This window comes from Propionivibrio sp. (assembly GCF_016790145.1).
Taxonomy (GTDB): domain Bacteria; phylum Pseudomonadota; class Gammaproteobacteria; order Burkholderiales; family Rhodocyclaceae; genus Propionivibrio.
In genome coordinates this window covers 1-47,340 of record NZ_JAEUOI010000028.1, presented here as the reverse complement: position 1 = coordinate 47,340, position 47,340 = coordinate 1, and the positions used below count along the sequence as shown (strand labels likewise).

Annotated in this window: 38 protein-coding genes and 2 pseudogenes; 29 read left to right on the top strand and 11 right to left on the bottom strand. The window is 59.1% G+C overall.

What is annotated here, in order from left to right:
- The 11 genes from JNM42_RS03315 to JNM42_RS03265 form a co-directional block, all read left to right on the top strand.
- Positions 1-931 (top strand): sodium ion-translocating decarboxylase subunit beta (locus JNM42_RS03315; protein WP_294266121.1); only part of this gene is annotated, 931 nt, incomplete at its 5' end.
- 286 nt (positions 932-1,217) lie between these two features.
- Entirely contained in the window at positions 1,218-2,003 is a 786-nt protein-coding gene (locus JNM42_RS03310) for a hypothetical protein (RefSeq protein WP_294266118.1), read from the top strand.
- A gap of 394 nt (positions 2,004-2,397) precedes the next feature.
- On the top strand, positions 2,398-3,837 hold the full coding sequence (gene pyk, locus JNM42_RS03305) for a pyruvate kinase (protein WP_294266115.1): 1,440 nt from the start codon (positions 2,398-2,400) through the stop codon (positions 3,835-3,837).
- Positions 3,838-3,981: 144 nt separating this feature from the next.
- A complete protein-coding gene (locus JNM42_RS03300) occupies positions 3,982-5,301 on the top strand; it encodes a DUF3422 domain-containing protein (RefSeq protein ID WP_294266112.1) in 1,320 nt (439 codons plus the stop codon).
- A 56-nt stretch (positions 5,302-5,357) separates the two neighbouring features.
- Positions 5,358-6,296, top strand: coding sequence for a phosphoribosylaminoimidazolesuccinocarboxamide synthase (locus JNM42_RS03295; protein WP_294266109.1), 939 nt, complete (start codon positions 5,358-5,360; stop codon positions 6,294-6,296).
- A 59-nt stretch (positions 6,297-6,355) separates the two neighbouring features.
- A complete protein-coding gene (locus JNM42_RS03290; protein ID WP_294266105.1) occupies positions 6,356-7,138 on the top strand; it encodes a DUF2189 domain-containing protein in 783 nt (260 codons plus the stop codon).
- Positions 7,139-7,192: 54 nt separating this feature from the next.
- Positions 7,193-9,298 carry a M3 family metallopeptidase gene (locus JNM42_RS03285; protein ID WP_294266101.1) on the top strand — a complete coding sequence of 702 codons (2,106 nt, stop codon included), beginning with the start codon at positions 7,193-7,195 and terminating at the stop codon, positions 9,296-9,298.
- Positions 9,299-9,316: 18 nt separating this feature from the next.
- Positions 9,317-9,826: a glutaredoxin family protein gene (locus JNM42_RS03280; RefSeq protein WP_294266098.1), complete on the top strand. Its 510-nt coding sequence runs from the start codon at positions 9,317-9,319 to the stop codon at positions 9,824-9,826.
- Positions 9,823-10,590: an exodeoxyribonuclease III gene (gene xth, locus JNM42_RS03275; RefSeq protein ID WP_294266096.1), complete on the top strand. Its 768-nt coding sequence runs from the start codon at positions 9,823-9,825 to the stop codon at positions 10,588-10,590. The genes JNM42_RS03280 and xth overlap by 4 nt, the downstream gene beginning before the upstream one ends.
- Positions 10,590-11,267, top strand: a complete 678-nt coding sequence (locus tag JNM42_RS03270; RefSeq protein WP_294266093.1) for a Crp/Fnr family transcriptional regulator — start codon at positions 10,590-10,592, stop codon at positions 11,265-11,267. The genes xth and JNM42_RS03270 overlap by 1 nt, the downstream gene beginning before the upstream one ends.
- A 220-nt stretch (positions 11,268-11,487) precedes the next feature.
- Positions 11,488-11,685 carry a DUF2892 domain-containing protein gene (locus JNM42_RS03265; protein WP_294266090.1) on the top strand — a complete coding sequence of 66 codons (198 nt, stop codon included), beginning with the start codon at positions 11,488-11,490 and terminating at the stop codon, positions 11,683-11,685.
- 72 nt (positions 11,686-11,757) lie between these two features.
- Here the strand turns inward: JNM42_RS03265 and rsmA are convergent, their stop codons facing one another.
- Genes rsmA through pagP form a run of 4 tightly spaced genes read right to left on the bottom strand, consistent with a single transcriptional unit; the run spans position 11,758 to position 18,920 of the window.
- Positions 11,758-12,537: a 16S rRNA (adenine(1518)-N(6)/adenine(1519)-N(6))-dimethyltransferase RsmA gene (gene rsmA, locus JNM42_RS03260; RefSeq protein ID WP_294266087.1), complete on the bottom strand. Its 780-nt coding sequence runs from the start codon at positions 12,535-12,537 to the stop codon at positions 11,758-11,760.
- Positions 12,537-13,577: a 4-hydroxythreonine-4-phosphate dehydrogenase PdxA gene (gene pdxA / locus JNM42_RS03255; RefSeq protein WP_294266084.1), complete on the bottom strand. Its 1,041-nt coding sequence runs from the start codon at positions 13,575-13,577 to the stop codon at positions 12,537-12,539. The genes rsmA and pdxA overlap by 1 nt, the downstream gene beginning before the upstream one ends.
- A gap of 3 nt (positions 13,578-13,580) precedes the next feature.
- On the bottom strand, positions 13,581-14,891 hold the full coding sequence (locus JNM42_RS03250) for a peptidylprolyl isomerase (protein ID WP_294266080.1): 1,311 nt from the start codon (positions 14,889-14,891) through the stop codon (positions 13,581-13,583).
- 12 nt (positions 14,892-14,903) lie between these two features.
- A complete protein-coding gene (pagP, locus tag JNM42_RS03245; RefSeq protein WP_294266078.1) occupies positions 14,904-18,920 on the bottom strand; it encodes a lipid IV(A) palmitoyltransferase PagP in 4,017 nt (1,338 codons plus the stop codon).
- Between the two features lie 113 nt (positions 18,921-19,033).
- Between pagP and JNM42_RS03240 the strand changes: the two genes are divergently transcribed.
- From JNM42_RS03240 to JNM42_RS03225, 4 genes are all read left to right on the top strand, one after another.
- On the top strand, positions 19,034-20,053 hold the full coding sequence (locus JNM42_RS03240) for a phosphotransferase (RefSeq protein ID WP_294266074.1): 1,020 nt from the start codon (positions 19,034-19,036) through the stop codon (positions 20,051-20,053).
- Between the two features lie 65 nt (positions 20,054-20,118).
- Positions 20,119-20,799 carry an N-acetylmuramate alpha-1-phosphate uridylyltransferase MurU gene (gene murU / locus JNM42_RS03235; RefSeq protein WP_294266126.1) on the top strand — a complete coding sequence of 227 codons (681 nt, stop codon included), beginning with the start codon at positions 20,119-20,121 and terminating at the stop codon, positions 20,797-20,799.
- Positions 20,796-22,094, top strand: a complete 1,299-nt coding sequence (locus JNM42_RS03230; protein ID WP_294266071.1) for an aminopeptidase P N-terminal domain-containing protein — start codon at positions 20,796-20,798, stop codon at positions 22,092-22,094. Before murU ends, JNM42_RS03230 begins: the two co-directional genes overlap by 4 nt.
- 43 nt (positions 22,095-22,137) lie before the next feature.
- Complete coding sequence (locus JNM42_RS03225) at positions 22,138-23,271, top strand: FAD-dependent monooxygenase (protein ID WP_294266068.1); 1,134 nt, start codon at positions 22,138-22,140, stop codon at positions 23,269-23,271.
- A gap of 1,418 nt (positions 23,272-24,689) precedes the next feature.
- On the opposite strand, the gene istB is transcribed toward JNM42_RS03225, so the two are convergent.
- Both istB and istA read right to left on the bottom strand, forming a co-directional pair.
- Positions 24,690-25,460 carry an IS21-like element helper ATPase IstB gene (gene istB / locus JNM42_RS03220; RefSeq protein WP_294266066.1) on the bottom strand — a complete coding sequence of 257 codons (771 nt, stop codon included), beginning with the start codon at positions 25,458-25,460 and terminating at the stop codon, positions 24,690-24,692.
- Positions 25,457-27,039, bottom strand: a pseudogene (gene istA, locus JNM42_RS03215) (IS21 family transposase). Before istA ends, istB begins: the two are co-directional and overlap by 4 nt.
- Positions 27,040-27,169: 130 nt before the next feature.
- Between istA and JNM42_RS03210 the strand changes: the two are divergent.
- Positions 27,170-27,436 (top strand): hypothetical protein, encoded by a 267-nt coding sequence (locus JNM42_RS03210; protein WP_294266060.1) that lies wholly within the window; start codon positions 27,170-27,172, stop codon positions 27,434-27,436.
- A 257-nt stretch (positions 27,437-27,693) separates the two neighbouring features.
- Here JNM42_RS03210 and JNM42_RS03205 read toward each other — a convergent pair whose 3' ends face one another.
- The 4 genes from JNM42_RS03205 to JNM42_RS03190 all read right to left on the bottom strand — a co-directional run bounded on the left by JNM42_RS03205 (position 27,694) and on the right by JNM42_RS03190 (position 33,771).
- Positions 27,694-27,951, bottom strand: coding sequence for a hypothetical protein (locus JNM42_RS03205; protein WP_294266057.1), 258 nt, complete (start codon positions 27,949-27,951; stop codon positions 27,694-27,696).
- A 1,447-nt stretch (positions 27,952-29,398) separates the two neighbouring features.
- A complete protein-coding gene (locus JNM42_RS03200) occupies positions 29,399-29,617 on the bottom strand; it encodes a hypothetical protein (protein ID WP_294266054.1) in 219 nt (72 codons plus the stop codon).
- Between the two features lie 19 nt (positions 29,618-29,636).
- The gene (locus tag JNM42_RS03195) at positions 29,637-31,343 is read right to left on the bottom strand and encodes a sugar phosphate nucleotidyltransferase (RefSeq protein WP_294266051.1); all 1,707 of its coding nucleotides are present in this window, start codon (positions 31,341-31,343) and stop codon (positions 29,637-29,639) included.
- Positions 31,344-31,380: 37 nt separating this feature from the next.
- Positions 31,381-33,771, bottom strand: a complete 2,391-nt coding sequence (locus tag JNM42_RS03190) for a GAF domain-containing protein (protein ID WP_294266123.1) — start codon at positions 33,769-33,771, stop codon at positions 31,381-31,383.
- Between the two features lie 902 nt (positions 33,772-34,673).
- Between JNM42_RS03190 and JNM42_RS03185 the strand changes: the two genes are divergently transcribed.
- From JNM42_RS03185 to hemF, 11 genes are all read left to right on the top strand, one after another.
- A complete protein-coding gene (locus tag JNM42_RS03185; protein WP_294266049.1) occupies positions 34,674-35,660 on the top strand; it encodes a metal-dependent hydrolase in 987 nt (328 codons plus the stop codon).
- 187 nt (positions 35,661-35,847) lie between these two features.
- Complete coding sequence (locus tag JNM42_RS03180; protein WP_294266047.1) at positions 35,848-36,165, top strand: helix-turn-helix transcriptional regulator; 318 nt, start codon at positions 35,848-35,850, stop codon at positions 36,163-36,165.
- Between the two features lie 18 nt (positions 36,166-36,183).
- Positions 36,184-37,491 (top strand): type II toxin-antitoxin system HipA family toxin, encoded by a 1,308-nt coding sequence (locus JNM42_RS03175; protein WP_294266045.1) that lies wholly within the window; start codon positions 36,184-36,186, stop codon positions 37,489-37,491.
- Positions 37,492-37,934: 443 nt separating this feature from the next.
- Entirely contained in the window at positions 37,935-38,744 is an 810-nt protein-coding gene (gene minC, locus JNM42_RS03170; protein ID WP_294266042.1) for a septum site-determining protein MinC, read from the top strand.
- A 119-nt stretch (positions 38,745-38,863) separates the two neighbouring features.
- Positions 38,864-39,688 carry a septum site-determining protein MinD gene (minD, locus tag JNM42_RS03165; RefSeq protein ID WP_294266039.1) on the top strand — a complete coding sequence of 275 codons (825 nt, stop codon included), beginning with the start codon at positions 38,864-38,866 and terminating at the stop codon, positions 39,686-39,688.
- Between the two features lie 2 nt (positions 39,689-39,690).
- Positions 39,691-39,957 carry a cell division topological specificity factor MinE gene (gene minE / locus JNM42_RS03160; protein ID WP_294266036.1) on the top strand — a complete coding sequence of 89 codons (267 nt, stop codon included), beginning with the start codon at positions 39,691-39,693 and terminating at the stop codon, positions 39,955-39,957.
- 117 nt (positions 39,958-40,074) lie between these two features.
- Positions 40,075-41,109, top strand: coding sequence for a tRNA dihydrouridine synthase DusB (dusB, locus tag JNM42_RS03155; protein WP_294266033.1), 1,035 nt, complete (start codon positions 40,075-40,077; stop codon positions 41,107-41,109).
- On the top strand, positions 41,106-41,342 hold the full coding sequence (locus JNM42_RS03150; RefSeq protein ID WP_294266032.1) for a helix-turn-helix domain-containing protein: 237 nt from the start codon (positions 41,106-41,108) through the stop codon (positions 41,340-41,342). The genes dusB and JNM42_RS03150 overlap by 4 nt, the downstream gene beginning before the upstream one ends.
- Before the next feature lie 31 nt (positions 41,343-41,373).
- Entirely contained in the window at positions 41,374-42,939 is a 1,566-nt protein-coding gene (gene purH / locus JNM42_RS03145; RefSeq protein ID WP_294266030.1) for a bifunctional phosphoribosylaminoimidazolecarboxamide formyltransferase/IMP cyclohydrolase, read from the top strand.
- A gap of 106 nt (positions 42,940-43,045) precedes the next feature.
- Positions 43,046-44,326 carry a phosphoribosylamine--glycine ligase gene (gene purD, locus JNM42_RS03140; RefSeq protein WP_294266027.1) on the top strand — a complete coding sequence of 427 codons (1,281 nt, stop codon included), beginning with the start codon at positions 43,046-43,048 and terminating at the stop codon, positions 44,324-44,326.
- A gap of 4 nt (positions 44,327-44,330) precedes the next feature.
- On the top strand, positions 44,331-45,266 hold the full coding sequence (gene hemF, locus JNM42_RS03135) for an oxygen-dependent coproporphyrinogen oxidase (protein ID WP_294266022.1): 936 nt from the start codon (positions 44,331-44,333) through the stop codon (positions 45,264-45,266).
- Between the two features lie 124 nt (positions 45,267-45,390).
- Here the strand turns inward: hemF and JNM42_RS03130 are convergent, their stop codons facing one another.
- Positions 45,391-46,416, bottom strand: coding sequence for a pre-peptidase C-terminal domain-containing protein (locus tag JNM42_RS03130; protein WP_294266019.1), 1,026 nt, complete (start codon positions 46,414-46,416; stop codon positions 45,391-45,393).
- Between the two features lie 369 nt (positions 46,417-46,785).
- Here JNM42_RS03130 and JNM42_RS03125 point away from each other — a divergent pair, with 369 nt between their 5' ends.
- Together JNM42_RS03125 and JNM42_RS03120 are read left to right on the top strand one after the other, a co-directional pair.
- Entirely contained in the window at positions 46,786-47,082 is a 297-nt protein-coding gene (locus tag JNM42_RS03125; RefSeq protein ID WP_294266017.1) for a hypothetical protein, read from the top strand.
- Positions 47,083-47,125: 43 nt separating this feature from the next.
- Positions 47,126-47,340: pseudogene (locus tag JNM42_RS03120) on the top strand (hypothetical protein); the annotation flags it as partial.

Genomic DNA, 47,340 nt, shown 5'->3' with positions numbered 1-47,340 from the left:
GCAGATCAACTGGCTGCAACCGATCTACACGCTGACCTTCAGCAATGGTCTGATCGCCTGCTTCGTATTCATGGGCATCGGCGTGCTGCTTGATGTCGGCTACGTCATGGCACGGCCATTCCAGAGCATGATCATTGCCCTTTTTGCCGAACTCGGCACCATCGCCGTTTTCCCGATTGCTGTCGGCCTCGGTTTCACCGAACAGGAAGCCGCTGCCGTTGCGACAATCGGCGGCGCTGACGGTCCGATGGTATTGTTCACCTCGCTTATTCTGGCCAAGCACCTGTTTGTACCCATCACCGTCGTCGGCTACCTTTATCTCGGCCTGACCTATGGCGGTTACCCTTATCTGATCAAGTGGCTGATTCCAAAAAAACTGCAAGGCATCAATATGGCCGGCGACAGCGGCCCGGTCATTGGCCGCTCACAGAAGCTCATCTTTGCCGTAGTGACCTGTACTCTGCTCTGCCTGCTGTTTCCTGTAGCGGCGCCGCTGTTCTTTTCAGTGTTTGTCGGTGTGGCCGTTCGCGAAAGCGGCCTGGAAAACTTCTCAAATCTTATCGGCGAGACTTTCCTTTATGGCGCAACGTTCTTCCTCGGCCTGACGCTGGGCGTACTGTGCGAAGCCAACACCCTGCTGGAGCCGACGGTGCTCAAACTCCTGTTGCTCGGCATGCTGGCCCTGCTGATTTCCGCGCTGGGCGGCATTCTCGGTGGCTACATTCTATATTTCGCCACGGGTGGCAAGTTCAACCCGATGATCGGCATCGCCGGCGTCAGTTGCGTTCCCACTACGGCCAAGGTGGTACAAAAGATAGCTTCAAGTGTGAATCCTTCGGCGATCATCCTGCCGCAAGCCCTGGGCGCCAATATCAGTGGCGTTATTACGACCGCCATCATTTCCGGGATTTATGTCGCATTCCTGCGTTAGTCGGAGCTACTTGCAGCGTCCTTGTAGTTGTAGAAATTATTCGGAACAGCCACAAACAGGAGATCGGATTGCACAAGCAGCCAGGCTGTTCCGATCTTTTCCTGTTTCTGCCGTCTTATTCTGAAGATGCACAGCAATTTTTCGTTGCCCAATGACATCGGGGCAGCGTGGCATTATAATGAGCACCGTGGCTCACCTGCATAATCGGGATTGAGCCCTATTCGTCGGATTTCGATTTGTTAATTGTGTTGGATGTCAATAATTTTAGTGGGAAGGGTATGCTGCCATGACCGTTCATCTTTATTTTTCTCTCATTCCCGAAGCGCTGATCGCCTCCAATCTTCCGCCGGAGAAGTTCGGGCAATACTACTCGACAGGCAGTGGCTACAAGTCAAAGGGGCAGAGCCTGTTCTTCGAAATTGATCCGGCCTTCAGAAACGACTATTTCGAAATCGAGACAGCCATTGAGCGCTGCGTTCCCGCCGCTGACGGCACGCCCAAGCACTCGGTTTACATTTCCGTTTATCGCGTACTGGAACACCTCCCGGTCAGTGCGCTGGGCAAACTTTACCTGACCACTGCCTACGGCCACACGCTGGGGCTGGATCGTGGCGTCCTGACGCCGAAAAGAGACTCGATCCTGCATCTGTACCAGGATCTTTCGCCGACCAACAGTCTGGTGGTCAGCAATCTCGACCCGGTCACATTCTATGAAAGCGTCACCGTCAACCCGACCAAGTTCATCCGTTTCCCTGCACTCTGCTTTGTCGAACTCGAACTGGATGAACTGGCGACAGATCCGGAAAACGGCCAGGCCAACAATCTCCCTTACTCGTTCATGCATCACCTGCGCGAGGCCTTGATGGTTCTCAAACCAAGAACCGATGACAAGCCGAGTACCAAGGACAGCAAGATGGTGCATCGCGTGCACTCACTGGAATTCCCCTACCGCATGATCAAGAAGGGCTTCTATGTGGGAAATGGCGCTAGTGACCTGGCGTTTTATCCGATGCTTAGCCACAGCGTGTTGCGCGACAACCATAATCAATGGTGGCGTTCTGCCAACATCTGAACGACAGCATCTAATTTGCTTATAGCAGTCGAACGCCGGCCTTTGGTCGGCGTTCGTGTCTTGGGCAAGCTGTAGTTAACTTGCAAACCAGCACAGGGCGTTTGCAACCGGGTGTCAAATTCGTTGCCCATATGCAACTCACCCTGGCGACATGTAACCTTGGTGCAACATCCCATCTGTAGATTCTTGTCCTGTTGTGTTCGGGAAAGCCTGTTGAGGTCGCAGCGAAAAGGGCATTCAGTGCCCTAGGTTCGGACGAGTGTTCAGCCTGGTGGCTCCAGTCCGGCAGGCCGAATCCGGGTATAAGCGACACATATACGCTAATATCCCTCTTCAAACTCATGAAAAACAGCACCCGCCGCCGGATTTCACGGCCAGTTATAAAAGGAACTTCATGTCCCGCCATACCAAGATCGTTGCCACCCTCGGCCCTGCTTCACGCGACCCGCTCGTTCTTGAAACACTGATCCGTGCGGGCGTTGATGTCGTCCGCCTTAACTTCTCTCACGGCAAGGCCGAAGACCATATCGCCCTTGCTGCCAGCGTCAGGAGGGTTGCCGCTCTGGTTGGTCGACCGGTCGGCATTCTTGCCGATTTGCAGGGTCCGAAGATTCGTATTGGAAAATTTGCCGAGGGCAAAATAACGCTGGAAGCCGGCGACAAGTTCATTCTTGACGCTGAATGCGAACAAGGCAACCGGGAACGCGTCGGCCTGGATTACAAGGATCTGCCAAAGGATGTCAGTTCCGGCAATGTATTGTTGCTTGACGACGGTCGCATCGAGCTTGAGGTGGAACGCGTCGTCGGCCGGGAAATCCACACCCTTGTACGCCACGGTGGCGAGCTTACGAACAACAAGGGGATCAATCGCCAGGGCGGCGGATTGTCGGCGCCGGCGCTGACCGCCAAGGACATGGACGACATCAAGACGGCAGCGCAGATTGGTGCCGACTTCCTCGCCGTCTCCTTCCCCAAGGGTGCACCTGACATGTACATGGCACGTCAATTGATGCTCGCCTGCGGCGGTCGTGCACTGACCATTGCCAAGATCGAGCGCGTCGAGGCGGTTGCTGCGCTGGACGAAATACTCGACGCTTCGGACGGCCTCATGGTGGCGCGCGGCGACCTTGCAGTTGAGGTTGGAGATGCCGCCGTTCCTGCATTGCAGAAACGAATGATTCGAATGGCGCGGTCAAAGAACAAGCTGGCGATTACGGCAACGCAGATGATGGAGTCGATGATTCTGTCCCCGACACCGACCCGTGCCGAAGTCTCGGATGTCGCCAATGCCGTGCTTGACGGCACAGATGCCGTCATGCTCTCGGCTGAAACAGCGACAGGCCACTACCCGGTGCAAACGGTCGAATCGATGGCGCGCATCTGCCTGGAGTCCGAGAAGTCGATTCTGATTACGCTTGATCGCGACTTTCTCGACCGGGTTTTTACCCGCATTGACCAGTCGATCGCCATGGCCGCGCTATTTGCCGCCTATCACCTCAATGTCAAAGCCATCGCCGCGCTAACCTCTTCCGGCTCGACAGCCCTGTGGATGAGCCGCCTGAACTGTGGAATACCCATCTTCGCGCTGACGCAGGAACCCGCAGCGCAGTCGAAAATGACGCTCTTTCGCGAGGTATTCCCGCTGCTCATGAAAGAAATGCACAATGACCCCGACGTGTTGCGCTACGACGTTGAACAACGGCTTATCGAGGCCGGCGTCGTCATCAAGGGCGATCTGATCGTTCTTTCCTATGGCGACCAGATGGGGCTAACCGGCGGCACAAATACGCTGACCATCGTTCGCGTCGGCGAGCGCGCGCCGCCCCGAGGCTGATCCCGAGTACAAGGGACGGCATGCCCCGCCCCTCGCTCATTATTGCCTCAGTCTGTCGAGTCTTACCAATCGGCTTGATCACTTCCAGTGATCGACTAACCAGCCGAGACCGTGGTGAAGCGCTTTTTTTATTCTGGAGAGGCCATGCACGCCAGATTCAACTTTACCGATATTGAGAAACACCCACTACGTGATTACCTGAACAGCGAATTCCACGCTCGCTCACCGATCCCGATCAGCAGCCCGCTACTGGTAACACATCTCGCTTTTCAACATGATGCTTTGACCGCACAGGATGAACGCGAAAACGTTTTGCGTCTCTGTCAGACCAGTACGTGCAAATTCATTGAAAACTCGAGCAACCATCTGATGCTGGATGCCGGCAGTTTCCAGATGCGCTGGGAGTTGCATACCGAATATTCGAGCTACACCTTCTTTTGCCCGTTACGCGTCGGAGAACCGCTAGACCCTGATGCCACAGCGCTTGACGCGGTGTTTCCCGACTGGCTGTCGGCCATTCCGGGCCAGTTGATCGTAGCCACGCATGTCGAATTGCGCTCAACCACTGACGTTTCGCCTGAATCGGTATTTGCCGGTCTGTCGCCCACTTCAAACCGGCAAATGGTCGTTTCCCGAATCGCCAATGGCGCGGGCTGGGTGTTTACCGACTTCATGTTCGACAACGGATTCTCGCGTTTCCTTGTGCTCGACGACAGCCTGGCTGGTCGACAGCCCGGTCGTGCGGTGCAGCGCCTGTTCGAGATCGAAACCTATCGCATGATGGCACTGCTTGGTTTGCCGGTTGCCATCGAAGTCGGACACTGGCTGAACGGTGCGGAAAGTCGCCTGGCCGAATTGATGGATCACATCGTTCAGGTCGATTCGCCAGAAGACGAAGGCGCCGTTCTTGCCGATCTTTCGAAAATGGCGGCTGAAGTCGAACACTCGGTGGCACGCACCACGGTCCGCTTCGGCGCCTCCTGCGCTTTCAACAGCCTGGTCTGGCAGCGCATCAACGAATTGCGCGAGATTCGCGTCCCCGGTTACCAGACGCTGCACGAATTCATGCAACGTAGATTCCTGCCGGCGATGAACACCTGTGCCGCCATGGCCAGACGACAGGACGATCTGTCCAACCGCGTTGCGCGCAACAGCCAACTGCTGCGCACGCGGGTCGATATCGAACTCAAGCGGCAAAACCAGGAGCAGTTGACGCAAATGAACAAGCGCGCCAAAGTTCAGTTGCGCCTGCAGGAAACTGTTGAAGGACTGTCGATCGTGGCCATTACCTACTATGGCTCGCAACTCGTTCATTACCTCGTCAAGGGAGGCAAGTATCTTTTCCCGGCCCTCTCACCCGAAATCGCTACCGCCCTATCGATTCCCCTGATCACCATCCTTGCGCTGTTCGGGATCAAGCGCATGCGCAAGTCGCTGGCGCTGGATACTGAAGGAAGCGATTAAACTCTTCGACCGGCGCAATCATTCTCTTTCATTTACTTTCTTTCGGATCAAGAACCATGACTCAAGCCCTCTATGAATCGAGCATCAAGAGCCTGCCACTGCTGGGCCGCGGTAAAGTACGGGACATCTACGCCATCGACTCGGAGCGCTTGCTGATCGTTACCAGCGACCGCATCTCCGCCTTCGACGTAATCCTTCCAGATCCGATTCCCGGTAAAGGCAAGGTACTTACGCAGATGGCCAGCTTCTGGTTCGACAAGCTCGGCTACCTGTTGCCCAACCAGTTGACCGGCGTCGACCCGGAAAGCGTGGTCACAGCGCAAGAGCGCGATCAGGTGCGCGGACGTGCGCTCGTCGTCAAGCGCCTCAAGCCGCTGCCGATCGAAGCCGTCGTTCGCGGCTATCTGATCGGTTCCGGCTGGAAGGATTATCAGAGTACCGGCGCTGTTTGCGGCGTCAAGCTGGAGGCCGGCCTCAAGCTGGCCGGCAAACTTCCGGAACCCATCTTCACGCCGGCGACCAAGGCAGAACAAGGCGAACACGACGAGAACATCTCGTTCGAGCAGGCACAGATCAACTGCGGCGCGCTACTTGCTGACGCGCTCTACGGCACGGGCAAGAGCGGCGCCGGGATTGCCGCTCAGGCACGTGACGCCGCCCTTGCGCTGTACACCGCAGCAGCCAACTACGCAACGACGCGCGGCATCATCATCGCCGACACCAAGTTCGAATTCGGAATCGATACCAGCGGCACGCTGCACCTGATCGACGAGGTGCTCACCCCCGATTCCTCGCGCTTCTGGCCGGCCGATTCTTTCCGTGAGGGCAGCAATCCGGCGTCCTTCGACAAACAGTTTGTGCGCGATCACCTGGAGACGCTGGACTGGAACAAGGCAGCGCCCGGGCCGGCGTTGCCGGCGGCGGTTGTCGTTCGCACCCATGCCAAGTATGTGGAAGCCTACGAACGTCTGAGCGGCCGGAAATTCATCGAATGAGAACCTTTACCCCTCTTCGGAGTCATAAGGCATAAATCAAAAAATACAGAGGAGGGACGATGAATGACTCACTGACCCCGCTCGACCACAACTTCGCCTTACCGGAAGTGCGCCGTATCGGGCTGCGCCGCCCCCTGGCCTGGCTGCGCTCCGGCTGGCAGGACATGCGCGCCAACCCGATCGCCAGCCTGGCCTACGGCCTGCTCTTCGCCATCGCCGGCGATGTCGCCCTGATCTTCTCCTGGCGCAACCCTTATCTCTTTACCGGCGCCCTTTCCGGCTTCATCCTGATCGGCCCGCTGCTCGCCAGCGGGTTCTACGAGATCAGCCGACGGCAGGCTCTCGGGCAACACAGCACCTTCATCGACTCACTCTCCGGCTGGCGCCGCAACGGCCAGTCAATGGCCTTGTTCGGCCTGCTGCTGGCGCTTGTTGCCATCATCTGGGAGACTACATCGGCCGTATTTTTCGCACTGCTGGTACCCGGTCTGACACCCAATATCCCGGCCTTCATCTTCGGTGTGCTGCTCAATGCCGAGTATCTCGGCATGACGATGGCCTGGTTCATCGCCGGCAGCGGCCTGTCTTTGCTTGTTTTTGCCGTCAGCGCTGTTTCGATACCGATGCTGATCGACCGTGACGTCGACTTCGTTACCGCCATGATTACCAGCCTGCGTGCCGTGGTGCTCAATCTCGACGTCATGCTGCTGTGGGCAGCGTGGGTCGTGGCCCTTACACTGATCGGCTTCGCCACGCTACTTTTCGGGCTGGTGATCACGATGCCGCTGCTTGGCCACGCCTCATGGCATGCTTACCGCGACCTTGTCGAACCTTGCCCGTAACCACCATGGGGGAAGCTACGACTACCCTCAGCTTGCCTGAATGACAGAGAATCCATGAATGCCAACGCCCTGCTCGATTTTACCGGTCTGCCCCGCTTCGATGCCATTACTTCAGCCGATGTTCAACCAGCCATCAATGAACTGCTTGCTGAGGCTCGCGCGCTTGTCGAGCAACTGACTACCGGAAATGTTGCTGCCACCTGGAACGACTTTGCGGCTCCGCTCGGCGACGGCATCGAGCGCCTCTCACGTGCCTGGGGCATTGTCGCTCATCTGCACTCGGTCAACGACATACCTGAATGGCGTGAGGCCTACAACAGCATGCTGCCCGCAGTCAGCCGCTTCTATGCCGAACTTGGCCAGAACCTCAAACTCTTCGCCGGCTACAAGGCGATTCGGGAAAGTGCCGAGTACCCGCAACTGTCGCTTGCCCGGCGCAGGATTATCGATAACGAGATACGCGATTTCCGCCTTTCCGGCGCCGAACTGCCCGAGGAAAAGAAGCCGCGCTTCCAGGCCATTCAGGAAGAGCTGGCCCGCCTGGCGGCCCGATTTTCGGAAAACCTGCTCGATGCGACCAATGCCTTTGCTGAAATCGTCAGCGACGAAGCCGAACTGGCCGGCCTGCCTGACGATGTCAAACAAGCCGCCCGCGAAGCCGCGCTGAAGGATGCTGAAGCGGGCACCCCGGCGAGCTGGAAATTCACCCTGCACATGCCGTCCTACCTGCCTGTCATGCAGTACGCCGATAGCCGCAGGCTGCGTGCCGCGATGTACCGCGCCTATGCCACGCGCGCGGCTGAATTCGGCCCGAGCGAACTCGACAACACTCCGCTCATCCTGCGCATTCTCGAGCTGCGCCGCGAAGCCGCACAACTCCTTGGCTACACTAATCATGCCGAGGTCTCGCTGGTGCCCAAGATGGCCGAATCGGTTGCTCAGGTGCTGGCCTTTCTGCGCGACCTGGCGATCAAGGCGAGGCCGTTTGCCGAGCAGGATATCGCTGAACTGCGCGATTTCGCACGCCAGGAACTTGGGCTGGAGACTCTCGAATCCTGGGATGTGGGTTATGCCTCGGAGAAGTTGCTGCAAGCGCGCTACGCCTTCTCCGAACAGGATGTGGAGCAATACTTCGGCGAAGAAAAAGTGCTGGCCGGGCTCTTCCACGTCGTCGAAACGCTGTTTGGCGTGCGTATCAAGCCGGATAGCGCCCCCGTCTGGCACGAGGATGTGCGTTTCTTCCGCATCGAAGCGCAAGTGGGTGGAAATTCGATGCCCAATGCGGAGAAGGACGCCGTGGCCGGCGAACTCATCGGCCAGTTCTACCTCGACCTCTACGCCCGCGAAACCAAGCGTGGCGGAGCCTGGATGGACGAGGCAATCGCCCGCCGCCGCATCGCGGGTCATACGAGCGTGGGTATACAGAAGCCGGTCGCCTACCTCAACTGCAATTTTTCGCGCCCGGTCGGCAGCAAGCCGGCCACGTTTACGCACAACGAGGTAAGCACTCTCTTCCACGAAACCGGTCATGGACTGCATCACCTGCTGACGCGGTGCGAGGAACTCGGTGTCTCGGGTATCCACGGCGTCGAGTGGGATGCCGTCGAACTGCCCTCGCAATTCATGGAAAATTATTGCTGGGACTGGGGCGTACTGCAGCAAATGACCGCGCACGTCGACACCGGCGCCCCCCTGCCGCGCGTTCTGTTCGACAAGATGCTGGCAGCGAAGAACTTCCAGAGCGGCCTGCAGAACGTCCGCCAGCTCGAGTTCTCGCTGTTCGACCTTCTCCTGCATTGCGACTTCGACCCGGCAGGAAACACCAGCATTCTCGACCTGCTCGCCGAAGTCCGGCGCGAGGTGGCGGTCATCGTCCCACCCGTATGGCATCGCCTCCCGAACAGCTTCTCGCACATCTTTGCCGGGGGGTATGGCGCCGGTTACTTCAGCTACAAGTGGGCCGAGGTGCTGTCTGCGGACTGCTTCGCAGCCTTCGAGGAGGCCGGCGACCCCTTCGACCCGGTGACCGGAAAACGCTTTCTCGACGAGATCCTTTCGGTCGGCGGCACCCGCCCTGCACTTGACAACTTCCGCGCCTTTCGCGGTCGCGAGCCACAGGTTGATGCATTGCTCCGGCACAGTGGTATGATTCCAGCGTAATTACCGGAGGATAAAACCATGCCTACGTTACGTCTCGTTATTCTAAGCGCTGCCCTGCTGACGGCTTCGCTCGCCGTCGCCCAGACCACTTATCGCTGGGTCGACAAGGACACGGGTCAAACGATCTTCTCCGACCAGCCGCCTCCGCCCGGTGCCAAACATGTCGTCACCATCACTGCCGGTGAGCGTATTGACGAACAGCAGTTACCCTACGCCACACGCCAGGCGGCTGAAAAATTCCCGGTCACACTGTACACAGTGGCCACTTGTGTCGAAGAGTGCAAACAGGCTCGCGACATGCTCAATCGACGCGGCATTCCGTTTTCGGAAAAGATGCTGAAGAGTGATGAGGAATCGGCCGAGCTCAGCAAGATACTGGGAAGCGAGGCTGCCGTACCCAGCCTTATCGTCGGCCAGCAAAGTATCAAAGGCCTTGAATCTGGCGCCTGGAACAACCTGCTCGACCTGGCCGGTTATCCGAAATTAGCCCCCTACGGTGCCAGGCCGTCAGGCGTCTTCGCCAGATGAAACTGGCGGCATGGAACGTCAACTCACTCAAGGTGCGCCTGCCACAACTGCTGGAATGGCTTGCCGCGCAACAGGCGGATGTCGTTTGTCTGCAGGAGACCAAACTCGAGGATCACAACTTCCCGCAGCAGGCGATTGAGGCAGCCGGTTATCAGGTTGTTTTCTCCGGGCAGAAGACCTACAACGGCGTTGCCCTGCTGGCGCGCGAGACGCCAAGCGACGTCGTTTGCGGCAACCCGCATTTCCCCGATCTGCAAAAACGGCTGCTCGCTGCCACGGTGAACGGCATTCGTGTCGTCTGCGCCTACATCCCGAATGGACAGGCCGTCGGCAGTGAAAAATACGCGTACAAACTGGCCTGGCTGGCAGCGCTGGAGACCTGGATTGGCGAGCAGTTGACCGCCAACCCGCAACTGGCGCTGGCCGGCGACTTCAACATCGCTCCGGACGACCGTGACGTTCACAATCCGGCAGCCTGGGCGGGCCAGATCCTGTGTTCGGAACCCGAACGCGCAGCTTTCCAGCGTCTGCTTAGTCTGGGATTGAAAGACAGTTTCCGCCTTTTCGAACAGCCTGAGAAAAGCTTCTCGTGGTGGGATTACCGGATGCTTGGCTTCCAGAAGAATCAGGGGCTGCGCATTGATCACATCCTGCTCTCGGCTCCGCTGGCAGATCGCTGCGTCGCAGCCGGTATCGATCGCGAAATGCGCAAGCGCGAGCGGCCTTCCGACCACGCACCGGTGACTGCGCTCATCGCCGAGTGATGGACGCTGCACTCCCGCCAGACAAGCTGCTGGCGCTCTACCCTGCCCTTGGCTCGCTTGCGCAAGCTGAGATGGCTGCTCTATGCAAAGCGGACGCCGTGGTCAACCTCGCCGAGGGCACCGAACTGTATGCCGAACGGCAAGCGTGTCGCGGGTTTCCCCTGCTGATCTCCGGAACCATCAAGGTGGTGAAGACGACGCCTGCCGGTCGCGAGATGCTGCTTTACCGCGTTGAGCCGGGCGGCTCCTGCGTCATCACGACCAGTTGTCTGCTCGGTCACACGCCCTATACCGCGCGCGGAATCGCAGAGACACCGCTGCAGTTGCTCATCCTTCCGACCGCCCTTTTTGAAACGCTTATCGCCGGCAATGCCGGCTTTCGCGACTTCGTCTTTCACCTGCTCGCCGACCGCATTGCCGAACTGATGCAACTCGTCGAGGAAGTCGCTTTCCACCGCCTTGACCAGCGGCTGGCCAAACTGCTACTCGGCAAGCCCGAGCCTATCCAGGCCACACATCAGGCGCTGGCCGACGAACTGGGCAGTGTCAGGGAAATCGTCAGCCGCCTGCTCAAGGGCTTTGCCGCGCAGGGTCTCGTAGCGCTCGGACGTGAGCGGATCAGCCTGCTTGACCGAGCAGGCCTGAGGCAACTGGCAGGCATCAGCCGCCATTCGTAACAAGCGCCGCAAAAGATAGGCCCGCAAGGCAGGTGCAACGCACATAGTCAACTCGAAAACCGTGAGTGACTCCCTCCATTCACGCGGACCACAGGGCAATTGGCATACAACAACTGATCGAACACGGTCGCCTCTGCCGCTCTGTGACCTGGGTTACATACAGGGCCGGAGCACGGGCCTAGAATGCCCTGGTCGTTAACAAACCTTGAGGAAAAAAATCATGAAAGCAAACGTTGGTGGTATCGATAAAATACTGCGTATCGCTGTCGGCATCGTTCTGATCGCCATGGCCTACATGAATGTCGTCGGTGTCTGGGGCTATATCGGTGTCGTCCCGCTGTTGACCGGCCTGATCGGCTGGTGCCCGATCTATCCGATGCTCGGCATCAGTAGCTGCCCGATGAAAAAAAGTACTTGAGAGGATTCGATCTGCAAGCAGGAACGGCGTGCCATCATGGTACGCCGTTTTTTTCAGGTGATTCTCCTCTGCTCAGTGCAAGGCGTTGGCGATGCGAATGTAGTCGTCAACCGATAACTCCTCGGCGCGCGCGGTCGGGGCAATCCCGAGTTGCTCGAAGCTGGTCTCAGCAAGAATTCCCTTGAGGTTGTTGCGCAGCATCTTGCGTCGCTGAGCGAATGCCGCAGACACCAGTGTCGCGAATCTTGTTTCGTCCCTGGCCGAAAGATCCTCTGGCGGCCTGGGAATCAGGCGCACCAAAGCCGAGTCGACCTTCGGTGCCGGGTCGAAGGATTCCGGTGGCACATCAAGCAGCCAGTCCATGACAAAACGATACTGAAGCATCACCGACAGGCGACCGAAATCGGACGTTCCCGGCCGGGCGACCATGCGCTCGACAACTTCTTTCTGAAGCATGAAATGCATCTCGATCACGTGACCGGCAAAGCCGGCCAGATGAAAAAGCAGCGGCGTCGAGATGTTGTAGGGCAAATTGCCAACAACTTTCAGTCCCGCGGTGGAACCCTGGTTGAGCGCAGCAAAATCGTAAGTCAGCGCGTCGCCTTGGTGGATGGTGAGCTTGTCCGGAGAATAACGCTGCTGCAAGCGAACGATGATGTCACGGTCAATCTCGATTACATGCAGATGATCCAGCCGCTTGAGCAGCGGGTCGGTCAGCGCGCCCAGCCCCGGGCCGATTTCCACGACACAATCAGTGCGCCTGGGGGCAACGGCATTGACGATATCGGCGATCACCTGCCGATCAATCAGGAAATTCTGCCCAAACCGCTTGCGTGCTACATGCTTGCTCATCAATTCATCGTGCCCATCGCTCCACAGCTCGGCAACTCAGTCCGGCCTGCCATCTCGATAGCCTGTTCGACAGCGACGAAAAGACTGCCAGGATCGGCTCGACCGCTACCGGCCAGTTCGAGTGCCGTACCGTGGTCAACCGAGGTGCGTATGATCGGCAGGCCCAGGGTCACATTGATGCCCTGGCCAAAGCTGGCGTACTTGAGTACCGGCAGTCCCTGATCATGGTACATGGCCAGCACACAATCACCCTGGGACAGAATCGGCGGGGTGAACAATGTATCGGCAGGCAAGGGACCGATAAGCGTCATGCCTTCGGCACGCAAACGCTCCAGCACCGGGGTGATGACCTCGATTTCCTCGCGCCCGAGATAGCCTCCCTCACCAGCGTGCGGGTTCAGTCCGGTAACCAGAATGCGCGGTTCGCCGATTCCGTATTTCCTGCCCAGATCCGCATGCAGGATGCGTAGTGTCTGCTCAAGTGATTCCTGCGTCAGGGCCGAAGATACCGCTTTCAAGGGCAGATGGGTGGTCGCCAGCGCGACTCTCAATCCACCCCCGGCAAGCATCATCACCACACGCGGGGTATGCGTTTGCTCTGCCAGATACTCGGTGTGACCGGTAAAGGGAATGCCTGCATCGTTGATCACCCCCTTATGCACCGGCGCCGTAACCATGGCTGCGAATTCACCTGACCGACACCCGGCCAGCGCCCGATCAAGCAATTTAAGGACATAGGGAGAATTGGCCGGATCGAGCTGACCGGGGCGCGACGCTACAGACAGGGGCACGTGCAGAATATCGAGACATCCGGGGGAAGCGCGCACAGCGCTCGTCCACTCGCGCAAACCAAGCAATTGGCATAAATCGCCGGACAGACTGATCGCCTGTGCGCGCTCGGCCATGAGATGTTTGTCAGCCAGAATAACCAGGCGTGCGGGTTGATCTTGGGCACAGCGTTCAATCAAGCGCAAGCAGATCTCCGGCCCGATTCCGGCAGGCTCACCCGAGGTGACGGCTATGACAGGCAAGTTATGCAAGGCTCAGCGTTCTTCAAGGCGAATCTCGACGTAGGCGCGGTCACGTGCCTGCCGCAACCAGTCCTGATAAGCCTCGTCCATCTTGCGCCCACGCAGCACCTGACGAGCCGCCGCGCGCTGACGATCGGCCGACACGTCCTGCACGCGCCGCTCCAGTACCTCGATCAAGTGGAAACCGAATGGCGTCTGAACCGGCTGGCTGACTTCGCCCGGCGACAACTGGTTCATCGCCCGTTCAAATTCCGGCACGGTATCTCCGGGATATATCCAGCCGAGATCACCTCCCTTGGACGCTGTACCGTCCTGCGAGAACAGCCTGGCCAGTTCAGCAAAACTGGTGCCATTCTTGATTCGCTCGTACAAGACAGTCAGCTTGTGCCTGGCATCGTTCTCGGAAACGACCTCATTGACCTTGATCAGAATATGCCTGGCATGCGTTTGCTGCACTGCCGGAATGGCCGCTCCACCGCCTTTGGAAACCAGCTTGACAATATGGAAGCCATTGGGGCTGCGCAGCATCGGCGCTACCTCGCCGACCTTGAGCTTGACCACAACTTCAGAAAAAATGGCGGGCAGGCGATCGAGCGGACGCAGACCCAGATTGCCTCCCTTCAATGCATCCGGCGCATCGGAATACGCCGCTGCAAGCTGGGCAAAATCTTCACCTTTCCTCAATCGTTCGAGCACCTGATCCGCCTTGGCCTTGAGTTTCTGAATCTGTTCCGGACTGGCCGATTCGGGTGAGCGCAGAAGGATGTGTGCAACTTCGTATTCTTCTCTGCCACTGCCTTTTGTCAAATCGTCGCTCAGATAGTTGTCAATCTCGCCTTCCGAGATTGCGATCTTGTTTTCCACTTCACGCTCGCGAACACGCGCAATGGTCATCTCTTCACGAATATCCTCGCGAAACTTCACAAACGGAATACCATCCTTTTGCAGCGCCGCACGAAACTGGGAGAGCGACATTTTGTTGTTGGCGGCAATACGCTGCAGCGCCTGCTCAAGCTGCGCATCGTCAACCCGCAAACCGGTATCCCGGGCGTGTTGCAACTGAACCTTGTCGATCACCAGACGCTCAAGCATCTGTCGCTCAAGAACATCACGCGGCGGCAACGGGGTACCCTGTTTTTGGAGTTGGGTGAGCGCGAGGTCAAGGCGTGTCCGCAATTCGTAAAGTGTTATCACTTCGTCATTGACGACGGCAACGATGCGATCAGCCGGTAACGGCTCACCCGCCTGGCGGCGAGGAGACTGCGCCGAGGCCAGCCCGACGAGACAGAAAAACAGAACAACAATACGAAGCCATAGCGTCATGAGTCACACCTTCTATTCATCAAAGACAGCGGCAGGCTGATTGATCAGGCTGTAGCCCTGAATATTGCGCTTGAGAAGATTCAGCGGATTGGAGCCAATTTTTGAGAAATCATTCAGTTCAAGCTGGATGAAGAATGCCGTTGAGCTATTGTCCTGTGTGAGGGCAATTTTCTGGACGACACTACGTACGACCCAGCACCCCCCGTTGTATTCCAGACCGGTAATGGCCTGGATCAGACGCCCGCCCTGTTTATTGCTGGTCGCAGGGCTGGTTCCCTGATCAGAGAGCGAATAATCGATCCGGCCAACCACATGCCAACGCCCCGTGATCGGCCACTGTCCTGAAAATTCAACCTGGTCGATCGGCGCATTGGCGTCACGATTATAGCGATACCCGACATTCAGGGCCTTGCCCGGCTCGGGCTGATAGTGCGCTCCGATTACATAGCGCTGGATCTGGTTATTGCTAAAAGTGTATTGCACAGCAGTATCGGCGAACACCTTGGGCAGTATTTGCCCACTGATGCCAGCGAGGAAATCGGAGGTGTTAAATTCGGTATCACCGACCGTCGTTCGGTTGGGGAGCGACACCTTGTTTCTCGTAAAATAGAAACGCTGACCGATCATCGCACGCATGATTTCGTTGCCGCTGGAGGGCTCGAGCAATCGGGTTGACACGGCCGTAGTCAGTGAATTGGCATTGTTGATGCGGTCCCATCCGGAGAACTGGTTCTCGGAAAAAATCTGCGCCATGTTGAAATCCGCCAGACCGGTGTCAAAGATCGGAATCTGGCTCTGGTTCTTGTACGGGATATTCAGGTAATAAAGGCGTGGCTCCAGGGTCTGCGTGTAATCCCGCCCGAACCAGTTGCTCGACCGCTCAAAGGTCATACCCGAATCGACACTGAAAATCGGCAGCGTACGATTGATCGAATCCGGAGTACCCGGCGCTTGTCCCGACAGTGAGTAGTGCGTCGAATTGACTCCGAACTTTGGCGTCACGTACCAGCCCGGAGTCACGTAAGGCAGCGCCACCTGTGGATAAAGCACGCTTCGCTGCGCATCAGGGAATATTGTCGGAACGCCATTGACGAGTTGTATCCGCTGGTCGATCGTAAAATTGGTGTACTGTCCAAGGAAAGTGCTGTCGGTCATGTAAAGATCAGGCTGGCGGGCATTGACCGTAAACTGCGGCATCAGCTTGTAGGGCACCTGCACCGGGTTATTCGGATCGGGCTGCAGCGTCTGGTACTGAAGGAAATTGGCCGACGCACTCCACCAACCGCCACCACCGTAGGTCAGTATGCCTTGCTGCGGCAACTGCGTTTGTGAGGTTTTTGAGATGTTGCTTGAAAGATCGATGAAATATTTACTATCGGATACCTTGTTGTAGTTGATCAGGCCGGAAAAGCCGTTGGCCGTTGTCTGAGTATGCTGCAATGCGTAGCCGTAACGGTCTTCATTGTTAAACAATTTGTCGTTCGGCAAATATTCCACCCGCGCCAGCCCTCGATAGAAACCGCCGAAAGCCGTATCGAGATAACGGAACTCGTTACCTATTTCAATACCTCGCTTGGTCAACACGCGTGGCGTAATTGTCGCGTCCATGTTCGGCGCGATATTCCAGTAGTAGGGCAGGGATAATTCAAAACCACTATCACTGTTCGTGCCAAAGGTCGGCGACAGGAAGCCTGATTTTCGTTCGTTGTTGAGTGAGAACGACAACCACGGCGAATAGATAATCGGCATGCCAAGGAAATACACCGTGCCGTCAGTTCCATCAGCCACTTCGCGGTCGTAGTCAAGCTTGAGTGTGTCCGCCCTGGCATACCAGTCGTCATTACCCGGTGCACAAGTGGTATAGGTTCCATTCGTCAGCCTGAACTGATTTTCGCCCTCGAAGTCGATACGATCAGCTACGCCGCGCGCTTCCGTCATTATCGGACCCTTCTGCTTGGTTGCATCGAATTTGGTCTGACCAGGTTTGATTTTAAGTACGCGCGGGCTGGCAAAACCCGAAGAAAGCCAGGAATCATCGCCCTCCTGTTCAGCAAATTGCGCCGCATAAGCCTTATCGGCCGCCGCCTTGCTTCCCGGCAAGGGCTGACGTTTTATCGTATACGAAGGCTGCTCGAAAAACCCCACCTGATCTTCGACCTTGAGCCGCATCTTTGGCCCGGTGATCAGATCATCGCCTTGTTCAAGGCGAACATTGCCCTCGGCTTCGACCTCATCGTCGATCGGCCAGTAGGTCAGACGGTCGGCATTGACCACCGTGCCAATCTTGCGCAATTCGGCATCGCCCTCGGCGATAAACTCCCGATTCACATCCCCTCCCATGCGTTGTGCATTGAGGAAAACCGGTCGCGGCACGGAACTATCGCTGGATAGCGGCTCCATGGTTTTTGAGGAACGCAAGACGAGCGCCGGCAAGACGTCGGGTACGTCGGGAACCTGATCCTCGTCGCGCCAACCCGTTGCCGCGACGAGCGGGGGAACCGTTTCCTCGGGCGAGACCAGGCGAGCGCTTGAACCTGGCTCCAGAACCGGGCCATAGGGCACGCGCTGGCGTTCAAGCGGCGTAGCACTGCCGAAGGCCATTTGCGTCGGCTCTTCTTGCGCCGGACGCGCTGGCGTACCGATGGCCTCGCCGGTCTTGCCCAATTCCCACTTGGCCCAGATAAAGAGGACGTTGCCGCCATTACTGCCACCGGGGGGAACGTAAGTTCCTTCCAGACTGAAGTTCTTGTAGGCCACCGAAGCCACCGGCAGAACGATTGGAAAGGGGACATAGCTGAGGACGTCCGAGCGCGACATCAGGCCGGCAATATAGCCCAATCCCAGGCGTACATCATCGGCCGGACGCCAGATGGCTTTCCAACTGTAACCCCCGGTATAGGATGGTTTGTAGTGCGAATCCTGGAAACCCATGGCGAAGACGCCTTCCCAGTTCCCCCTCTCGTTGTACAAGCCACGGCCGATACCAAAGCCGAGCGGGTTTTCCTGATAGGAGTCGATCTGTTCTTGGGTATACGTGCTGCGCGAATGGTAGGTCTTAAACGGCAGATAAAATTCAAGTGCGCCATTGTTGTAGGCATTGGCCACCGGATCCCAGATGCGCCGCAGCCAGCTTTTGTCCGGGGGCTTCTGCGCCGTGGCCGGTTTTGCCGCGACGCTTGCAGCACTGCCGCCCGAGGCGGCTGGAACCGACGACACCACCGCGTCCGGCGCCGTACCGGCTTCACGGGGCACATAGGATGGCTGGGGTGAGGCTGTCGGTGCGGTCGGAGCCGCTGGGGCTGTCCGGGCCACTGGAGCCGCAACGGGCGGCGACCAGAGCAAGGCCGGGTCGACACGCAAGGGCTCCAGCGTGGAGGCCTCCCGGCGAGACGATGGTAATGACGAAGCGGCAGGAGCTTGCTGCTGGGCAACGGGGCCTGGAGCCTGCGGTTGCACTGCCCTGACGGGCTCTGGCGCCGAAGGCAAGGTTTCCGGTTGTATCGCCTTCTGCCGAGCGGGTACAACAGGCGCCGCCTGACGCTCCTCATCACGAGGGCTGCGCGCCGGAGACACACTTGCTGGCGATGCGGCTACTGCCGGTGCCGGTGCTGGTGCCGGTGCTGGTGCCGATGCCGGGACTGGTGTCGGAGCTGGTGTAGGTGAAGGTGTGACCACAGGCGCCGCTTGCGCTGCAACAGCAGGTTGCGGCATCTCCTGCGCCGCGGGCTTGCTGGCCCGGACCGGCTTGCTGACCTCCGGTTCAGTCTCAACCGGCCGTTTGTCGACGACTGCAGCCTCAACTGGCTGCACCTCGGCACTCGATTTTTTGGCTGGCGCCGGAGCAGGAGAGGCGGCAGGAGCGGGCGCTTCTGCAGGCTTTATTGGCGGCAAGCCGAGCAATGCCGGATCAACGCGCAGCGGCTCAGGAGCTTGCGCCCGCGTCTCAGCGGCATAGGCGCCGACAAGGAAGATCGCAAAACCGTAGCTCAGGAGCAACGCGAGTGGTTTGCGCCGGGCAGGAAAATTCATCCAGAAATATCAATAAAAGATGCAGCAGCTCGAGTTGTTTCGATGGCACAGCGGCCAGCGGGGCGAGTGGTAAAATCGACACATTTTAGCACCTTAGCTCAAGGAGAAGCGGCATGCCGCGTACCGTCCTGTTGCGCGACTGGCTTGATCGCCAATTACCGTGCCAGCATCCCGATCAGGAGTTTTCGTTCGAACCCGCATCGGCCGATGCCAGTTTCCGGCGATATTTCCGTGTCGGCTTGCCCGATGGAAGTACCCGCATCGTCATGGACGCGCCCCCCGAGCACGAGGATTGCCGCCCTTTTCTGAAAGTAGCCGCACTCTTTCGCGACGCCGGTGTGCATGTCCCCGAAGTCTATGCCGAAGATCTGGCACAAGGTTTTCTGCTTCTCTCTGATCTTGGTCATACCACTTACCTCAACGTGCTGGACGCCACCACGGCACCGAAGCTCTATCGCGACGCCAATACTGCACTGGTCGACATCCAGCGCGCCAGCCGGCCCGGCATGTTGCCCGAATACGATCATGCGCTGCTCAGCCGCGAACTTGAGCTTTTCCCGGACTGGTATGTTGCGCGCCACCTTGAAGTCACACTCGGTGCAGAACAGCAGGCCACGCTGCGCTCGGTGTTCGATAAAATTCTCGCCAACAACCTCGCGCAGCCACAGGTATTCGTGCATCGCGACTACCACTCGCGCAACCTGATGGTCAGTGGCGAAGACTATCCCGAAAATCCAGGCATCATCGATTTTCAGGATGCGGTTTACGGCCCGATCACCTACGACCTCGTCTCGCTCTACCGCGACGCCTATATCCACTGGGAAGAAGCACAGGAACTCGACTTCGTCATCCGCTACTGGGAAATGGCGCGCCAGGCCAAGTTGCCGGTACCTGACGACTTCCACGATTTCTACCGCGATTACGAATGGATGGGCGCGCAACGCCAGCTCAAGGTGCTCGGCATCTTCGCCCGCCTCTGCCACCGCGACGGCAAGGACGGCTACCTGAAGGACATGCCGCGTGTGCTCGCTTACCTGCGCCAGACCTGCGAGCGTTACCTCGAACTGCGGCCACTGGCGCGTCTTCTCGATCAGCTTGAAAACCGCCGCATCGATGTCGGCTTTACCTTCTGATGAGCACCGATGAATCGCACGCCAAGCAGTACAACAGCCCGCCCACTGGCGTAAATCCGCATACAATGAAAGTCATGATTCTCGCCGCCGGCCGCGGCGAAAGAATGCGGCCGCTGACCGACGCGACGCCCAAGCCGCTGCTCCTCGCCGGCGGTCGGCCGCTAATCGTCTGGCATCTTGAACGACTGGCCGCCAGCGGCTTCCATGATGTTGTAATCAACCATGCCCATCTCGGCGCGCAGATCGAAGCCGCGCTCGGTGACGGCAGCCGCTTCGGCCTGCACATCCGCTACTCGCCGGAACCACCCGGCGCGCTGGAAACGGCCGGCGGCATCGCCAGGGCGCTGCCGCTGCTCGGCAACGAACCGTTTCTCGTCGTCAATGGCGACATCTGGTGCGACTGGGACTTCAGGCGTGCGCACACCCTCGCTGCACGGCACGCGCATCTTGTTTTTGTCGACAACCCGCCGCAGCATGCCGGCGGCGATTTCTGCCTTGACGGAGACACCGTAAGATACGCCGGCACAGGCAGTGGACCGACACTGACCTATGCCGGCACCGGCGTTTTCTCGCCGGAATTTTTCACCGGCGTAGCGCCCGGCGCCGTCATGAAACTGCGCCCGCTGCTTGACGCCGGCATCGCCCGTGGCGTTGTCACCGGGGAACGTCACACGGGTTATTGGGTCGACGTAGGAAGCCCCGAACGACTTGCCGAACTCAACCAGGAGTTGACCCAGAAAAAATGAAGCATGAACCCTACTCGTCGCGACGCAGCGCATTGCTCAAACAGCTTGGTGACGGCGTCGCCGTCATTCCCACGGCGCCGGAGCGCTTGCGCAATCGCGACTCGCACCACCCCTACCGCTTCGACAGCTACTTCTGGTATCTCTCCGGCTTTCCTGAACCCGAAGCGGTGATCGTTCTGCTCGGCGGCAATGAGCCGCGTTCAATACTCTTCTGCCGTGAAAAAAACGAGGAGCGCGAAGTCTGGGACGGCTTTCGCTACGGACCGCAAACGGCGGGTGAAGCCTTCGGCTTTGACGAGGCTTACGCCTTCAGCGAATTCGAGGCGAGGCTACCCGAACTGATTGCCAACCGCAGCACCCTGTGGCACGCGTTGGGCCACGATGCAGAATGGGATTTGAAAATCGTCGCCGCGCTGAACACGGTGCGTGCGCAAAGCCGCGCCGGCAAACGCGCTCCCGGAGAAATACGCGACCTGCGCGAAGCGCTCGACCGCATGCGCCTGCTCAAGGATGCACACGAAGCCGGGCACATGCGCCGCGCCGCGGCGATCGCCTCGGCCGGCCACGCACGCGCCATGCGCGCCTGTCGCCCCGGCATGGCCGAATACGAACTCGAAGCCGAACTCGGCTATGAATTCCGCAAACGCGGCGCCGACGGCCACGCCTATTCGCCCATCGTCGCCGGCGGTCGCAATGCCTGCGTCCTGCACTACATCGAGAACAACAAACTGCTCGGCGAGCAGGCCATGGTGCTGATCGACGCCGGCTGCGAGGTCAACGGCTATGCCTCCGACATCACACGGACTTTCCCGGTCAATGGCCGCTTCAGCCCTGTGCAGCGCGACGTGTATGAAATCGTTCTCGCCGCCCAAAACGCTGCGCTTGCCGCGATCAAACCCGGCACCCCCTTCATCGCCTACCACGATGCTGCGCTGCGCGTTCTGGTACGAGGCATGATCGACCTCAAGCTGCTTGCCGGCAACCTTGACGATCTCATCGCCATCGAAGCCTACAAACCCTATTACATGCACCGCACCGGACACTGGCTCGGGCTCGACGTGCATGACGCCGGCGATTACAAAACCGGCGACGAGTGGGTAATACTTGAAGCCGGCATGGCGTTGACCGTTGAACCCGGCCTCTACATCCGTCCAGGCGCCGACGTTCCCGAACACCTGCATGGAATAGGCATCCGCATCGAGGACGATGTATTTGTCACTTGCGAAGGCTGCGAAGTCTACACCTCCGCACCAAAAACGCTAGCCGAAATTGAAGAAGTCATGCGCCGTGACTGATTGCTCTTCACTCCCCACTCCTCACCCTTCAGAGAGCACGGATGTGCTCATCGTCGGCGCCGGCCCGGTCGGCATGACGCTCGCACTGGCGCTGGCCGACAGCCCGCTGCGAGTCTTACTCATCGACCGCCGCCCGCACGGCGCGTGGGCCGACGACCCGCGCGCGCTGGCGCTCGCCCACGGCAGCCGGCAACTGCTCGAACGCCTCAATGCCTGGAACACTCCCGCCGCCACTGCGATTCGCGAAATCCACGTCTCACAACGCGGTGGCTTCGGACGCACGCTGATTACTGCCGAGGAGTATGGCATGCCGGCACTCGGCTACGTCATGCGCTACCGCGATCTCGCCGCGGCCCTCGCTGCCCGCATCACGGCGGAGCAACTGATGCCCCGGTGCAGCATCGACAAAATAGAAACCGGCAACGAAGATGCCACCCTGACGCTTATGCACGAAGGCGCACCACGGCGCATCACGGCAAAGCTCATCGTGCATGCCGAAGGCACACCCGGCAGCGACCCCGATGTCAAGGTGCGCGACTATGACCAGCACGCCATCGTTGCCGAAGTCCGCCCGACGCCGGCACACAACAGGCGTGCCTGGGAACGTTTCACGCCAGACGGACCGCTGGCCCTGCTGCCGCTCGGCGCGGACTACTCGGTGGTGTTCACCGTTCCGCCCGACAAGGCCGCAGCATTGCTCAAGCTCAACGACGGGGATTTCCTTGCGGCGCTAAGTGAGCAGTTCGGCAAGCGCCTTGACTTCATTGCTACCGGCCCGCGCGCCGGCTTTCCGCTCGCGCTGCGAGTTCGTCAGCAGATCACGCAGCAACGACAGGTGTGGATCGGCAACTGCGCGCAAACCCTGCACCCGGTTTCCGGCCAGGGCTTCAACCTCGGCCTGCGTGACGCCTGGGAGTTGGCTGAAACGCTGGCCGAATCACTGCACAGGCAACCCGATGCCGGGCACCCGGCGGTACTTGCCGCCTATGCCCGCAGTCGCAGCATCGACCGGCGCGGCAGCATGGCCTTCACCGACGGCATCGTCCGCCTGTTCTCCAACGACTTTCCCCCCCTGCGCTTCGCCCGCGGCCTCGGACTGCTCGCGCTCGACCTCTACCCGCCGCTGCGCCACTTCGTCGCCAGGCGCATGATCTGGGGTGCGCGGGCATGGCCCTGAAACCCGCAATGGCGGGGTGTTGTTCTGCGAGGACATACTGGTGTTGTCTCCCGGCGCTTTACCGCCTGATAACATCAGGAATCCGACTATCAGCCTGGGCCAACCAAGCGGCCCCTGATAGGGTTTGCATGGCTGCCCGGTAATCGGCCTTATGTAGCGCTCCACATAAGGCCGATTATGTAGACTCCGTGATTATGTGGATTCTAAGCCGTGGCTGCCATCAGACGCCTTGCTTGACAGGGAAAGTGCTGCATCTGCGGTCCACATAATCTGGTGTCTGTCGCATGGCCAGAAAATTGCAGGTGAGTACATTCACTACGCTTATCCGTAGCGCAATGGGCTTGTTGCTCGCCCGGATCAATATCTTTTGGCTGATGTTGCTGCGTCTGGTAACCGTTCGAACTCAAAAATTATGTTGAGTGTACCCTGGGATCAGAGGCCAGCAGACCCTTCGCAGTCAAGCCTCTGCAAAGGTATGATTTTGTAGCTCCACAAATCAAGCGGTCTACATAATCGGCCAATTCGGTCATTTGGCTCGGTGCCACCAACGGCAGCAATGCGCTGGTCAGCGGTCGTAGCTTTGGAAGTCGGCTCGAACGACCGGTTGGTACTTCAGGCTACTTCTGGAATCGACCCACAAGGGCCGTTCAGTTCTCGTCGTCGAGGAGGGCAGCTATCTGAAGCAAAGCCGCCGCTCGCAAGCTTTCCTTGTTCCTCGGCTTGTTGGCGACTGCCAACCTTCTGTTCTGAGAAGCTCTGACAGTGAATCTGTTCAGGACTTACGAAGCCGCCCGGACATCCTCAAGCCATCGCGGATATTCAGCCCCATCAATCTCAGATTTGTGGCCCCTGCCAAGAGTTCCAATCCCTGCACTAAATAATACGAAAACGGCTCGCGAGACCGCTAGGCGGCGCTGACCGACCCCTCTAGGGGCGTCAAATCTCTACGATGTCATATGACAGATGCGCGCGTGAGGGTAGATTTTTTCGCGTGCAAAATGAAAAACTTATTTTGGTGCAATTTAGTGCTGAAAGCTTTTTTTACGATGCTTTCAGACATTTCATGGACCTCCGAAATCATGGCCGGACGTAAGCCCCGATGGCCACTTCAAAATCCCCCACTGTTGGCCACCCAAACTCCCCCAGGCAGGATGGTTGAAATTGTAATGTAGTTTTGGCTGCGGATGCCCTGGTTGTTAAGTAAAGCGTAGAGCTGTCAAGTGGACCGTGGAATAAATGGGTGGCGCAGTTTGCCACCCGTTTATGCCGCGAAAGCCACTTGACAGATCGAAGCGCCCCAACGCTTTGGGCGGCTGCTGTGGATGGTTTTATCATCCACGGCGGCTGCCCCGTGGCGAACGCGGGGTTTGGGGCAGCGCCCCAAGGTTCTGGACGGCACGATGAGGCAAGGGCGTACATCAATCGGCGGCGGGTTGCAAAGCGAAGCGCGACGCCGCTTCTTTGAGTCGATAGCTTTTGCCTTCGAACTCAAGCAGATGCGAGCGGTGCATCAGACGATCGAGAATGGTGGTGGCCATCGTGTTGTCCCCCAGGTATTTGCCCCAGTCCTGGACCACGCGGTTGGACGTCACCACGATGCTGCGCCGCGTTTTGTAGCGCTGATGAACGAGCATTTGCAGTACCTCGCCGGCACGGTCGCTGATGCGCCTGGCGAGGAACAGGTCGTCAAGCACGAGCAGATCGGCCTCGATCCAGGGGGACAACTGTCGCTGCTGATCGGCGCTGCTCCCAAGCGCGTACGGGGCAAAGACGCTGTCGGCCTCCAGAACCCGCACATCATGGCCTTGCAGGGTGGCCTGATAGGCGACCGCTTTGGCGATCCGACTTTTGCCCGTCCCGGGCTTGCCGATGAGCAGGGCGTTTTGCCCCTCGGCGATGAATTTGAGGGTATGGAGTTCGAAGCAGGCCTGACGGGGCAGTTTCGGATTGAAGCGCCAATCGAAGTCGTTCAGCGTGGCGCGTTCGTCCAGGCCGGACTGGTGGTAACGGCGCTCCATCAGACGCGAACGGCGGCGGTCGAGTTCGTCCTGCAGAATCATGGAGAAGGTGTCGAGGAAGGGCTCCTGGTTCGCCTGGGCTTGCAGAATGCGTGTCTCGAGGGTGGCCCGGATTCCGGACAGGCGCAGTTCGCGCAGGGCGCGGTCGATTTCGTTCAGGGTCATGCTCATGATAATTTCTCCAGGAGGGGTGGCAAGGCGGCGCTGTTTTGAGCGCCCAGGGTGAACAGGTCGGCATAGTCTTCGCCGGATCGGATCAAGGGGTCGTCCTGGGTCAGCACCAGTTCGCCTTGAAGCGGAGCATCGATGTCCGCCAAAGCCTCGTTGAGCAGGCGCTCGGCCAAGGCTTTGATCTGCTTGTAGCTGCCGATGCCCTCGTGCAGGGCCATCGCGCAGGCACGGTCAATGAGCCGCCGAGGGTAGCGCTTGGCGAGGCCAACGATGCCCCATAGGCGACGCTGGCCGACGCGGCCCTCTTGATCGAACAGGCGCTGGCACAGTTGCTCGGTCGCTGGGCCGATGTCCTTGGCCTGAGTCAGGATGCGACGGGTTTCACGTGAGGGATTGAACAGACGTTCCTCGTCGGGCAAGATCACACTGCCCAGGCGTGCCGCCAAGGGGTGGGTGCGCAGCAAGGCCTGCGTCTGGCCATCGCGGATCTCGAGGTGATGCTCGAACACGCGCACCAGTACGCGGCTACCGATGCGCGCCGGACGGGCCGCATAGCTGCTGTGGTCGACCCGTACGCAAGTGTCGTCGTAGACGGTACGCTCGGATTCGACAAAATACTGGAAGCCCTGCAGTGGCAAAGGCTTCAGGAGCGGACGTTCTTCCTGGAACATGGCTTCGACCTGGCGTTTCGCACTGCCGTGAATGCGTTGCGCCGCCCAGTGGGTTTCCCAATGTTCGAGGAAGTCGTTCTGCTCCTCGATCGAGGCGAAGCGCCGGCCCTTGAGCGCCGTACTCTGGGTATGCTGTATAGCATTTTCCACGGTACCTTTGCGATTGGGATCCCTGACACGCGCAGGGTCAGCCACCACGCCGTAATGTGCGAGTACGGCGGCGTAGACCGGGTTCAGCTCCGGTTCGTACAAGTCAGGCTTGATGACCCCTTCCTTCAGGTTATCGAGAACCACATAGCTACAACTGTGCCACCGAAATATCGCCAGGCCTGCTCGTGCAAGCGGGCCCAGGTCTCCTGACTGGATTTCCACACCACGCGCCGAAAGCTGCGCCGTGAATAGCGCAGGGTGCATACGAACAGGCGCGGCTTACGGTAGCGATCCGTACCGGGATAGAGCGTGAGTGCGCCCTCGCCATAATCGACCTGCACCTCTTCACCGGGCGCAAATTCCAGTCGGTCGAACTGTGCCGGTTCCTTCCCGATCAGGGTGCCGGCAAAGCGCTTGACGCTGTTATAGCCGGCAGAAAATCCGAACTGATCCACCAGATCCTGGTAAATCGCGGTGAAGTTGCGGCGCAACTGTAACTGCGCCGTGATGAACCCCCGATGCGGTTCACAGGCCGACGTGGAGTGCCGGCTCGGACCCGGTGGCCAGGGTGGGGGAATTTGATTCACCGGGCCGGTGGCCACCCCGGGGGAAGTTGACTGTTCGGTCGCCAGTTGCTGCGCAAGACCGCGGATTGTGTTCCGATCAATTTGTGTGATGCGCGCAATTTCGTGCTGGCTCTTCCCGGCCGCCAGAAGCGTGAATACCGTGGTTTGCAGATGGGGCTTCAAGACGTTCACTCCTTACTCCCTTCGAAAATCGAAGAGCGAAGATTACGTCCTGCCGAAAACTCCCCTGACAGCGTCGAAAATGGCGCCCTAGTGCACCGTTACGCGCTCATCAGGGTGGGGGATTTTGAAGTGACCAAAGGTGGGGGATTTTGACCGGCCATCGGGGCGTAAGCACCTGCCGGTGACGGTCAAGAAGATCAAAGGCACCCTGCAGAACTGCCGAACCAAGCCGATCTACAATCCCGCCTTCTTCAAGGAGCGGTTCAGAACCATCGAGCTATCGTTCGCTTGGGAGGACAAGTTCAAGCGGCTCTTGCTGCGCTTCGAATGGATCAGCCGTCTGCACTATGCATTAAAGACCCTCGCCTATACGATGATCAACCTGCGGCACTTCTGCCAGCCGTAGTCTCGTAGCTCATCGCAACCGACGTTCGGCGCGTAGGCGTCAAGATTTTGCACGCCGACGCAACAAGACAAACACATACGTCTGCAGCGCAAATCGACAAATCCTGCTATGTGGCGAATCCCAAGCTTTTTCTTTGCATTGCGCAATGCTATATGCGTAAATGTATGAATGAAATCCCGCTACCAGTTGCTGATTATCCTTGAACGCCATGGACATTACTTATCTCTGGCCGACGAGCGCCGCCAGTGTTATGCGTCTCAGTAACCCATTGTGGAATGCACATGGTATCGGCTGGTCGCCGCCTGTGTCTGCCACCAGTGGCGATATTGGCTGGCATTGGCTTCGATCCAGGCCAGCGCACGGAAATCCCTCTCATCAGAGGGAAAGTGCTCGACATATGCTTCAATAACGGCAACCTGCGTGCGAAGAAATTCCGTCTCTGAGAAATTCTGATCCGAGAAGCTACCTACTGGGATAGGAAAAAGCCAAAGTGTGGTGTCATCTGAAATATCCATGGTTATTCACCGTATGATGAGAGTATCTTTGGCCGCTGCGGGCCAGCAAACTTCTTGGCAACTGCCACCTTGGTATAGCTCATCAAGCGACTATCGTACTGACTTGCCAGAGTTCTACACCAACAATATTCACAAGCAACTTTAACTATGTCGTCTAAGTTCATGTATGGTAGAGCCATTGTCTGCCATGTCATGGGGGTGTTGTCAACAGTGATTGGCAACCTACACCGCATTTCTTTGCCCCCGATGCAAAACTGAGACACTTCAAAGCGCTGACATTGCCGTGAGGATAACCAGCCATGGTTGTCACTGACCACCCCAGCTGGTAAATCGGGGCTACCCGCTAAACTCGCCAGTAAACTTCTGAAGCACGAATCGTGCTTCAGTGAAATACCTTTAAAAATCATTGGTATTAAGAAAACCACACCGCTAGAAGTGTAAATATTCTCGACGTGGGATGGTTTTGGCAACGTGCTAGGGTACAGGCCCATGCGGATAAGATCACCGCCCCGATGCCGGTTAAAATTCCCCACCCTGATGAGCGCGTAACGGTGCACTAGGGCGCCGTTTTCGACGCTGTCAGGGGAGTTTTCGGCAGGACGTAATCTTCGCTCTTCGATTTTCGAAGGGAGTAAGGAGTGAACGTCTTGAAGCCACATCTGCAAAGCACGCTATTCACGCTTCTGGCGGCCGGGAAGAGCCAGCACGAAATTGCGCGCATCACACAAATTGATCGGAAGACAATCCGCGGCCTTACGCAGCAACTGGCGACCGAACAGTCAACTTTCCCCGGGGTGGCCATCCGCCCGATACGCATTCATCTCATACCGCAACGCAATATACACCAAACGGCGCGGGTACCTGGAGGGGGAGGACAACGAGCTGGCGGCCTTCGGTTACAACCGGGACCGAAAGAGCGGCAAGCGTCAGGTGGTTGTCGGCTTGCTGTGCAATGGCCAGGTAGCGTGTATTGTGAAGGCGTAGCAGATGTTGTGAAACCGAGTGTTGCAAGATGCCTTTAAGAGGCTTGAGCCGTATGCGTCGTCAGGCGCCTGTACGGTTCTTAGGGGGCGGCGGTGCAGCAAGGCACTTCTGCTACCCGACTAACAGCCAACTCCGGCCATTGATACGTCAAAACATTCACGCCGGGAACGGCCGGAGCCAAGGTGGGGTAGGCATAGCCCGCGGTCGCAGGCGCGGCGATGGAATCTCCAAAGAAGCCGTCAAGGAACGGCGGCGCCAGTAAACATGAGGAGTTGCTTGAACGGCCGCAGGCTAGCGCATCGCATCGTCGCGATCGACCCTACCCCGACGTTGACGATACTCCGAACCGGTCATAGAAATCGATTGAAGCCGCCGTTCAGTTTCCGGCTACGAGGCGCCACAACCTCCTCAGATTGGCTACCTGCAACCGAGGGCAAGGATCGCAACCGCCCGCGGCCTGCCGCTATGGGATGCCACCGGTGCTGAGCACGATCCATGAACCGATCCACTCCGCCAGTCCGCTCCTGCCTTCAATGCCGACCAGCGCCTCAGCTGGTAGCAACGACCGCCGACGCCCCACACCGGGCTGGGTCGTATCGGCGACCGTCAGGCGCGCGCCACGGGAATGCCGGCGCACATGGATCACCCACACCCGGCGCACCGAATTTGATGTGGAGCTCACGCGGCCCCCTGTGAACGTCCTACGGAGACGGCCACAGGAGTGGTTCCTGCTCCAGATACACATCGGGGCTGATCGACATGCCGCGATCGATGGTGAGTCCGGCGGCGATTTGGACGTTCTTCCCAATGGTGGTGATGCCCGGCGAGCCGTCCGCGTCATCGCGTCTGCCCACGCACGCGTTTGGGCCGACGATCACATTCTTGTCGATGATGGCGCGTTCAACGTGCGCACCAGCCTCCACGTAACTATCGGTGAACACAATCGAGTCGCGTACGATGGCACCGGGGCCGATATAGACGCCCGGCGACAGGATCGAGCGCTCGACCACGGCGCCGGGTGCAATGACGACCCCATCGGTAATGAGGCAAGCCTGGGCTGATGCGCCAGCTTCGATTAGCATCGGCGGCCGCTCCTCCGAGTGCGTGCGGATCACCCAAGAGCGGTCGTTCAACTTGAACGCGGGTGGATGGCGAAGCAGATCCATATGCACGCGCCAGTACGTGTCTATGGTGCCAACATCCATCCAATACCCTTCGTGCCGATAGGCGAAGACGCGCTGACCGGAACCCACCAAACGCGGAATGATGTCTTTGCCGAAGTCGTGCGAAGAGTCCGGCGTAAGATGGTCTTCATGCAGGCAGTGTTCAAGCACTTTCCGGCTGAACACATAAATCCCCATCGAGGCGAGAGTGCTCGTCGGTCGTTGAGGCTTTTCCTGGAAAGCCAACACGCGCTGTTCGCCATCGGTGGCCAGAACGCCAAAACGCGGTGCGTCTTCGATGGATACATCAGTCGCGGCGATGGTGAGATCGGCCTGATGCTCGGCGTGGAAGGCGAGCAGCGGGCCGTAATTCATGTGATACACGTGATCGCCCGCCAGCACCAGCACCAGCGCGGGGTCGTTGTCTGTGATGAAACTCAGGTTCTGGAGCACGGCGTTAGCCGTGCCGGATTGCCAATCGGTGTGCTCGCGCTCTCTAAAGGGATGCAGCATGCGGATGCCGCCGGTAAATCCGCGATCCAAGTCCCACGGGCGGCCAACGCCGATATGGGCATTGAGGGAGTGCGGGAGATATTGGGTGAGGACCATGAGGTCGAACAGCCCAGAATTGACGCAGTTCGATAGCGCAAAGTCGATGATGCGATATTTGCCGGCAAACGGCACGGCGGGCTTGGCCCGGCGAGCGGTCAGCACCCCCAGTCGTGTGCCATCGCCGCCGGCCATGATCACGGTGCGTACCTGTTGTGAGGACAGCCAACCATTCTTGGTATAGGCGGTACGTTTGATGGGGGGCGCCTCGATGGGGCGAGTGTGCAGTCGTGTCGCCGGAAGATCGGGCTGCCGGTCGGGCTTGTTGAGGTCGGGGAGCAGCGTGAAGATCAACGGCAGGAGTTGCTCGCCAAAATCGGCCTTGGGCACAAAGCCATCAGCGCCGGCCTGATAGGCGGCCTGGCGATATTTGGGCGTGTCATAGAACGTGAGGATGATGACCAGCGGCGCGTTGGTGCGGGCCTTGATGCGTTGGGTCGATTCAAGGCCATCCATTCCGGGCATCGCCACGTCCATCAGCACCAGGTCGGGATTCAGGCGTGCCACTTGGTCCAACGCCTCCGCCCCCGACAGGGCGCTACCCACGACGGTCACACCCAGTTCATCGGCAAAGAACCGCTCGGCGGATGCGATGAAGCGCCGATTGTCATCAACGATCAAAATGCGTACGGGCATTCGTTACCTTTTCATGGATCAACGCCGGTCGCCTGAGTCAGCGCAACACGGGCGTGTTGAAGATGACTTGCACAGAGGTCCCTTGCCCAGGGGCGGACTCGATCTTCAGTTGTCCTCCCGCCAGTTCCACTCGTTCGGCCATTCCCAACAACCCCACACTGGCGGCTGTTTGAGTGGCGCGGAGACGCGCGGCAGCCGGCTCGAAGCCCTGTCCGTCATCCTGCACGCGCAGGCGCACGTCATCCGGGGAATATTGCAGGTCAATCCACACGTGCCGAGCGTTCGCATGGCGCATGATATTGGTTATGGCTTCCTGAGCGACGCGAAAACAGGTGATCTCGATTGTGGGGGCCCACCGCGGTGCATCGGTGGGTAGGGTGAGTTCCGGTTTGAGCCCGGCCGCCTGCGACAAGCGTTGAACGTACCACTCCAGCGCCGCGCTTAACCCGAGGTCGTCCAGCATTGACGGGCGCAAGTCCAGCGAGAGATTGCGCACCTGTTCCAGGGCGCGCTGGGTGATCTCGATGTTCTCATCAAGGCGCGCTGCATACGGCGTCATCGCCGATTGCCTTCGCAAGCTTTGCAAGTCAATCTTGACCGCCGTCAACACCTGTCCGACCTCGTCATGCAATTCCCGGGCGATGTGGCGGCGCTCCTCTTCCTGCACCTCCACCAAGCGGCGCGACAACGTTTGCAGCTGTACATGGTTCTGCCGGACTTCAGTGAACAGCCGCGCATTGACGATCGCCTGCGAGGCCTGATTGGCGAGACCGCGCAACAATATGGTGTCCGCGGCCTCCCAAAAACGCGCGGTGCCGACGCTGTACACGGCCAACACGCCCAAGCAACGATCGTCGTGGATCAAGCGGACGGCGGTCAAGTCGCCAACCTGGTCGCGCGGCGCGGCGGGCGGCAGAACGAAGACATCAAGGTCCCAGTTCGCAGCAGCCAGCAGGGTCAACAACTCAGTCTGACATTCGGCTGTTGTCGCGCCGGACTGATGAGACAGAGTCGTCGTTTGACAGCCCGCATGCGCCGGGTTGTCAGACAAGAACACGCTGGCGGCGGGGAAACCCAGCGCCTGCGCGGTTTCTTCGCATACCGTCTGCAGTACGGTGGCCAATTCCAGGTGCGCGTTGAGCCGTGACGCGACCCGCGCCAGCGTCGAAACCCGCTCCGCCTCACGCTGGACTTCGTCTTCGGCGCGCCTTTGGCGCACGATCCGCCACAGATGCTCGGCCGTCAGCAGCAACTGCCGCACGTCGGCCTCATCATAATCCGATCGCTTGTTGCCGACGCCCAGAATGAGTCTGACCGCATCCTCTTCCACCACGGGCACGCTCACATGGCGGATGAGGTGGGTATGACCGATCGGATAGCCCTTCTTGTCAGCGTAGTTCTGATAATCGTTGTGGACCACCGGACGCTTCTGGCGCGCGCAATCGGCCCACACCCCGGCCTGCGACAGCGGATAATGCTCATCGTGCGCCGCAGTACATTGACGCAGTGTCTGCTGTGACCAGGTATACAGCTCGATGGTGTTCTGATCGGCATTGACGAAATGCAAATAGCCGATTTCGCTCGAGGTCAGACTTTCGACTTCCTCCAAAGCCAATTGGATGATGTCGCGCTCTCGCAAGGTGAAGGCACGCTGGCTCAAGTCCAGTAGTGAGTTCAGGCTCTCCTCGCGCAAGAGCAGTTCTTCCTCGACACGCCAGCGCCTGATGTAACCGGACAAGCGCTGCGTGACCGCTTCAAGAAGGAGATGCTCCTCCGGTAAGAACGGATCGGCTTCATAGCCCGGTGCTTGCTCCACATAGACCACGCTGAGCTGTCCTTGCGTGGCTTCGCTCGCGGCCAGATCACAGACCATTTGCCACGGCGTCTCTTGATAATTGGCCGTTGCGTAGCGGGCGTCCGGAAGCGTCAACTGGGCGGCGGCGAGCGCTGGATAGCGCCAGGCCGGCGGCAATAAGTCTACCGCACGCTGCATGATATCGTCGAACCCCAGATCGCGCCGGGCAATCAGCGTGGACAAGTCCAACAGACAACGCAGCTCCTTGAGCCGCTCGGTCAGCTCGTCGGTACGCTGCCGCAAGACACGGTCTGCGGCCAGCTTGGCGGTAATGTCGCGCAAAAAGGAAACGATGCGGTCCCGTGTGGCGTCGAAATGCGCGCTCACTTCGACATCCACGAAGGACCCGTTACGCGTTCGATGGCGGGATTCAAACCGCGCGCTGCCGTTGGCTCTGATCGCCCGCAAATGTTGGGCGATCTCGGCGGGCGTTTGATTGACTTCTAAGTCCTCAATCCTCATGGTGAGGAGTTCGGCGCGGGTGTAGCCGCTCAATTCACAATAGGCGTCATTTACATCCACCAATTGTCCCTGATGATCCACCAGCCAAAATCCATCCAGCGAAGCGCTGATGAGTATCCGTTAATCGCCATCGTTTTCCACAATCTCCTCCTGACGATACTGACGGATAGTAAAGGATAGGAAATTCAACGCGACATGCGTAAGTATCTTCAGTATCTTCATCTTGGCCGCCGCAGTCAATCGCCGATTTCGCCCAGGAAAGTATCGGAATCCTCCGGAGAAGCTGCCGTATTGCATCGGTTGCGCCGCCTGTAGCCCAGAGAGGAACTGCTAGCGACGAGTTTCCGGGCTACAGGCTCGAGTCACCCCACGACGAGCGGCGGCTTGTCTTGATTTCGTGCCTGTCCGCACCTACCAGGCGATGCGTTGATCGAACTCGAACTCCGGTGCGGGCTGCCGGTGGAGGCCGGGATCTACCTCGGCGACGGCTATCTCTCGGAGTGGCTGGACGCGTGGGTGTGTAATCCTCGCATTCTCTTGCAGACCTGCAATCTGAAAAAATCAAATTGCATAGTTGTCGCGAATTGAGCGGCGGCTTTGATCGATTTCCATGACCGGATCGGAGCACTATGTACGACGGCGTCGGGTCGATTTTTGAAGTAGCCTGAAGTACCACCGGTCGTTCGAGCCGACTTCCAGACCTACGACCGCTGACCTGCCCATTGCTGCCGTTGGTGGCACAGAGTCCCAATGACCGGATTGGCCCATCAGCTGTGGGATGGTTGGGCCAGGTGAGCGGCAGGTTTTGGATCATCAACCTGCCTTAGCCCATGAGAATGAACCGTCGATCTGACCGATTTATACGATCATGCTTGTTGTTCCAGCCAGTTAAAGCCGAAAACTCCGAGTGGAGTTGGCGAGTGGCTTATGCAGGATCGGGTCTGCGCATTTCCGAGCCGCACGCGGCCGGAACAAACACTCAGGATCGCCCGACCAGACTGTAAAATGCCGCGATGGACCTGATAACCCACGGCGTGCTCGGCGCCACCCTGGCTGCCACCCTGGCGCCGTCTCACCAGCGCCGGCTCGCGGCGGCTGTCGGCATGGTTGGCGGCATGCTGCCGGATGCGGATACGCTGATCCAGAGCCCGGATGATGTGCTGCTGGTGCTGGACTATCATCGCCACTTCACCCACGCACTGGCGTTTGCGCCCGTCGGCGCCCTGATTGGCGCATTGCTGCTATGGCCATTGCTGCGGAAATACCTGAGCTTCCCTAAAATCTATCTCTACAGCCTGGCCGGTTACGCTGTTGCCGGCCTGCTCGATGCCTGCACCAGCTACGGCACGCATCTCTGGCTGCCATTCTCCGAACGCAAGGAAGCATGGAACCTGATTGCCGTCATCGATCCCCTATTCACCCTGCTGCTTTTGGTGCCGCTGGTTCTGGCACTGCGGCGGCCGCAGCGTCGATTGGCACCCATCGGTCTGACCCTGGCGGCGGCCTATCTGGGACTCGGCCTGTGGCAACACCAGCGCGCGGAAACCGCCCTGCGTGAGGTCGTCGCTGCGCGCGGCCACCCGGCTCCCCATGTGGTGATCAAGCCAACCATGGCCAAACAAGTGCTCTGGCGTACGCTTTACGTACATGAGGGGCGCTTGCAGACCGATGCCTTCCATCTGGGCTGGACGGTGCGCCACTACCCCGGCGAGTCGGCACCGCTGATGGATCAGGCGACCGTAACGCGCCTGGTTGGCGATCATCCCCGGCGACGCGAAGACCTGGAACGCTTCCGACGCTTTTCCGACGGATTTCTGATTGCCGATAGCACCCGGCCGGGCTTTGTGGGAGATGGTCGCTACGCGTTGCTGCCGACGCGGATCGCGCCGATCTGGGGACTCGAATGGACCACCGCTGACGGTGCGCCGGCCTTCGTCACCCGCCGCGAAGTAACACCCGAGATCCGTCAGGCCTTCATTGCCATGCTGCTGGGACGGTAAGCGGCACATATCGTAAAATATTACGACTAAGAACTGATAAAATCACTATCTCGCTATTTATTGCGACTTGACTATAGAGAATTATTACTCTATATATCGCAATAACTGACGATATATGGCAACTTAGCCGATATAGTCGTAATATATTACGACTATGAAAATAACCGGTTTACTCACTGATGATGCCGTGCTGGCCGAATTGGGCGCACGGATTGCCGGTCGTCGGATTGAATTGCAGCTCACCCAGGCGGCTGTGGCCGAACAGGCGGGTATCGCCAAGCGTACCCTGGAGCGCATGGAGGCCGGGCAGACGTCACAGTTGGGCACTCTGGTTCGTGTGCTGCGGGTGCTGGACGCCGCATCCGGGTTGGACAGCCTGATTCCGGAGTCCGGGCCCAGACCGATGGATTTGTTGAAGCGCAAGGGCAAGATTCTGCAACGGGCGTCGGGCCAGCGGGCCGCAAAGGCGAGCGGCAAATCGTGGAGCTGGGATGAGAAGCCCTGAGCACGCTTGCGAGAGACCATGAGCACGCTGGCCGAAGTCAGGCTGTGGGGCAAAACCATCGGCGCGGTCTCGCTGCAGGATGGGGAGGATGCCGCCAGCTTTGAATACGATGCGGGATTCGCGCAAAGCGGCATTCAGGTGGCGCCGATCGTGATGCCGCTATCCCGACGCGTGTACCGTTTCCCCGAGCTTGCTCGCCCGACTTTTCATGGGTTGCCCGGCCTGCTGGCCGACTCGTTGCCCGACAAATTCGGCAACGCGCTGATTGATGCCTGGCTGGCATCGCAGGGGCGGCAAGCGAATTCCTTCAACGCGGTTGAGCGGCTTTGCTATACCGGCGAACGCGGCATGGGTGCGCTGGCATTTGCCCCCGCCATCGGCCCCAGGGCAAGGCAGACAACACACATTGAGGTCGGCAAGCTGGTTGAGCTTGCATCGGAGGTGTTGGCCCACCGGAATAACCTGCAGGCGACATTTGCAGCCGAAGGAAGAGAGGATGCGCTGAGGGATATTCTGCGCGTGGGCACATCCGCCGGGGGCGCGCGGGCGAAGGCGATCATCGCATGGAACCCGAAAACCAATGAAGTGCGGTCCGGCCAGGTCAAGGCCGGCAAGGGATTTGAATACTGGCTGATGAAATTTGACGGCGTCAGCGGCAACAAGGACAAGGAACTGGAAGACCCGAAGGGCTACGGGGTGATCGAGTATGCGTATTACCTGATGGCGCTCGATTGTGGCATTGATATCAGTGAATGCCGGCTGTTCAAAGAGAATGGCCGCTCGCATTTCATGACGCGCCGCTTTGATCGTATTGCTACCGGCGAAAAACTTCACATGCAGTCGCTCTGCGCCCTGGCGCACTACGACTTCAATAGGGCAGGCGCGTACAGCTACGAGCAGGCCTTGCTGGTGATGCGACAACTGCAGTTGCCCATGCAGGCCATCGAGCAACTGTTTCGGCGCATGGTGTTCAACATCGTGGCCCGCAATCAGGATGACCACGTGAAGAATATTGCCTTCCTGATGAATAAATCCGGTGAGTGGTCGCTGTCGCCGGCCTTTGATATGACCTACAGCTTCAATCCTGCGGGGGCGTGGACGGCAAGCCATCAAATGACGATGAATGGAAAACGCGACAATTTCACGCAGGAGGACTTCAATGCCTGCGCCAGGACGTCGTCGATGAAGCGGGGGCGCGCTGCGAAAATCGTTGCCGAGGTGCAGGCGACGGTATCGAAATGGGGATCGTTTGCAGAAACGGCCGGCGTGCCTGATGTCGTGCGCGAAAAAATTCAGCGCACCTTGAATCTGAAACCCTATTCATGAAACCGGGCGAGCACAAGACCGTCCAGACGCGAATCCTCGGCTATGCCGAGGCCGTCGGCTGGACGCTTGTGTCCCGCGAAGAAAGCACTTTGTTCGACTGGCCCATACGCAACGCAAAGCCGAAGCTCACTTTTACAGCAGTACGAATCGCTGATCGTCCAGACCTGGCCGAAACCATTCATCAAAGACCATCTCCGAGAGCAACGGCGTTCTTGAGATCACATGCTACGAATGCCTTATGGATACTGCCTCTGAGAATTGTGCCTACGCAGATCTCCATTTGTAGCGTATTACAGGCCGCCGCGCAGTTCAGAACCCATCAAGTCTCTAGATTCAGCCCTGACCAGCGAACCATCACGTCCTATCGCCAAGTTTCATTTTTCCCCCGGTCTAAGCTAGACTTCGTCCCCTTAGAATTATCTAAGCGCTTCAGCGACAAACCCATGGCACGTGCAAACAAGAAACTCCAGTTGATCGAATTCAAGGGAACGACGCTCCCGGTGGTCAGCGTCACGCTGCACTCATTGCAGTCCGGGCCATTGGCCAGGGCGGCAACGGAGTTGTTCGGTGACGAGACGTTCTTTGATGGCGACGCCGCCGTGCTTGAGCTAGACAAGATCGCGGGCGCCGAGTCAACCAGGCCCGTCGATTGGGCCGCCTTGGGCACCCTATTCAACAAGCATGGGCTGAACGTGATCGGCGTTCGCGGGGGGAGCGACGAACTGCGCGCCAGTGCTGCCGCCGTCGGACTGCCCAGTTTTGCCGCCTTCAAGCGGGTGTCACGCGCCGCAGACGAAAGCACTGCTTCGGCAGCACCCGTTCAAGCCGGACCGGTGCAGGAGGTCGCGCCCGCTTCAGTACAGGAGACTCCACCGCCGCCCGCCCAGCCCGCATTCACCCCGACGCTGGTCATCGACCGACCGCTGCGTTCGGGGCAACAGGCGTACGCGCGTGGCGGCGATCTGGTGGTACTCGCCGCCGTCAATGCCGGTGCCGAAGTCATTGCCGACGGCAGCATCCACATCTACGCGCCCTTGCGTGGGCGGGCGCTGGCGGGTGCCAGCGGTTCGACCGGGGCGCGCATATTTACCACGCGCTTTGAAGCCGAACTGGTTTCAATCGCCGGGGTCTATCGTACCTTCGATGCCGGCATTCCCGATCAACTGGCCGGGCGACCGGTTCAGGTTCAGCTCTCGCCAACGGCGGACGAGGCGTCCAGCCATCTGATCATCGAATCACTGGCTACCAATTGAACGTTCCGCAGCCTTGCGCGGTGTGGAATGCGCGGAACCGGAGTTTTAGTCGCTCCGACCATTCGGAAAATTATTTGATCTACGGGTAAAATCCTGTCCTTTTTGACGGAGAAACTTCCTTGACACGTATCGTCGTTGTAACTTCCGGCAAGGGTGGCGTCGGCAAGACCACCACCAGTGCCAGTTTTTCTTCCGGCCTCGCGCTGCGCGGCTTCAAGACGGCCGTCATCGACTTCGACGTCGGCCTGCGCAATCTGGATCTGATCATGGGCTGCGAACGGCGGGTCGTCTATGACCTTGTCAATGTCCTGAACGGGGAAGCGACGCTAACCCAGGCGCTGATCAAGGACAAGCACTGCGCCAACGACAATCTCTTTGTGCTGCCGGCATCGCAAACGCGCGACAAGGATGCGCTGACCGAAGAAGGCGTCGAGAAGGTGCTCAAGGAACTCGAGCACATGGGCTTCGACTACATCATCTGCGATTCGCCGGCCGGCATCGAGCGCGGCGCGGTGATGGCGCTGACCTTTGCCGACGAAGCGCTGATCGTCACCAATCCGGAAGTCTCGTCGGTGCGCGACTCCGACCGCATCCTCGGCATTATCCAGGCCAAATCGCGGCGGGCCATCGCCGGCGGCGAGCCGGTCAAGGAGCACCTGCTGATTACCCGCTACTCGCCGAAACGCGTCGAGGAAGGCGAAATGCTTTCGTACAAGGATATCCACGAAATCCTGCGCGTGCCGATCATCGGCGTCGTTCCCGAGTCGGAATCCGTATTGCAATCCTCCAACCAGGGGTCGCCGGCGATTCACCTGGCCGGCAGCGATGTCTCCGAGGCCTATCTCGATGTGGTCGACCGTTTCCTTGGCGACAAAAACAAGCCCCTGCGCTTTGTCGATTACGAGAAACCCGGCCTGTTCAAGCGGCTATTCGGGGGGAAATAAGGATGTCCCTGTTCTCTCTCATCTTCGGCAACAAGCCGAAAACAGCCACCATTGCCAAAGAACGCCTGCAACTCATCATTGCACATGAGCGTAGCGGCCAGAACAGCAAACCCGACTTTCTGCCGGCACTGCAAAGGGAACTGGTCGCCGTGATTTCGAAGTACGTCTCGGTCAATCCGGACGACATCAAGGTGTCCTTGGAAAAACAGGGCAATTTCGAAGTTCTGGAAGTCAACATCGTATTGCCGGAGCCAGGCATTACGCGTTAAGGAAGCGCAGGTCGACTCGACATCGAAGGTCATGTCAAACCAGAATTGACTATTTCTTAGGCAACAATCAAGGTAGAATTCTCCCCTTCCCCTGCCTCACCTGAGCACTCCACCGCCATGGAATTCGTCGGCTTTACACTTAAAAACAATCTGTTTGTCGCACCGATGGCGGGTGTGACCGACCGGCCTTTTCGCCAGTTGTGCAAGAAGATGGGCGCCGGTCTGGCCGTCTCCGAGATGGTCACCTCCAACTCCCTGCTTTACGGCAGCGCCAAGACTCAGCGGCGCGCCAACCACGATGGCGAGGTCGAGCCGGTCTCGGTGCAGATTGCTGGCTCGATCCCGGCGATGATGGCCGACGCCGCACGCCACAACGTTGAGCGCGGTGCGCAGATCATCGACATCAACATGGGGTGTCCGGCCAAGAAAATCTGCAACGTGATGGCCGGTTCCGCGCTGCTCAGGGACGAGCCTCTGGTCGGCCGGATTCTCGAAGCCGTGGTCAATGCCGTGCCGGGAACGCCGGTCACACTGAAAATCCGCACCGGCTGGGACAAGACCAACCGCAACGCGCTCACTATCCTGAAAATCGCCGAGCAATCCGGCATCCGCGCCCTGGCGATGCATGGCCGCACGCGCGCCTGCGGTTACACCGGGCAGGCCGAGTACGAGACAATCGCTACGGTCAAGTCCGAAGCACGCATCCCGATCATCGCCAACGGCGACATCACCTCACCGGAAAAAGCCAGGCACGTGCTTGAACTTACGGGTGCCGATGCGCTGATGATCGGCCGTGCCGCCCAGGGTCGCCCCTGGCTCTTTCGCGAAATCGAGCATTTCCTGAAAACCGGTACGCACCTGATGCCGCCGCGCGTCAACGAAATCCACGACATCCTGCTCGCACACCTTGAAGATCTCTACGAGTTCTATGGTATTGAAACCGGCGTGCGCGTCGCACGCAAGCACATCTCCTGGTACACCAGGGGTCTGGCGGGATCGGCTGTCTTCCGGCACGGGATGAACCAGTTGCCGGACAGCAAACGGCAACAGCAGGCGGTCAATGACTTTTTCTTCGGTCTCGCCGAACAGAATGAACATCTGTACTACATTGAAACGCAAAACAATGATGACAGTGAGGGGCTCGCCGCATGAAACAAAACAATGATATTTCGGCCTGTATCTCTGGAGCACTGGAAACCTACTTCAAGGATCTGGATGGCGAAATGCCTGCGCCGATCTATGACATGGTACTGAAGAGTGTCGAGTGCCCGATGTTTGAAGTCGTTCTCAAGCAAGCGGGCGGCAACCAGACACTGGCCGCCGCAATGCTTGGCATCAACCGCAACACCCTGCGCAAGAAACTCGTCGACTACAAGCTGGTTTGAACAATCCTTGAACCTTATAAATGACCAAACCATGAAAATCCGTCAAGCCCTGATCAGCCTTTCAGACAAACGCGGTGCGCTCGAATTCGCCCGGGGCCTTGCTGCCCAGGGCATCGTTCTGTTATCCACCGGCGGCACCGCCAAACTGTTGCGTGATGCCGGCCTCGCCGTCACCGAGATCGGCGATTACACCGGTTTTCCGGAAATGCTCGACGGCCGCGTCAAGACGCTGCATCCGAAAGTGCATGGCGGCATTCTGGCCCGCCGTGACCTGCCCGAGCATCTGGCGACCATTGCGCAGCACGGCATCCCGGCCATCGATCTGGTGTGCGTGAATCTCTACCCCTTCCGCGAAACCATTGCCAAACCCGACGTCACGCTTGAAGAGGCGATCGAGAACATCGACATCGGTGGCCCGGCGATGGTGCGCTCGGCGGCCAAGAACTACACCGGCGTAGCCGTCGTTACCGACCCGGAAGACTACCCAGCGCTGCTCGCCGAAATGCTGGCCAACGCGGGTGCACTGACGCTGGCCACGCGCTTCGATCTGGCCAGGAAGGCATTTACGCACACGGCGCGTTACGACGCAGCGATTGCCAACTGGCTGACTTCGCTTGACGAGAACAACAAGCCACAGCAGTTTCCAACCCGATTGCAACTGGCCTTTGACTGTGTCGAAACGCTACGCTATGGCGAGAACCCGCACCAGCAGGCCGCCTTCTACCGTGACCCGATTCCGGCAGCGGGCTCGATCGCCGGCTACAGACAAGTGCAGGGCAAGGAACTTTCGTACAACAACATTGCCGACGCCGATGCCGCCTGGGAATGCGTCAAGACCTTCAAGGCGCCGACCTGTGTCATCATCAAGCACGCCAATCCCTGCGGCGTCGCCGTCGATATCAGTCTGCTGGCGGCCTATGAAAAATCCTTCATGACGGATTCAACATCGGCGTTCGGCGGCATCATCGCCTTCAACGGCACCGTTGACGCCGATATCGTCATGGCCATGAACGAGCGCAAGCACTTCGTCGAAGTATTGATCGCACCGGCCTACACGCCGGCCGCGAAAGCAATGCTCGCCAACAAGCAGAACCTGCGCGTACTCGAACTCCCTCTCGCCAATGTCTACAACGACTTCGAAATCAAGCGCGTCGGCGGCGGCCTGCTGGTGCAGACTCCGGACAAGTTCAACGTCCAGGCCTCCGACCTCAAGGTGGTGACCAAAGTCGCACCGAGCGCCGAGCAAATCGAGGACCTGCTCTTTTCGTACCGTGTAGCCAAGTTCGTCAAATCCAATGCCATCGTCTTCTGCGGCGGCGGCATGACGCTTGGCGTCGGTGCCGGGCAGATGAGCCGCGTCGATTCAACGCGCATCGCCGTGATCAAGGCACAGAACGCCGGCCTTTCGCTGGCCGGTTCCTGCGTCGCCTCGGACGCCTTCTTCCCCTTCCGCGACGGTCTCGATGTGATCGCCGAAGCCGGCGCCAGGTCGGTCATTCAACCCGGCGGTTCGATGCGCGACGAAGAGGTCATCGCGGCCGCGAACGAACACGGCATTGCGATGGTGTTCACCGGCGCCCGCCATTTCAGGCATTAGTTGATTGCACTGTGGGGAGCCAAGAGCAAGACGCAAGGGGTAAAATCCCTCCCCAACTCCTCACTCCTGACTCCTCACTCCTCACTCTTACCCACTCATTGACACCATGAAATTACTCGTCATTGGCTCCGGCGGACGCGAACATGCGCTGGCCTGGCATTTGGCCAAAACATCCGGCCTGCAGAAAATCTACGTTGCGCCCGGCAACGCCGGAACGGCGCGTGAAGCCGAGTTGGAAAACATCAACATCACCGACCCGCAGGCGCTCGCCGATTTCGCCGAGAAGGAAGATATTTACCTGACGCTCGTTGGCCCGGAAGCGCCGCTCGCCGCCGGTGTCGTCAATATCTTCCGGGCGCGCGGACTGAAGATTTTTGGCCCGACCAGGGAAGCGGCACAGCTCGAAAGCTCGAAGGATTTTGCCAAGCGCTTCATGGCGCGGCACAAGATACCGACGGCGGTTTTTGCCACGTTCACCGATCGTGCGGCTGCGCACACCTACGTCGACCAGCAGGGCGCGCCAATCGTCGTCAAGGCCGATGGGCTGGCGGCCGGCAAGGGCGTCGTCGTCGCCATGACGCTGCCGGAAGCTCACCGCGCCATCGACGCCATGCTTCCAAGCAGCACGCCGGCAACAGCGGGCAACAAGACCAACGCACGCATCGTCATCGAGGAGTTTCTGGTCGGCGAGGAAGCCAGCTTCATCGTCATGGTCGACGGCAAGAACGTTCTGCCGCTCGCGTCAAGCCAGGATCACAAGCGGATCGGCGACGGCGACACCGGCCCCAATACCGGCGGCATGGGCGCCTATTCACCGGCCCTGGTCGTCACTCCGGCGGTCCACGCCAGGGCGATGCGCGAAATCATCCTGCCGACCGTGCGCGGCATGTTTGCCGATGGCATACCCTATACCGGCTTCCTTTACGCCGGCCTGATGATCGGCAAGGGCGGCTCGGTGAAGACGGTTGAATTCAATTGCCGCATGGGTGACCCGGAAACGCAGCCGATCATGATGCGCCTGAAGTCCGACCTGCTGACACTGCTCGAACATGCCGTAGCCGGCAAGCTCGACCAGATCGATGCCGAATGGGACCGCAGGGTGGCGCTGGGCATCGTCCTGGCCGCCGCCAACTACCCCGACACTCCACGACAGGGCGATGTCATCAGCGGCCTGCCGGACGAGAGTGAGGACATGCACGTATTCCATGCCGGAACAGCCGAACGCAACGGCAAGATCGTTACCTCGGGCGGCCGCGTGCTGTGCGTCACCGCCCTCGGAGACAACGTCAGGCAGGCACAGAAGCACGCATACAATGCCCTGGCTGGGATTCACTTCGACGGCATGCAGTATCGTCGTGACATCGGGCATCGCGCGATCACACGCTAGCGTGATGCTCGATCCCATCACCCTCAAGGCCTACTTTACCGGCTTGCAGGCACGCATCGTGGCTGCGGCCGAAGCGCTGGAAGGCGATAACGGCACTCGTTTTCGCAGCGATCCCTGGCAGAAGGAAGCCGGACAGCCGCTCGGCGGCAGCGGGCTGACCTGCATCATCGAGGGAGGTCGCGTTTTCGAACGCGGCGGTGTGGCTTTCTCGCATGTCAGCGGAGCGGCCCTGCCAGCTTCGGCCACCGCCAAACGCCCCGAACTGGCAGGTCGCGCCTTCGAAGCGATGGGAGTTTCGCTGGTGCTGCATCCGCAGAACCCGTACTGCCCGACCGCGCACATGAACGTGCGCACGCTGATCGCCGGCAAGGCCGGCGAGGCGCCGCTCGTCTGGTTTGGCGGCGGCATGGATCTGACGCCCTACTACCCCTTCGCCGAAGACATCCGCCACTTCCATGCCACCTGCAAGCAGGCGCTCACGCCTTTCGGCGAGGATGTTCATGCCCGCTACAAGAAATGGTGCGACGAGTACTTCTTCCTCAAGCATCGTAACGAGCCGCGCGGCGTCGGCGGCGTCTTTTTCGACGACCTCAATGAAGGTGGCGAGGGCTGGGAAGATCCGCTGGAGCGCTGCTTCGCGCTGACCCGAGCGGTTGGCGACGCCTTCGGCACAGCCTATCTGCCGATCCTCGAAAAGCGCCAGGACACCCCGTACGGCGAACGCGAACGCGATTTTCAGGCGTACCGGCGCGGACGTTACGTCGAGTTCAATCTGGTCTGGGATCGCGGCACGCTGTTCGGCCTGCAATCCGGCGGGCGTACCGAATCGATCCTCATGTCGCTGCCACCCGTAGTCAAATGGCGTTACGACTGGGCACCCGAACCGGGCACACCGGAAGCGCTGATCTACGAGATGCTGCCGCCACGCGACTGGGTCTGATTGCGCAAGGCCGCCGGCAATAGATGCAGGACGTACCCTTCGATCGGCCATGCGCCGAGGTCAATATTCAAGCCGCACCCAGGCCAGGCGAAGTGTAGATCGCCATTGGTCGGGTGCTGCCGGGTCAATTCCGCCGGACGCGAATCGTATAGTCGCCTTTGCCGCCAGCGCGGTTGTAGTGCCGTACCTGAGCGTAATAAAGACCCGGTATGAGGCTGGCTGCAATGCGTGCGTTGCTGCCTTCGCCGCTGTCGTCGTCTTCGGCAATCACGTCGGTCTGGCTGTTCGGGCCAAACAGCCGCATCACCACGTCGGTCGGCCCCTTGGTATCGATCACATGGTTGCCGCCGGTACTGACCACGAACTTGTACAGATCCTCTTCCCCCGGCTTGCCGATCGACGCAGCAGTCCGCCGCGTCGCGTTGACCTTGAGTTCCACCGCATCGACAACGGTCGGTGCAGACTTGGGGTAAGCCTGCGCGCTGGCGACGTAAGCCTTGTCCATGGCCGAAAGAACCTCGTTGGCGTGAGTACCGACGCCGCTTTTGACCCAGTCGCCCGGAAAGAAGTACAGCATGATCGATTCCGGGTCGAATGCCGTGCCCTGGATCTGGTTGACGCGGTACTTGTTGAGAACATTGTGCCGGATGGTCGCTTCGTTCCAGTTGTTGGGCGGACCCGAAAGGCTCTTGATCACCGCCGGTTCGTTCCACTCGATGCCACCCGCCGGATTCTGATGTTCATGGGCAAGGCCGATGGCGTGCCCGAACTCGTGGCCGGCAGTGCCTCCATCCATGAAGCCCAGGTTCATGGTCGGCTGATTCAAGGGAATGTTGCGGTTGTCGGTACCAATGTACGACCAGGCGCCGTCGTCCGGGTCGAAAGCGATGCGGATCTCTGCATCCGGTGCGTCGTTAAAGTCGAAGTTCAGGTTCGCAAAAGCCGTCCACCACAAGGCCTGCTCCCTGGCTTTGGCCCGCTGTGCGGCGGTGCCCCCGATGAAGCGGACGCGCAGGGTACTGCCATTCATCCAGAGCTTGCCGATGGGCATAATTGCACGGGTGGCGCCGCCGCGACGCACAGTGGATTGAAAGCGCATCTGGTCACTGGGCAGCAGACGGTCGGTACAAAAGCGGACTGGTTTTGCCATGATGGTCTCCAAGCAGATGAAGTGGGACGTTTGGTCCGCGCGGACCACGTGCGACGCAGGCTACGCCGCACGATCCATCAGCGTCCATTGATGGATTGAACAAGGGTGGTCAACAGCCTGCGCCAAAGTTTGGCCGTGCTTGGCCCATCGGTCAAGCGCATCGTGAAACATCGAGAAACGGCGGCCTGTTGTGGTCAGGTTCACGTGTCCTGGATTGGCTATTCCAGATTTACCCCCTTGACATTGTTCTTGCGGCGCTAGCCGAGCCGGCACGCTTCGTGCGCTTGTGGGTCAAGGCGCGGCAACGACTCGCTGAGCGCCAGCGGGGGGGGGAATACCTATCTCTACAGCGCGGGTGATGGCAGCGACATGATCACCGACAGCAGCAAGACCAACGGTTTTACGGCGGCGAGTACCCTGCACTTCGGCCAGGGCTTCACGCCCGGTGGGCAGCTAAATGGGGCTACCACGGTTTTTCTATTCAATATCAACGAACTTAAAGAAAACCACGGTCTGTCTCGGACTGTGTATCCGGCATTCAATTCAAGACTCGACTTCAGTCAGGCTGCCCGGAACGTTTTCCGCTGTATCCGTGTCGTAGCAACGCACCCGCTACGGGTCCTGCGACTGAACTTGGCGCAACGATCCGGCGGAGAAGCTCAATGACGTATTGTTTTCTCTTTCGATCAACCAGGCTTAATTTGCGCCCATGACTCGCCCTGCAAGATATTTTGTTTCGTGTTGCGTGCTCCTGCTGGCCACGGCACTCGTTCCTAGGGCCTACGCAGCGCGCGACGACAGCCGACTGTGGCAGGCCGTGGCACGGGGCGGGCATGTGCTGCTGATGCGTCACGCACGGGCACCGGGGGGTGGTGACCCCGCTGGTTTTCGGCTTGAGGAGTGTGCGACCCAGCGCAACCTCAA

Bases quoted from the DNA above. Each gene is read 5' to 3' on its own strand.
- JNM42_RS03310 (WP_294266118.1), top strand. From the start codon at position 1,218: ATGACCGTTCATCTTTATTTTTCTCTCATTCCCGAAGCGCTGATCGCC.
- pyk (WP_294266115.1), top strand. From the start codon at position 2,398: ATGTCCCGCCATACCAAGATCGTTGCCACCCTCGGCCCTGCTTCACGC.
- JNM42_RS03300 (WP_294266112.1), top strand. From the start codon at position 3,982: ATGCACGCCAGATTCAACTTTACCGATATTGAGAAACACCCACTACGT.
- JNM42_RS03295 (WP_294266109.1), top strand. From the start codon at position 5,358: ATGACTCAAGCCCTCTATGAATCGAGCATCAAGAGCCTGCCACTGCTG.
- JNM42_RS03290 (WP_294266105.1), top strand. From the start codon at position 6,356: ATGAATGACTCACTGACCCCGCTCGACCACAACTTCGCCTTACCGGAA.
- JNM42_RS03285 (WP_294266101.1), top strand. From the start codon at position 7,193: ATGAATGCCAACGCCCTGCTCGATTTTACCGGTCTGCCCCGCTTCGAT.
- JNM42_RS03280 (WP_294266098.1), top strand. From the start codon at position 9,317: ATGCCTACGTTACGTCTCGTTATTCTAAGCGCTGCCCTGCTGACGGCT.
- xth (WP_294266096.1), top strand. From the start codon at position 9,823: ATGAAACTGGCGGCATGGAACGTCAACTCACTCAAGGTGCGCCTGCCA.
- JNM42_RS03270 (WP_294266093.1), top strand. From the start codon at position 10,590: ATGGACGCTGCACTCCCGCCAGACAAGCTGCTGGCGCTCTACCCTGCC.
- JNM42_RS03265 (WP_294266090.1), top strand. From the start codon at position 11,488: ATGAAAGCAAACGTTGGTGGTATCGATAAAATACTGCGTATCGCTGTC.
- rsmA (WP_294266087.1), bottom strand. From the start codon at position 12,537: ATGAGCAAGCATGTAGCACGCAAGCGGTTTGGGCAGAATTTCCTGATT.
- JNM42_RS03250 (WP_294266080.1), bottom strand. From the start codon at position 14,891: ATGACGCTATGGCTTCGTATTGTTGTTCTGTTTTTCTGTCTCGTCGGG.
- pagP (WP_294266078.1), bottom strand. From the start codon at position 18,920: ATGAATTTTCCTGCCCGGCGCAAACCACTCGCGTTGCTCCTGAGCTAC.
- JNM42_RS03240 (WP_294266074.1), top strand. From the start codon at position 19,034: ATGCCGCGTACCGTCCTGTTGCGCGACTGGCTTGATCGCCAATTACCG.
- murU (WP_294266126.1), top strand. From the start codon at position 20,119: ATGAAAGTCATGATTCTCGCCGCCGGCCGCGGCGAAAGAATGCGGCCG.
- JNM42_RS03230 (WP_294266071.1), top strand. From the start codon at position 20,796: ATGAAGCATGAACCCTACTCGTCGCGACGCAGCGCATTGCTCAAACAG.
- istB (WP_294266066.1), bottom strand. From the start codon at position 25,460: ATGAGCATGACCCTGAACGAAATCGACCGCGCCCTGCGCGAACTGCGC.
- JNM42_RS03205 (WP_294266057.1), bottom strand. From the start codon at position 27,951: ATGGATATTTCAGATGACACCACACTTTGGCTTTTTCCTATCCCAGTA.
- JNM42_RS03195 (WP_294266051.1), bottom strand. From the start codon at position 31,343: ATGCCCGTACGCATTTTGATCGTTGATGACAATCGGCGCTTCATCGCA.
- JNM42_RS03185 (WP_294266049.1), top strand. From the start codon at position 34,674: ATGGACCTGATAACCCACGGCGTGCTCGGCGCCACCCTGGCTGCCACC.
- JNM42_RS03175 (WP_294266045.1), top strand. From the start codon at position 36,184: ATGAGCACGCTGGCCGAAGTCAGGCTGTGGGGCAAAACCATCGGCGCG.
- minC (WP_294266042.1), top strand. From the start codon at position 37,935: ATGGCACGTGCAAACAAGAAACTCCAGTTGATCGAATTCAAGGGAACG.
- minE (WP_294266036.1), top strand. From the start codon at position 39,691: ATGTCCCTGTTCTCTCTCATCTTCGGCAACAAGCCGAAAACAGCCACC.
- dusB (WP_294266033.1), top strand. From the start codon at position 40,075: ATGGAATTCGTCGGCTTTACACTTAAAAACAATCTGTTTGTCGCACCG.
- JNM42_RS03150 (WP_294266032.1), top strand. From the start codon at position 41,106: ATGAAACAAAACAATGATATTTCGGCCTGTATCTCTGGAGCACTGGAA.
- purH (WP_294266030.1), top strand. From the start codon at position 41,374: ATGAAAATCCGTCAAGCCCTGATCAGCCTTTCAGACAAACGCGGTGCG.
- purD (WP_294266027.1), top strand. From the start codon at position 43,046: ATGAAATTACTCGTCATTGGCTCCGGCGGACGCGAACATGCGCTGGCC.
- hemF (WP_294266022.1), top strand. From the start codon at position 44,331: ATGCTCGATCCCATCACCCTCAAGGCCTACTTTACCGGCTTGCAGGCA.
- JNM42_RS03130 (WP_294266019.1), bottom strand. From the start codon at position 46,416: ATGGCAAAACCAGTCCGCTTTTGTACCGACCGTCTGCTGCCCAGTGAC.
- JNM42_RS03125 (WP_294266017.1), top strand. From the start codon at position 46,786: ATGATCACCGACAGCAGCAAGACCAACGGTTTTACGGCGGCGAGTACC.